General features: G+C 37.5%; 55 protein-coding genes (1 of these 55 running past the window's edge). 46 read left to right on the top strand and 9 right to left on the bottom strand.

Going from position 1 to position 57,671, the window contains the following annotated elements; genetic code table 11:
* Together QOL76_RS08830 and QOL76_RS08825 are read left to right on the top strand one after the other, a co-directional pair.
* On the top strand, positions 1 to 567 hold the 3' portion of the coding sequence (locus QOL76_RS08830; protein ID WP_283412592.1) for a hypothetical protein. 276 nt of this gene lie to the left of the window's left edge; 567 of the gene's 843 nt are visible here — the last part of the coding sequence; its start codon lies beyond the left edge, outside the window; its stop codon occupies positions 565 to 567.
* Positions 524 to 3,004, top strand: a complete 2,481-nt coding sequence (locus QOL76_RS08825; protein ID WP_283412591.1) for a leucine-rich repeat domain-containing protein — start codon at positions 524 to 526, stop codon at positions 3,002 to 3,004. Before QOL76_RS08830 ends, QOL76_RS08825 begins: the two co-directional genes overlap by 44 nt.
* Before the next feature lie 400 nt (positions 3,005 to 3,404).
* Here QOL76_RS08825 and QOL76_RS08820 read toward each other — a convergent pair whose 3' ends face one another.
* A complete protein-coding gene (locus QOL76_RS08820) occupies positions 3,405 to 3,581 on the bottom strand; it encodes a hypothetical protein (protein ID WP_283412590.1) in 177 nt (58 codons plus the stop codon).
* A gap of 21 nt (positions 3,582 to 3,602) precedes the next feature.
* Between QOL76_RS08820 and QOL76_RS08815 the strand changes: the two genes are divergently transcribed.
* Positions 3,603 to 5,135 carry a hypothetical protein gene (locus tag QOL76_RS08815; protein ID WP_283412589.1) on the top strand — a complete coding sequence of 511 codons (1,533 nt, stop codon included), beginning with the start codon at positions 3,603 to 3,605 and terminating at the stop codon, positions 5,133 to 5,135.
* Positions 5,136 to 5,911: 776 nt separating this feature from the next.
* On the top strand, positions 5,912 to 6,700 hold the full coding sequence (locus QOL76_RS08810; RefSeq protein WP_283412588.1) for a hypothetical protein: 789 nt from the start codon (positions 5,912 to 5,914) through the stop codon (positions 6,698 to 6,700).
* A 202-nt stretch (positions 6,701 to 6,902) separates the two neighbouring features.
* Here the strand turns inward: QOL76_RS08810 and QOL76_RS08805 are convergent, their stop codons facing one another.
* Positions 6,903 to 7,271 (bottom strand): four helix bundle protein, encoded by a 369-nt coding sequence (locus QOL76_RS08805; protein ID WP_283412587.1) that lies wholly within the window; start codon positions 7,269 to 7,271, stop codon positions 6,903 to 6,905.
* 128 nt (positions 7,272 to 7,399) lie between these two features.
* Between QOL76_RS08805 and QOL76_RS08800 the strand changes: the two genes are divergently transcribed.
* From QOL76_RS08800 to QOL76_RS08630, 35 genes are all read left to right on the top strand, one after another.
* The gene (locus tag QOL76_RS08800; RefSeq protein WP_283412586.1) at positions 7,400 to 7,906 is read left to right on the top strand and encodes a helix-turn-helix domain-containing protein; all 507 of its coding nucleotides are present in this window, start codon (positions 7,400 to 7,402) and stop codon (positions 7,904 to 7,906) included.
* A 124-nt stretch (positions 7,907 to 8,030) separates the two neighbouring features.
* Positions 8,031 to 8,756 (top strand): class I SAM-dependent methyltransferase, encoded by a 726-nt coding sequence (locus QOL76_RS08795; protein ID WP_283412585.1) that lies wholly within the window; start codon positions 8,031 to 8,033, stop codon positions 8,754 to 8,756.
* Between the two features lie 60 nt (positions 8,757 to 8,816).
* Positions 8,817 to 9,656, top strand: a complete 840-nt coding sequence (locus QOL76_RS08790) for a glycosyltransferase family 2 protein (protein ID WP_283412584.1) — start codon at positions 8,817 to 8,819, stop codon at positions 9,654 to 9,656.
* A gap of 191 nt (positions 9,657 to 9,847) precedes the next feature.
* Positions 9,848 to 10,669, top strand: a complete 822-nt coding sequence (locus tag QOL76_RS08785) for an ABC transporter permease (protein WP_283412583.1) — start codon at positions 9,848 to 9,850, stop codon at positions 10,667 to 10,669.
* A 174-nt stretch (positions 10,670 to 10,843) separates the two neighbouring features.
* Positions 10,844 to 11,233 (top strand): endonuclease domain-containing protein, encoded by a 390-nt coding sequence (locus QOL76_RS08780; protein ID WP_283412582.1) that lies wholly within the window; start codon positions 10,844 to 10,846, stop codon positions 11,231 to 11,233.
* A gap of 475 nt (positions 11,234 to 11,708) precedes the next feature.
* The gene (locus tag QOL76_RS08775; RefSeq protein ID WP_283412581.1) at positions 11,709 to 12,368 is read left to right on the top strand and encodes a GNAT family N-acetyltransferase; all 660 of its coding nucleotides are present in this window, start codon (positions 11,709 to 11,711) and stop codon (positions 12,366 to 12,368) included.
* Positions 12,369 to 12,593: 225 nt separating this feature from the next.
* Positions 12,594 to 13,523 (top strand): glycosyltransferase family 2 protein, encoded by a 930-nt coding sequence (locus QOL76_RS08770; protein WP_283412580.1) that lies wholly within the window; start codon positions 12,594 to 12,596, stop codon positions 13,521 to 13,523.
* A gap of 252 nt (positions 13,524 to 13,775) precedes the next feature.
* On the top strand, positions 13,776 to 13,937 hold the full coding sequence (locus tag QOL76_RS08765; protein ID WP_283412579.1) for a hypothetical protein: 162 nt from the start codon (positions 13,776 to 13,778) through the stop codon (positions 13,935 to 13,937).
* A complete protein-coding gene (locus tag QOL76_RS08760; protein WP_283412578.1) occupies positions 13,930 to 14,532 on the top strand; it encodes an ATPase in 603 nt (200 codons plus the stop codon). The genes QOL76_RS08765 and QOL76_RS08760 overlap by 8 nt, the downstream gene beginning before the upstream one ends.
* Positions 14,533 to 14,710: 178 nt before the next feature.
* Entirely contained in the window at positions 14,711 to 15,880 is a 1,170-nt protein-coding gene (gene rffA, locus QOL76_RS08755; protein ID WP_377919215.1) for a dTDP-4-amino-4,6-dideoxygalactose transaminase, read from the top strand.
* Positions 15,881 to 16,394: 514 nt separating this feature from the next.
* Positions 16,395 to 17,825 (top strand): MBOAT family O-acyltransferase, encoded by a 1,431-nt coding sequence (locus tag QOL76_RS08750; protein WP_346771403.1) that lies wholly within the window; start codon positions 16,395 to 16,397, stop codon positions 17,823 to 17,825.
* On the top strand, positions 17,822 to 18,748 hold the full coding sequence (locus QOL76_RS08745; RefSeq protein WP_283412576.1) for a hypothetical protein: 927 nt from the start codon (positions 17,822 to 17,824) through the stop codon (positions 18,746 to 18,748). Before QOL76_RS08750 ends, QOL76_RS08745 begins: the two co-directional genes overlap by 4 nt.
* Positions 18,749 to 18,804: 56 nt before the next feature.
* Positions 18,805 to 19,671 (top strand): FkbM family methyltransferase, encoded by an 867-nt coding sequence (locus tag QOL76_RS08740; protein WP_283412575.1) that lies wholly within the window; start codon positions 18,805 to 18,807, stop codon positions 19,669 to 19,671.
* Positions 19,661 to 20,455: a glycosyltransferase gene (locus QOL76_RS08735; protein ID WP_283412574.1), complete on the top strand. Its 795-nt coding sequence runs from the start codon at positions 19,661 to 19,663 to the stop codon at positions 20,453 to 20,455. The genes QOL76_RS08740 and QOL76_RS08735 overlap by 11 nt, the downstream gene beginning before the upstream one ends.
* On the top strand, positions 20,448 to 21,236 hold the full coding sequence (locus QOL76_RS08730; RefSeq protein WP_283412573.1) for a glycosyltransferase family 2 protein: 789 nt from the start codon (positions 20,448 to 20,450) through the stop codon (positions 21,234 to 21,236). Before QOL76_RS08735 ends, QOL76_RS08730 begins: the two co-directional genes overlap by 8 nt.
* 20 nt (positions 21,237 to 21,256) lie before the next feature.
* Positions 21,257 to 22,789 carry a hypothetical protein gene (locus QOL76_RS08725; RefSeq protein WP_283412572.1) on the top strand — a complete coding sequence of 511 codons (1,533 nt, stop codon included), beginning with the start codon at positions 21,257 to 21,259 and terminating at the stop codon, positions 22,787 to 22,789.
* The gene (locus QOL76_RS08720; RefSeq protein ID WP_283412571.1) at positions 22,786 to 24,036 is read left to right on the top strand and encodes an ABC transporter ATP-binding protein; all 1,251 of its coding nucleotides are present in this window, start codon (positions 22,786 to 22,788) and stop codon (positions 24,034 to 24,036) included. The genes QOL76_RS08725 and QOL76_RS08720 overlap by 4 nt, the downstream gene beginning before the upstream one ends.
* A complete protein-coding gene (locus QOL76_RS08715; protein WP_346771402.1) occupies positions 24,021 to 24,755 on the top strand; it encodes an FkbM family methyltransferase in 735 nt (244 codons plus the stop codon). Before QOL76_RS08720 ends, QOL76_RS08715 begins: the two co-directional genes overlap by 16 nt.
* The gene (asnB, locus tag QOL76_RS08710; protein WP_283412570.1) at positions 24,756 to 26,588 is read left to right on the top strand and encodes an asparagine synthase (glutamine-hydrolyzing); all 1,833 of its coding nucleotides are present in this window, start codon (positions 24,756 to 24,758) and stop codon (positions 26,586 to 26,588) included. It abuts the gene before it with no gap.
* Positions 26,589 to 26,669: 81 nt separating this feature from the next.
* The gene (locus QOL76_RS08705; protein WP_283412569.1) at positions 26,670 to 27,785 is read left to right on the top strand and encodes a glycosyltransferase family 4 protein; all 1,116 of its coding nucleotides are present in this window, start codon (positions 26,670 to 26,672) and stop codon (positions 27,783 to 27,785) included.
* The gene (locus QOL76_RS08700; protein WP_283412568.1) at positions 27,772 to 28,893 is read left to right on the top strand and encodes a glycosyltransferase; all 1,122 of its coding nucleotides are present in this window, start codon (positions 27,772 to 27,774) and stop codon (positions 28,891 to 28,893) included. Before QOL76_RS08705 ends, QOL76_RS08700 begins: the two co-directional genes overlap by 14 nt.
* Complete coding sequence (locus QOL76_RS08695) at positions 28,890 to 30,017, top strand: glycosyltransferase family 4 protein (RefSeq protein ID WP_283412567.1); 1,128 nt, start codon at positions 28,890 to 28,892, stop codon at positions 30,015 to 30,017. Before QOL76_RS08700 ends, QOL76_RS08695 begins: the two co-directional genes overlap by 4 nt.
* Positions 30,007 to 30,855, top strand: coding sequence for a glycosyltransferase family 2 protein (locus QOL76_RS08690; RefSeq protein ID WP_283412566.1), 849 nt, complete (start codon positions 30,007 to 30,009; stop codon positions 30,853 to 30,855). The genes QOL76_RS08695 and QOL76_RS08690 overlap by 11 nt, the downstream gene beginning before the upstream one ends.
* A gap of 7 nt (positions 30,856 to 30,862) precedes the next feature.
* A complete protein-coding gene (locus QOL76_RS08685) occupies positions 30,863 to 31,756 on the top strand; it encodes a glycosyltransferase family 2 protein (protein ID WP_283412565.1) in 894 nt (297 codons plus the stop codon).
* On the top strand, positions 31,749 to 32,606 hold the full coding sequence (locus tag QOL76_RS08680; RefSeq protein ID WP_283412564.1) for a polysaccharide pyruvyl transferase family protein: 858 nt from the start codon (positions 31,749 to 31,751) through the stop codon (positions 32,604 to 32,606). Before QOL76_RS08685 ends, QOL76_RS08680 begins: the two co-directional genes overlap by 8 nt.
* On the top strand, positions 32,596 to 33,516 hold the full coding sequence (locus tag QOL76_RS08675) for a glycosyltransferase family 2 protein (RefSeq protein WP_283412563.1): 921 nt from the start codon (positions 32,596 to 32,598) through the stop codon (positions 33,514 to 33,516). The genes QOL76_RS08680 and QOL76_RS08675 overlap by 11 nt, the downstream gene beginning before the upstream one ends.
* Positions 33,513 to 34,061: a serine O-acetyltransferase gene (locus QOL76_RS08670; RefSeq protein WP_283412562.1), complete on the top strand. Its 549-nt coding sequence runs from the start codon at positions 33,513 to 33,515 to the stop codon at positions 34,059 to 34,061. The genes QOL76_RS08675 and QOL76_RS08670 overlap by 4 nt, the downstream gene beginning before the upstream one ends.
* Positions 34,054 to 34,827: a class I SAM-dependent methyltransferase gene (locus QOL76_RS08665; RefSeq protein ID WP_283412561.1), complete on the top strand. Its 774-nt coding sequence runs from the start codon at positions 34,054 to 34,056 to the stop codon at positions 34,825 to 34,827. The genes QOL76_RS08670 and QOL76_RS08665 overlap by 8 nt, the downstream gene beginning before the upstream one ends.
* A gap of 4 nt (positions 34,828 to 34,831) precedes the next feature.
* Positions 34,832 to 36,082 carry a glycosyltransferase family 4 protein gene (locus tag QOL76_RS08660; protein WP_283412560.1) on the top strand — a complete coding sequence of 417 codons (1,251 nt, stop codon included), beginning with the start codon at positions 34,832 to 34,834 and terminating at the stop codon, positions 36,080 to 36,082.
* Positions 36,072 to 37,706, top strand: a complete 1,635-nt coding sequence (locus tag QOL76_RS08655; RefSeq protein WP_283412559.1) for a glucosamine inositolphosphorylceramide transferase family protein — start codon at positions 36,072 to 36,074, stop codon at positions 37,704 to 37,706. The genes QOL76_RS08660 and QOL76_RS08655 overlap by 11 nt, the downstream gene beginning before the upstream one ends.
* Positions 37,703 to 38,791 (top strand): glycosyltransferase family 4 protein, encoded by a 1,089-nt coding sequence (locus tag QOL76_RS08650; protein WP_283412558.1) that lies wholly within the window; start codon positions 37,703 to 37,705, stop codon positions 38,789 to 38,791. Before QOL76_RS08655 ends, QOL76_RS08650 begins: the two co-directional genes overlap by 4 nt.
* Before the next feature lie 194 nt (positions 38,792 to 38,985).
* Positions 38,986 to 40,173 (top strand): glycosyltransferase, encoded by a 1,188-nt coding sequence (locus tag QOL76_RS08645; protein ID WP_283412557.1) that lies wholly within the window; start codon positions 38,986 to 38,988, stop codon positions 40,171 to 40,173.
* Positions 40,174 to 40,379: 206 nt separating this feature from the next.
* The gene (locus tag QOL76_RS08640) at positions 40,380 to 41,600 is read left to right on the top strand and encodes a hypothetical protein (protein WP_283412556.1); all 1,221 of its coding nucleotides are present in this window, start codon (positions 40,380 to 40,382) and stop codon (positions 41,598 to 41,600) included.
* A 226-nt stretch (positions 41,601 to 41,826) separates the two neighbouring features.
* Positions 41,827 to 42,165, top strand: coding sequence for a four helix bundle protein (locus tag QOL76_RS08635; protein ID WP_430383840.1), 339 nt, complete (start codon positions 41,827 to 41,829; stop codon positions 42,163 to 42,165).
* A 91-nt stretch (positions 42,166 to 42,256) separates the two neighbouring features.
* Positions 42,257 to 43,240, top strand: a complete 984-nt coding sequence (locus QOL76_RS08630; RefSeq protein ID WP_283412554.1) for a polysaccharide deacetylase family protein — start codon at positions 42,257 to 42,259, stop codon at positions 43,238 to 43,240.
* 84 nt (positions 43,241 to 43,324) lie between these two features.
* Here QOL76_RS08630 and QOL76_RS08625 read toward each other — a convergent pair whose 3' ends face one another.
* The 4 genes from QOL76_RS08625 to QOL76_RS08610 form a co-directional block, all read right to left on the bottom strand.
* Entirely contained in the window at positions 43,325 to 43,450 is a 126-nt protein-coding gene (locus QOL76_RS08625) for a hypothetical protein (RefSeq protein ID WP_283412553.1), read from the bottom strand.
* Between the two features lie 302 nt (positions 43,451 to 43,752).
* On the bottom strand, positions 43,753 to 43,929 hold the full coding sequence (locus tag QOL76_RS08620; RefSeq protein ID WP_283412552.1) for a hypothetical protein: 177 nt from the start codon (positions 43,927 to 43,929) through the stop codon (positions 43,753 to 43,755).
* Between the two features lie 111 nt (positions 43,930 to 44,040).
* Positions 44,041 to 44,637 carry a hypothetical protein gene (locus tag QOL76_RS08615; protein WP_283412551.1) on the bottom strand — a complete coding sequence of 199 codons (597 nt, stop codon included), beginning with the start codon at positions 44,635 to 44,637 and terminating at the stop codon, positions 44,041 to 44,043.
* Positions 44,638 to 44,690: 53 nt separating this feature from the next.
* Positions 44,691 to 45,092 (bottom strand): helix-turn-helix domain-containing protein, encoded by a 402-nt coding sequence (locus QOL76_RS08610; protein WP_283412550.1) that lies wholly within the window; start codon positions 45,090 to 45,092, stop codon positions 44,691 to 44,693.
* A 628-nt stretch (positions 45,093 to 45,720) separates the two neighbouring features.
* On the opposite strand from QOL76_RS08610, the gene QOL76_RS08605 reads away from it, so the two are divergent.
* From QOL76_RS08605 to QOL76_RS08595, 3 genes are all read left to right on the top strand, one after another.
* Positions 45,721 to 47,550 carry a TlpA family protein disulfide reductase gene (locus QOL76_RS08605; protein ID WP_283412549.1) on the top strand — a complete coding sequence of 610 codons (1,830 nt, stop codon included), beginning with the start codon at positions 45,721 to 45,723 and terminating at the stop codon, positions 47,548 to 47,550.
* Entirely contained in the window at positions 47,547 to 50,744 is a 3,198-nt protein-coding gene (locus QOL76_RS08600; RefSeq protein ID WP_283412548.1) for a SusC/RagA family TonB-linked outer membrane protein, read from the top strand. The genes QOL76_RS08605 and QOL76_RS08600 overlap by 4 nt, the downstream gene beginning before the upstream one ends.
* Positions 50,745 to 50,888: 144 nt before the next feature.
* A complete protein-coding gene (locus QOL76_RS08595) occupies positions 50,889 to 52,208 on the top strand; it encodes a RagB/SusD family nutrient uptake outer membrane protein (RefSeq protein WP_283412547.1) in 1,320 nt (439 codons plus the stop codon).
* 44 nt (positions 52,209 to 52,252) lie between these two features.
* Here the strand turns inward: QOL76_RS08595 and QOL76_RS08590 are convergent, their stop codons facing one another.
* From QOL76_RS08590 to QOL76_RS08580, 3 genes are all read right to left on the bottom strand, one after another.
* Positions 52,253 to 52,528: a DUF6520 family protein gene (locus QOL76_RS08590; protein ID WP_283412546.1), complete on the bottom strand. Its 276-nt coding sequence runs from the start codon at positions 52,526 to 52,528 to the stop codon at positions 52,253 to 52,255.
* Positions 52,521 to 52,901, bottom strand: a complete 381-nt coding sequence (locus tag QOL76_RS08585) for a hypothetical protein (protein ID WP_283412545.1) — start codon at positions 52,899 to 52,901, stop codon at positions 52,521 to 52,523. The genes QOL76_RS08590 and QOL76_RS08585 overlap by 8 nt, the downstream gene beginning before the upstream one ends.
* Before the next feature lie 1,234 nt (positions 52,902 to 54,135).
* The gene (locus QOL76_RS08580; protein ID WP_283412544.1) at positions 54,136 to 54,534 is read right to left on the bottom strand and encodes a MauE/DoxX family redox-associated membrane protein; all 399 of its coding nucleotides are present in this window, start codon (positions 54,532 to 54,534) and stop codon (positions 54,136 to 54,138) included.
* Positions 54,535 to 54,842: 308 nt separating this feature from the next.
* Here QOL76_RS08580 and QOL76_RS08575 point away from each other — a divergent pair, with 308 nt between their 5' ends.
* The 4 genes from QOL76_RS08575 (at position 54,843) to QOL76_RS08560 (ending at position 57,415) form a co-directional block, all read left to right on the top strand.
* A complete protein-coding gene (locus QOL76_RS08575) occupies positions 54,843 to 55,433 on the top strand; it encodes a cyclic nucleotide-binding domain-containing protein (protein ID WP_283412543.1) in 591 nt (196 codons plus the stop codon).
* Positions 55,430 to 56,323 carry a terpene synthase family protein gene (locus QOL76_RS08570; RefSeq protein WP_283412542.1) on the top strand — a complete coding sequence of 298 codons (894 nt, stop codon included), beginning with the start codon at positions 55,430 to 55,432 and terminating at the stop codon, positions 56,321 to 56,323. The genes QOL76_RS08575 and QOL76_RS08570 overlap by 4 nt, the downstream gene beginning before the upstream one ends.
* 12 nt (positions 56,324 to 56,335) lie before the next feature.
* Positions 56,336 to 56,530: a hypothetical protein gene (locus QOL76_RS08565; RefSeq protein WP_283412541.1), complete on the top strand. Its 195-nt coding sequence runs from the start codon at positions 56,336 to 56,338 to the stop codon at positions 56,528 to 56,530.
* Positions 56,531 to 56,767: 237 nt separating this feature from the next.
* Positions 56,768 to 57,415 carry a DUF6266 family protein gene (locus tag QOL76_RS08560; RefSeq protein WP_283412540.1) on the top strand — a complete coding sequence of 216 codons (648 nt, stop codon included), beginning with the start codon at positions 56,768 to 56,770 and terminating at the stop codon, positions 57,413 to 57,415.
* The last annotated feature ends 256 nt before the right edge of the window (positions 57,416 to 57,671 follow it).

Below are 57,671 nucleotides of genomic sequence, written 5' to 3'. Positions count from 1 at the left end.
GATTTAAAAACAGAGTTTATTAACGCTGTACTTTCTCCCTCGTACCCACAATACATAAACTTCCACAGAGAAGGTTGGCTTGCTGAGGTACAGGCTGAATTTATTTACAAAGGCAAAAGAGAAACTGCCACCTTGATATTGAAACTCCAGCCGGAAGGGTTGGGGTACGAATGGGTAATAGATGAGGTGTCATTTCCCCCATTTAGAAACATTTTCAACAAGCCAGTAGGGGATGGAAAAGATTTCCTACACCCTCTCAGTCATGAGCTGGGATTTATGAACCTTAGAAGAGCATTTCAGGATTCAAATTCCCCCGAAGCATTCACTGAGACCAATTTCAAACCTGATTACCTGACTTTGTTTTTATACGAAATGAAGCAAAATAACATCCGTTACGACACCGTAACTGATGTTAAATTTCATTTCTTTCAAATAGAAGGCTGGTATTTTGAAGTACAACAATTCAACCGCCCTGGATTTAATACAGGTTGGCTGATTTCAAACCTTGTCAAACTTAACCCTGGTGACAAGGAGTCTATACAGAAATACATTTATGATCAGAACTAAGTTTATATATCTAACTTTATTGCTTTTATGCGTGACTTTCTCAGGATTCACGCAGACGATTAAGGGCTATACACAAGATGAGATAGATGATTATTCTTCTAAAGTTGAAGATCAAATTAGGTTCTTGGAATATCTTCTTAACACCATTGGATCTGCTGAAACACAGCCTAGAGACAAGGATGTGGTCATTCGTGAAAGCTACCTTAAAATCTTCCGAGATGGAGAAGTGCAGGTGGAAGATGATTTGTTGCTGGATAGAAAAGTAGTGACCAATAAGAATGTCACAGCCTACTTAAAGGACATTGAGTTTTTCTACAAGAATGTCAACTTCAAGTTCAAGATTAGAGATGTTAAAGCCCATCAAAAAGACAATGGAGATGTGTATTTTTTGGCATCTCTGGATAGAACTATTACAGCCACCGGTATTAATAATGAAAAAATAGCGAATACCAAGCCTCGCTTTGTTGAGGTGAATTTGGACGGTAAGACTCAAGAATTAAAAATAGCAAGCGTCTATACCACAAAGGTAAGTAGAGATGAGGAGTTGTCAGAATGGTGGTCCGTGTTAGACCCCCACTGGCAAGCTTATTTCAGAGATCGCTTTGCCCTAAGTCTATACGATTCTATCAATGTGGACTTATTATATAAGTTTGTGGAAGTAGATTCCTTGGATATCTCCGGAACAGACTCCTTACTGGACCTCAGCCCAATGGAGGCAATGCGTAATCTAAAGTATGTTAACCTCAGCAATACTCAGATTACGGAGCTTGGACCTATTTCCAACGTGACTTTCCTGGAATACCTGGACGTATCCAATACGCCTACCTCTGATATACAATTTATCAAGTATTCTGATCGCCTAAAGCACCTGGATATCTCCCAAACTCAGATTACTGATATTAGTGAATTGGTAAACCTTAAAGCACTTCGATCACTTCGGGTGGAAGAAACACCAATTCTAAGCTTTGCTGTGCTCAATGAATTTGATAGCTTGAAAAGTCTATATATCGCTCGTAGCGGCTTTAATAACGCCGAGAATATAAAGGATCTTTCCAAGTTGGAAGATTTGGATTTGTCAGGGAACTACCTGATTAACTTCAGTCAGTTATCCGAGCTACTTTCCCTTAAGAATTTAAATTTATCCAATACCAACATTCAGGACCTTACCCCCTTAGTAGGGCTGAAAAATATTGAAGTAGTAGATATCACAGGTACAGAAGTTTCAGATATATCCGCTTTAAATGCCAAGGGAGATCTGAGTAAAGTCTTGGCTGATGATACGAAGCTGTCTGTTATCGCTGCGGATAATTTCATTCGTAACAATCCTAAGGTATTGCTAATCCACCACGTGAAAGATCTAGAGAGCTGGTGGGCAGGACTTTCTGATGCCTGGAAAACTAGTATGAAGAAGGCTAATCCTAGGATTACTTCTGATAATCCTAGTGTGGAAATACTGACCAGTACTATAGGACTAGAGGAACTTGATTTGAGTGCTGCTGGTATACAGACGCTGAATCCTATTACTCGATTTGCCAAACTCAAGAAAGTAGATTTCTCTGATAATCCTGTTACTGAGATGATTTCATTAAGTGAGGTCAAAACCTTGACAGAAATTATGGGCAGAAACTCTCAGGTAAAAGATATTTCCCCTCTCAAATCAAATGAGGAATTAGTAAGAATTGATCTGGATGGTAGCCCGGTCACCACCATCATGGATGTGGTAAATCTTCCGAATTTGACTTATTTGAATGTGAACGGATCTGGGATATTTCCTGAAGAAGTGCCGGAAATAATAATCCAAAAGCCGAATTTGACCATTATCTATAGAATAGATGAGTTGAACACCTGGTGGACTGAGCTGGATGCTACATGGAAGGAAGTATTTCGTAAGCAGTTCTCCATGCCTGAAGATCCAAGTACGGAACAGCTGCATGCCTTGACAGAGAAGTCTTCCTTGACTTTCGAGAGGGTATCAGTAGATGATATACATGCGCTTACCGTGTTTGATAACTTAAGGTCACTGGTGATTTTTGATGCACCATTGGGTTACATAGCTCCAATTTCTGAACTTAAGCTTCTAGAGAAATTGAAGATATCCCAAGTCCCTGTAGTTGATTTCTCTCCATTAAGAGGGCTTTCCAACTTAAAGGAACTTGATATCAGCAACTCTGGAATAGAAGATCTGGATCCACTAGCTGGTTTGGTAAATCTGAAAACACTGAATATCTCAGGCACAAACCTGAAATCCCTGAAAGGACTGGAGGGATTAGTCAATCTGACGGAATTGGATGTAGCAAGCACCAACTTGCGGAGCCTAAGACCTATAGAAGGCCTATCAAACCTTAAAAAGCTTTCCTGCTTTAATACTAGAGTGAATAGTAGATCAGTGGATAGTTTCAAAGATTCCAACCCAGATTGTGAGGTTAGATATTACTAGAATTGTTCATCAACAAACCCCACATCAATAGGCGAATCATTTACCTAGAGTTTCAACCCCATGAATCAATTACCTAGGGTATTAACCCTAGGCTTCAATAGTCCAGGGTTTTAACCCTGGAAACTGGTATTAACCCTAGCAATTGGAAATGAAAAAAGGGATTAAAAAATAATATAAAAAGTCCCTTTAATATTTTCTTAGGAAAAGTAGTGCTTTAAAAGTTGCTTAATCACCCTGACATAAAGGTAGATAGTCAATCTTAGAAAAAAATACCCTGTACAGGGTATTTTTTTGTTTTATCTAGCCATAGTTTTCCACAAAATATAATTATTGTAGGTATTGGTAGGCTTATTCTTATTTTGCTATTAAAGAATAAGTACAAATAAAATGTCAAACCAAACTAAAAAACGAGAGATTCTACCGGAATCACTTCCAATGACCCTACTTCATCTTGTCTCAGCCTCCAACCTTTAATTTCTATTGGGACAACCAACAACCACCAACCAACAACCACCAACCACCAACCAACAACTAACAACCAAAATTTATAACTCCCCGCACCCTTAAGGCTAATCATATTAAGTAATTTGCACCCGTCTTGAGCAAAACCTTAGCAACATTCACCTTATTATCCCTTTTATTGATCCTGTTGGGAATCAATCGGGGTTTTGATTTTTCGGATGAAGGTCTGTATGCCTTTTTAGCCGATCCAAATCAGCCAAATATTGGAGGGGTATTTAGCTATGATCTTTTTTTTAAGCTCTTTTATCACCTTACAGGTTTGGAGTTTGGCATCATAGGACTTAGAATAATCCGCCTGATTTCCTATTTCATGGGTGCATTTGCGCTGGCTGTTTTTTGGAAAAACCTATATTATCAACAAGGCCCTTCACTGCGTGTATTTCTAGTATGTTTGGCTGCTTTATTTGGAGGGTATGGTTTTTTGCCCCCAACATTATCGTATAATTCTATCTCTGTGGTGCTTGTATGTTTTTGGTTGGCCATAGTCTCCAAAAAAGAGTTCAAGCCCATGGATTGGTTTCTGTTAGGATTGATTTTTACTACTTTGTTCTATTCCAAGGTCACGGTTTGTATACTACTATGCTTACCTACCATTCTCTATTTTTTAATGAGAAAATCCCTCGGCGTTGCCTCAATTCTCCTTGTTCTATTGCCATTTTCCCTATTTGAGGGTCTTTTTTTCTTGTTTTTTGAGGAAAATGGCCTCAGTAGATTATTTGGGGAATTTGGATTCATCAATCAACGTCAAGATTACACGCTAATACTTCTGATCAAGTATACCGCTGTAGGGGGCTTTTGGGTTTTGATTACCGGCTTACCTTTCTTCATAGCGTCGAAGTTCAAAAAATCCAAAACTTTTTTAGCTTACACACTTACACTGATCGCACTAGTGATATTAGCATGTGTCTTCTACTTCACTTTCATTACCTCCGAGTGGAGTCATATTTTTCTTTTGATTACCATTGCAGGTGTTTCCAGGGAAATTGGAAATCTGAGAAAGGGTGAATTATTACAGAAAGAATTGCTGTTTATCTGTGTTTTAATTTTGCTTCCTTTTGTACTTCATTTTGGAAGTAATGTGTATTGGATGAGGCTGGGTATTCATTATTGGGCCTTTTGGCTATTAGCCTATCTATTAGCAATGAAGAGAAAGAGCCAAGAATACCAGAAAAGAACCTACGCATTTGCCTCACTGATTTCTTTCGTTCTAGTAGCTTTTGGCATTTGGCTTACACCTTTTGAAGGAGTTTATCTTTGGGAGGCTACAGAAAAGTGGGAGTATAAATCTGGAAAACATATTTGGCTCGCTCCAACTCAGGTAGAACTTCTGAGATTGCTCAATTCAGAAATTGAAGAATTATCCCCTAATGAAGTAATTTCACTTTATAGTAACCCAGGTTTACTTTATCTCCTAGGCAAGAATTCCTTGTATTCTCCAGGATATTGGAAGCCTTCACAAGCTAAGTTATTTTTAAAATCAGGCTCTGAAGTAGATTTAATTCTTTTCAATGCTTTATATGATTTTCCTTTTGACCCTTTAGAATGGGAGAAAAAGAATGAGTTTATTCAGCCAAATGGAGAAAAGTTAGTGCTATTATGGAGAAAATAAAGTCCAACTACTTCCTGCTATTTTGGTCCTTATTAGCTTTTGGAGCTATGACAATTATCTGGTTTCTACCATGGCGATTTCAGGTAAATGACGATGAAATCATGATGTGGCTGGTCTCCGGAGCCTATACCGGAACACCTGAATCGTATGCAGTATTTATACATCCCATCCTCAGTTGGACTTTTTCCAAACTCTATACATTAGCACCCGCTATTCCCTGGTATCCTTTGACATGGTTCTTGGTGATTTGGCTGAGTTTTCTAGGATTGATTTTGAACTTGAATCTAAGGAGAAGCAGATTCAATGCAAATATTATTCTTTTACTCTTTTGTCTATCTCTCTTTCTTCACTTTGCCTTATTCCTTCAATTCACAATAGTAGCAGGGATTTCAGGGATTTCAGGATTATTACTCCTGTTTAGGGGGAATGCTAAAAAAAACAAAAGCTTAAGCATTTTCTCCTTTTTTCTTATAGGTATTTCTATTCTTATACGCTGGGAATCATTTGTACTTGTTTTTTTAGGTTTTGGGTTCTTTTATTTCATTTTCTATTCCCTCTCTGGAATCCTAAAATCTTTAAGGTTGTTTTTATTCCCTAGTTTACTCTTGGTAATTTTGCTTGGCTCAAAAATAATTTGGGAACAACAGTCAGAATATTCTGACTTTATTCATTACAATAAAGCTCGCGCAGCAGTTTCAGATCATCCTATAACCAATCAACTTTCTTTAGAAGGAAAGTTGAAAATTGATTCAAAGTGGTTTTTTTTCTCTCAATGGATGATGGAGGATGAATCCAGTTCACTTTCGGAATTGAGGGCAAGAAAGGCAGAATTGGATGCAGAATTATTTTCTTTTAAACAGATTGGTAATTCTATAGTTAGATTGATTAGGGTGATGAGGACTGAAGCATTTAAGTCCATATTCTCAGGAATCTTAATCGCATTTTTTCTATTTAACTACAAGGACTCAAAACAAGCTTTGGTTTTTCTACTCTTATGGCTACTTTTTTTTATTGTGTTTAACCACTTTTTTATACTGAATGGGAGAGTTGTTATTCTATTCTTTTTACCTTTTTTATTCCCTGTGTTCATTGAGGCTAATCAAAGACTTATTGGAAAAAGAACATCCATAATTTTATCTTTTCTAATAATAATACTTTTTACTTTTCATGTTTTAAACTTTATGAACGAAGCTCAAGCTAGAAAAGTAATGCAAACTGAATTTATTACCCTTACTGAAACAATTCCAGAAGAATCGTTACTTGTCCTAGAGGGATATCCAGAAAATTTCCTTGGAATCAATTATACATTAGATAAACAAGTACCCTTCCTTAGTTTGGGTTGGATTTCAAAAAGTCCATTTCAGAAAAAGAAACTGAAAAATTTACACCTTGAGCATATTTCAGAGGCAAAGGAGTATTTTTTGCTTGGGGTAGACGTGAATAAAATTTTCTATTTTTCTGAATATATGCGGTTTCTTGGCGAGGATTTTAGACTTGAGAGTAAAATAGAGGAAGAGAATTTCATACTTTATTATTACCTAAAAACCCTTCCTGCTTCTAGATAACATTTTTTTTCACACCTATAGTAGATTGAAATTTCTGTTTTCAACCTTGCAAAATCCGTTTGCCCCCTTAAATTTGTTTAACTGAGTAAAAAAACTACTCAGTCAGCTAGTTTCCAAAAGTGGGAGTGACCGAGCATCGCTATTAAGAATTTAAAATTATTGTCAGTCTGACAACCACCAACCAACAACCACCAACCACCAACTAACTCCTCCAACTACTTCTCACATACTCAGTGAATGAGTGAATTTTGCCTCCCAAAAGATTATACTCTTTTACCAATTCTTCAGCTTCCTTACATAGCTCTGCATACAATGCTAGAATTTTCTCTAAATGATTTATGGTTTCCAAACTACTTGCCTCAGAATAGACAAGGAATTTGATGAAATCATTTTTATAAGACCTTCTCCCATATCCCTCAACGATATTGGTAATTACAGAATCAGATGATCGCCTAAGCTGACTTCCCAATTCATATAATTCATACTTAGGAAGTTTAAGGGAAAAAGGATGCGTTCTTAAAAATAAATTAAAGCTGATTTTATATATATCCAGGTCTCTGTAGTTAGTCATGCTGGTGATAGTTCTAGTTAAAAGAGATAGTTAAAAATTCGGTAACTAAGTTAACAACTTCCTAATCAACCACCAACCACCAACCACCAACCACCAACCAACAACTAACAACCAACAACCAACCAACGTTGCTCGAATCCCTCGTCACCTCCAAAACCCGCATCAAACTTCTCCTGAAGTTCTTTTCCCATGCCAATTCAGGCTACCTGCGTGCCCTCGCCAAGGAATTTGACGAGTCTACGAATTCGGTGCGGATAGAATTGAACCGCCTGACCGAAGCCGGATTGCTGGTGTCGGAAGATGAAGGCAAAACAAAAATGTATAAGGCCAATACCAATCACCCCTTCTTCGATGAGATTAAAGGGATGGTTTCCAAATTCCTGGGACTAGATGACCTCATGGAACGTATTGTCAAAAGAATGGGGGAGGTAGACAAAGCTTATATCATAGGAGATTATGCCAAAGGAATTGACTCAGGCACCATTCAGATGATACTTATCGGAAAGGACTTGGATAGGGAATACCTGGAATTTATTAAGGAAAAAACCTTCGAGAAAGTGCTGCGCAAAGTAGAAGTATCCATCTTGGAATCTGACCCAGGAGATATCCAGGGTATTTTAGTATATGGAAAGTAACCTCAACTCTTCAAACTCCAACCCCTGTCCGCCGTGTCGGAAACATCCAACCATCCAATTTTTCTTTTCCCCCATAAAACTTTAAATTCATTTACCGTATAGCCAAAAAAACAACCATAAAAGCTTGCATACAGTTAAGAACTATACCAAGCCTACATATAAAATCGTAGGAAGATATTTAAGTGAAATAGGGAAATATTTAGGGCAAGGCAAACCTATTACCGAAGCCCTAAGAGGGTTTCCGGCTTATTACCTCTACTGCCGTAATTATAAATTTCCAAACGAAGCAGAGTTACCTTGGATAAATCATTTTGCCTATAAGAAACTGGAATCCCTCCTCAAACCGGACATGAACGTTCTGGAATTTGGTTCGGGAGGTAGCACCATGTTTTTGAAGAATAAAGTAAAAAGTATTTATTCCATAGAGCACGATGGAGAATGGTTCAAAGAAGTAGTAAAAAATGCTGGTGCTCATCCAGGACTCACACTGAATCTCCACATTCCTGAGAAGGAAAATAACCAGGATTTTCCTGATTTATATAAAAGCGTAAACGGAATGTATTGCGATGGATTTACCTTCCAAAACTATGCGCATGCAGCTGATCATCTCCCAGATGGAAGTATAGATTTACTCATTATCGATGGCAGAGTGAGACCGGCTTGCTTGATTCAGACGATTTCAAAGTTAAAGTCGGGCGGGATCTTATTATTTGATAATACAGAGCGGAATTCCTACCAACCTTTCCTAGAAAAGTATTTGAAAGGCTGGAAATCTGAAAAATATCAAGGCGTTACGGTTTGTCATGCATTTTTTTCGGAAACAAGTATTTACTGGAAACCATCAGAATAAATAAAGGAAATTGAATCGCAAGTATTATTTTTAACTGTTTAAATTTTAATAGCCCAGAATATGGTTTCGGCAATTGTCCCAGTTTTTAATGCTGAAAAGACCTTAGTTAAGTCAGTTGAGTCCGTTTTGCTCCAACCAGAAATTGATGAAATATTTCTAGTGGATGATGGTTCTAAAGACAAGTCTTTAGAGCTTTGCCATCACTTGGCTTCGAAGTACCCAATAATCAATGTGTTACAACATCCGGACGGAAAAAATAAAGGAGCTCCAGCTTCCCGGAATCTTGGCCTTTCCCAATGCAAAAATAAATGGGTTCAGTTCCAGGATGCTGATGATGAATTATTGCCTGATAAGATAAAAAAGCAACTTGAGTGCCTAGATGAGGAGAGCTCTTTTTTGGTAGGCTCGTTTTTTTTTCAAAAAGAAGGGAAAAGGGAGTTTCAAAATTACCTTACTGATCCCTGGTCAGGCTTGCTTGGAATCAAACTAGGTAATTCTATTTCCAATTTATACAATGGTGATCTGATCAAGCAAATCGGAGGATGGAGAGAAAATCTCCCTAATATGCAGGAATATCACTTGATGTTTGATTTGATGAAAGTGAATCCCAAAGTTTCCTTCTGTGCAGAACCCCTGGCAGTGATGATATTCCGAAAAACCTCAATTACACATACCGATAAAAACAGAAAGATCAAGCAGAATAATTACTTCACTTACAGGAGGAAAGTGAGGGAATACTTGGAAAGTATAGGTGAGTTTTCATTAATTCGAAGACATTATTACCATATCAGCACAGGAAATAATTTATCCTACCATAAGCCCCCCTTTGAAGTAGAAATCAATAAACTCTACTATAACTTATACAAGAAAGTAAAAGGCCTGAAATCTGTGTTAGGGTAATTGTTTAATACATTCAACAGTTACCATAGCCATCAAACCCAACCATCAACCAACAACCAACAACTAAAATCCAACAACCCTGTCCGCCGTGGAGGAAACAACCACCTACCATTTTAAATTCATCATTTTAAATTCTCAATTTTTACATTTTAAATTTTAAATTCTCAATTCCTCCATTTTAAATTTTACAGTTGAAAGACAATATTAAAATCATCCAACCCACCTCAGGCTGGCAACTCATAGATTTCAAGGAACTCTGGCGATATAAGGATCTACTCTATTTCCTCACCTTAAGAGGCATCAAAGCCCGATATGCCCAGTCAGTTTTGGGAGTAGCTTGGGCAATTATCCAACCCCTTTTTACTACTGTAGTATTTACAGTAGTCTTTGGCAACTTAGCTGATGTGGATTCAAACGGCATTCCTTACGCCCTGTTTTCCTACCTAGCACTGTGGCCTTGGAATTACTTTTCAGGTACCCTTACCGAATCTGCTAATTCCCTGATCCAAAACGCCAACATGATTACCAAAGTCTATTTCCCGAGAATGGTGCTACCCCTAAGTTCCATACTGTCCAAACTTCTAGACTTTCTCATTGCCTTTGTTGTAGTGATCGGGATGATGATCTATTATCAGATCATTCCAGGTTGGGGTTTGCTAGTTTTGCCTTTATTGATCATCCAACTCCTCATGTGCAGCCTAGGCGTGGGCATGATGCTTTCTGCCATGGCTGTGAAATACAGAGACGTGAAGCATGCATTGACTTTTGTAGTTCAGCTTTTACTCTATGCAGCCCCGGTAGTTTACAGTACCACTGCAGTGCCTGAGTTTTACCAGAAATTCTATATCCTCAATCCCATGGTTGGAGTCATTGAAGGTTTCAGAGCCGCATTCCTCGACCGTCCCATGCCCTGGGAATGGATCTGGCCAGGTTCTATTGTGGCCTTGGTCTTATTCATCTTCGGCATGATGTATTTTCGGAGGATGGAACGCATATTCGCCGATGTTGCTTAACTGCCCCCCAACCCCCTGAAGGGGGAGCAAGTCTCGAATAAGGAATTGGGTGATTAAAGTGTTATTATTCGCTAGTTAAATTTCCTCCTCCATTATAACAATCAGAAAAAGACTAGACCAATTCTCCCCTATAGGGGCGGGGGTAGACCGAAGGCGAAATAATTTTCCAAAAAAATGCATCACAACGCTTCTCCAGAAATATTTAGAAGAGCTAAAGAACTTCGCATGAGATTAACTCCTGCAGAAAGCGTATTGTGGGAAAGATTAAGAGCAAATAGGCTTAATGGCCTTCTTTTTAGAAGGCAACACCCAGTTTCTAAATATATTCTAGATTTCTATTGTCATCAATATCAAATTGGGATTGAACTCGATGGAGAAATACATGATCAAAGTGATCAAAAAGTAAGAGATATAGCAAGACAAGAAGATTTAAATGCTTTGGGTATCTACATCATAAGATTTAAAAATCATTTTGTAATTCAAGAGGTAGAAGAAGTTCTTCGATTGATTTTAATGGAGATTGAAAAAATTAAGACTTCAATCTCTTCAAACAGAAAATATTAGAATAGAGGTAATAACCCAATTCTCCAGCTTTAAACTTTTGAAGTCTCAGATTTCTACTAAAGTTGCATTTCCCCCCTTTAGGGGTCGGGGGTAAAACGCATATTAGCCGATGTTGCCTAGCTTTCACCATCCGGAGATCCCGATCATATTTTATTTCAAAGGTTATCGGGACGGAGGATGGAACGCATATTCGCCGATGTTGCATAATTGGTTGTTAGTTGTATGTTGTTAGTTAACCCCACCAACGAACAACCAACAACCAACATCTAACAACCAACATCCAACATCCAACAACCAACAACCAACAACGAACAACGAACAACGAACAACGAACAACCAATAACCAACACTCCACCTTATTGAGAAAGCATTTTCAATTCATCATTTTAAATTCACAATTTTCAATTCTCCATTTTCAATTCATCATTTTAAATTCATCATTTTAAATTCTCCATTTTAAATTCTCCATTAATAATTGATCTCCTCCCTCCCTTTCGACTCCTCCCTCTTCAACTATCCCGTTGGTAAAATCGCCATAGAAGATGATTGGAATGAACAAGAGTTCTTGAAATCAGCAAAGGATTTTCAGCTAGTCTATCTTTTTTCTGAAGCGCCTTTAGAGATTTACTGCCCTAGTATTAAGTTGGTCGACACTAAAATTACATTTCAAAAAAAGCTATCTCCCTTAGATCAAATTGAAGATATTCGGAAGTTTAATAAACCTACCCTGAATGAAGAGCTAATTGAATTGGCTTATTTAAGTGGCATATATTCCCGATTTAAAACTGACCCCAGACTCCAAAACCAAGAATTTGAAAAACTCTACAAACTTTGGATCAATAAAGCATTTGAAAATCAGGAGATATTAATAGCCCCTGAGCAGGCTGGAATGGTCACATACTCCGTGGATAAGGATATGGGAGCCATTGGTCTGATTGCAGTCTCCGAAAACCATCAAGGAAATGGCTGGGGAAGGAAATTGGTCCAGGCTGCAGAAAACAAATCCCTTCATGCAGGAGCCAAAAAGATGCAAATCCCAACCCAAGAAACCAACATCCCAGCCTGCAAACTCTACCAATCCCTAGCTTATACCCCTGTAGAAATAGCTTATGTATATCACTGGTGGAAAGGATGAGTGTTGAGTAGACAGTATCCAGTCTCAGTAGTCAGTCTCTAGTCTCAGTAGTCAGTATGCAGTGGTCAGCTTGACAACCAACAACCATTTTAAATTCATCATTTTACATTTTAAATTCATCATTCATCACCCATCATTCTCAATTCCTCATTTTAAATTCTCAATTCTTCATTTTAAATTTTTCATTCTAAATTCTCAATTTTTCCATTTTAAATTTAAAAAAAAGTGCTCCTCTCCATCATCTCTCCAGTTTACCAAGCCGAATCGCTTCTGCAGGAACTTGTAGAAAGAATTCGTCAGGCAGTTTCCGGAATTACCGATTCCTATGAAATTATTCTAGTTGAAGATGCTAGCAAGGACAATTCCTGGAACAAAATCGAAGAATTAGCATCTAGATTTCCCGAAATCAATGGAATCAAGCTTTCCCGCAACTTCGGGCAACACTATGCCATCACCGCAGGTCTGGATGCAGCAAAAGGGGAGTGGATTGTCGTTATGGACTGCGACTTGCAAGACAGACCAGAGGAAATTCCAAATCTTTACCAGGAAGCCCAAAAAGGATTTGATGTGGTGTTGGCTAATAGAGAAAACAGGCAAGATGGATTTTTCAAAAGACTCTCTTCCAAGGTTTTTTACAGGACTTTGGCCTGGCTTACAGGGTCCAAACAGGACGAGAGTATAGCCAATTTCGGAGTCTATCACCGCAAGGTGGTCAATGAGATCATAGGAATGCGGGAGTCCATCCGCTATTTTCCTACCATGGTGAAATGGGTAGGTTTTCGGCAAACAGCTATTCCGGTGGTCCATGCTGAAAATGGAGACAGAGGAAGTACCTACAACCTTAAAAGGTTGTTTAATCTTGCCTTGGATATCATGCTGGCATATTCTGATAAACCTATTCGATTGACTGTCAAACTTGGAATGCTGGTAGCCCTCACAGGATTCCTTTTTGCCCTATATACCCTGTATAGATATTTGGATGGGGATATCATTGTTGCCGGTTATGCTTCCCTGATTATCTCCATTTGGATGCTTACAGGCTTTCTACTAATTACCCTAGGAATGGTAGGCCTATACATCGGTAAAACCTTCGAAGGAGTGAAAAACCGACCGATTTATATTGTGGAGAAAAGAATTTCAAGAGATAAGACATAAGAATCAAGACATAAGACCTAAGACATAAGACCTAAGACCTAAGACACTAGAGATAAGACACAAGAATCAAGAGCTGTTCTCAGCAACGCATCGCTATCCATTTTAAATTCCTCTCATTTTACATTTTAAATTCCTTTTCTCTCACCACAATCAATTACCCATCTAGAAGTCAAATTTCCAAACCCAAATATCAAGGAACTTCATCTGATGTTAGTTTTGTTAGAAATACTAACGTTCACTAACTTTACAAATATGAACAACAAGGAGAAGAGATTAAATATCAAGAAATTACAAAATAACATTAAGGAGGTAATGCCATCTATCCTTAAGGAAATTGAAGTGTATGAAGATGCACTCAAAAAGTCTAGTTTGAAAAGAAAACCAACTGTAGCTCCACAGTTTAATCTTGGATAAACCTGGTCTTTGGGTTATTGCGGGGTGTAATGGAGCTGGTAAATCATCTTTTTCCAAAGCACTTGTGAATCCAGGAATTCTGCCTTTTGATTATGATTTCCATTTTTTAAAAATTTACCATACACTTCAATCAAGTGAAATTCAAGACTTAATGGGTCATAACTTGGCCTTTGAAGAACTTCAAGCTCAGATAAATGACTCAATATTAAGGAAAAGGGATTTCTGTTATGAAACAAATTTTAATGACACTCCACTTGAATGGCCTCTAAAGTTTAGAGCTGAGGGCTACAATATTCATCTTATATATTTTGTAATGAATTCAATTGAAGAGGCTAAAAGAAGAGTTCGCATTAGGGTTGAGAATGGCGGACATTTTGTTCCAGACAGTGAAATAGTAGAAAGGTTTTATGCTGGCTACAGTAACTTAAATGATAATTTTAAATTTTTTGATTCCATTGATGTTTTTGACAGTTCTGTGTATAAAAGAGAACCTAGGTATTGTTTTTCCTTTACAAAAGGAAAGCTTGGATACCATGAATTCTTTCCAAAATTTTTGAATGAGCTGGTTCCAAAACTGGCAATTGAGTTTGAGTAATTAAAATTGAACAAATCATTACCACAAAGTAGAAGAGAAAGCATAGGTCAAACTGCCACCTACCACCATCATTTTAAATTCCTTTCATTTTAAATTTTAAATTCCTCTCATTTTACATTTTAAATTCTTTTCATTTTAAATTCCCGGTATCTAGAACCCAAATCATAAATCCGAACTCATAAATCCGAAATCCGAAATCAAACTCCCCTTCAACAAACCCTACCAGGCCGGTAAGGAACTTACATACATTCAAGACGCGATAAACCGTGGCAAGATCTCAGGAAACGGCTACTACACCCATTTGTGCCATTCCTTCTTTGAGCAGAACTATGGAATTGAAAAATGTCTTCTGACTAATTCCTGTACAGATGCACTGGAGATGGCAGCACTACTTTGTGACATACAGCCGGGCGATGAAGTTATCCTACCCAGCTTCACCTTTGTGTCTACAGCAAATGCTTTTGTTTTACGAGGTGCCAAAATCGTTTTTGTAGATAGTATAGCCGATCATCCCAATATGGATGAAAGTCTTATTGAGGAGCTAATTACTCCAAAAACTAAAGCGATTGTAGTAGTCCACTACGCGGGTGTTCCTTGTGAGATGGATGGAATACTAAGCATTGCCACCAAACACAACCTTTGGGTAATTGAAGATGCTGCGCAAGGAATAGATAGTTTTTATAAGGAGAAAGCGCTGGGTAGCATAGGCCACTTGTCTTGCTTTAGTTTTCATGAAACAAAAAATATTCAGTCCGGAGAAGGGGGACTTTTAGGTATCAATGACACTGATTTAATTAGAAGGGCAGAAATCCTTTGGGAAAAGGGAACGGACCGGGCTGCATTTTTCCGTGGTGAAGTAAATAAATACGGCTGGGTGGATATAGGTAGTTCCTTCCTGCCTTCCGAAGTGACAGCTGCCTTTCTTTGGGCGCAATTAGAAGAGCTAAAATCCATTCAAAGCAGAAGATTATCCATTTGGGATTCATATTTCCAGCTTTTTGATAAAGGCAGTACAACTACTGAAATACTCTCAGAAACCTATCAAAAACTACTTTCCCAAGCATCCGGGAAAATTGATATTACTTGGCAGCGTATTGAGAATAAGGGAAATGCCCACATGTTTTATTTACTCTTCCAAAATGAAACTGAAAGGTCTGAATTTTCCACTATTCTAAAGAATGAGGGTGTACTGTCTGTTTTCCACTACCAAAGTCTTCACAAATCAGAATATTCCAAAAAGCATTTTCCAGATCAGTACCTGCGTGAATTACCCAATTCCGATCGGTACTCCGATTGCTTATTAAGATTGCCGATATTCTATGAATTACCTGAGGTCAGTATGCTGTAAACAGTGGTCAGTATTCAGTCAACCAACACCTGTCCACCGTGCCTGTGCGCTGAGGCGTAGCGGAACGTGAGCCCGGTTAAGAAGTAATTGCAAATTTTCAATTTTCCCATTTTAAATTTCAAACATTTGCATTTCGAAAACAACCGAGTAAATTTATTACTCAGTCAACCCCTAGCCCCTAAAATGGGAGTGAAAGGGCGAAGCTATGATCGAATTCCCCCTTTAGGGGGTTAGGGGGCGGAGTGAAAGGGCGAAGCTGTGCCCGCCGAAGGCGGAATGAAGAATTTAAAATGTATTTAATTTAAAATTAATCACCACAGTCAGTGAGCTTGTCGAACCACGGTTGGTGAGCTTGTCGAACCTGGGTCATCTTAAATTTTAAATTCTCAATTCTCAATTCTCAATTCTCAATATTAAATTCCCTCCATTTTAAATTCCCTCCATTTTAAATTTGTTATTCAACTCCTTCACCTTCCTTCTTTTCCTACCCATAGTATTTCTACTATACTGGTTTGTGTTTCAGAAGAACTTGAAGCTACAGAATGCCTTTCTATTACTTGCTAGCTACGTATTCTACGGCTGGTGGGACTGGAGATTCCTGGGCTTAATCATTGCCAGCTCAGCTGTGGATTATTGGTGTGGCCTTAAAATTGTAAATGGTAAACCGTCAGTGGTGAGTGGTGATCGACCTCATGACACTACTCACCACTTACAACTCACTATTTACAAAAACTGGTTCCAAGGTCCTAAATTCTACCTAACACTCAGCCTCGCCTTCAACCTCGGCCTACTCGCCTTCTTCAAATACTTCAACTTCTTTATTGACTCAGCAGCTGACTTTATCTCCTTACTAGGATTTCAACCTCATATCAGCACGCTTAACTTAATCCTTCCTGTAGGCATTTCTTTCTATACCTTCCAAACACTCAGCTATTCTATAGACGTCTATCGAGGCAACTTAAAACCCACCAAGGATCCAGTAGCCTTCTTTACCTTCGTAGCTTTCTTTCCCCAACTGGTAGCGGGTCCTATCGAAAGAGCTTCCAACTTATTGCCTCAGTTCTTCAAAAAACGGGAGTTTATATATCAGCAAGGTTCCGATGGAATGAAGTTGATCCTCTGGGGTCTATTTAAAAAAATGGTGATTGCTGACAACTGTGCCTTGGTAGTCAATCCCATATTCGAGAATTATCAAACTGCATCTGGATTAGAGCTAATCATGGGAGCCATCCTCTTCGCATTTCAGATCTATGGAGACTTTTCAGGCTATTCTGATATAGCTATTGGTGTAGCCAAACTCTTCGGATTTGATCTGATGACCAACTTCCGTACTCCTTACTTCAGCCGCGACATCGCTGAGTTCTGGCGTAGATGGCATATATCGCTCTCCACCTGGTTTCGGGATTATGTCTATATCCCGCTTGGAGGTAGCAGAGTTCCCAAAGCCAAAGCCATCCGAAATATCTTTATCGTATTCCTGGTCTCTGGCTTCTGGCATGGTGCCAACTGGACATTTATAGCTTGGGGGGGGATTCATGCAGCTCTATTTATTCCGATCTTTTTGATTGGGAAAAATAGAACTCACTTACATGAGGGCGAGCACCTTCTGCCTTCTTTCAAGGAAGCTTTTCAGATAATATCGACTTTCCTATTGGTCTGTGTGGCTTGGGTGTTTTTTAGGGCGGACACGGTAGGGGATGCTTGGGGGTATTTGACTGGTATTCTCTTGAGACCTTTTATGGAAGGATTTCGCTTGAGTACCTATATGCTTACTATTGTCTTAATTTCAATTTTGTTATTCTTGGAATGGCTGATGAAAGGTGAACTGATGTTAAGTTTTCGAAAACCAATTCTTCGATATTCTAGCTATTCAATGGTCGTTGGTTTAATTCTGTTCTACGGAGTGTTTTTCAATCCCCAAGACTTTATCTATTTCCAGTTTTGAGAAGGTTCCTGATAAAAGCTTGCCTAGGAGCAGGGCTACTTTCATTCTTTATGATTGGCTATGGAGCATTTTGCGATTACTTCTTTACTCAAAAGCGTTACCTCGATCTGGCAGAGAAGAAACAATGGGTGCTGGCCCAAGATGGAGGTGATTATGATTATGCTGTTTTAGGATCTAGCAGAGCCTATGGGGCATTTGACATGAACATGTTGGATAGTCTTACTGGTATGAGTGGAATCAACCTTGCGTCCAATGGCAGTGGTTTCAAAGATAATCTATTGGTACTAAACCTTTTTCTACAGAATAATACAATTGATAAATTATTCCTTCAAGTTGATTTGGGTTCATTGAATAGCAAAGAGTCCTTTAGCAATGAATTTCATGCATTTACCTTTCTTCCATATTGGGAAGATAGCATAGTGCAGAAAGTATTAAGAAACGATATACCTGCCTTGGATAACCGATTAACCTCTCTGATTCCCCAGTGGAGGTACTTTTACTTCAACAAGTACTTTTCTCCAAAGGAAGTATTAAGAAGAGCTGAATTGTCAGATTCCCAAACTGATCTGTACACAGAAGTAAAAGGAGGGATGCAATCGACTTCTATAAAAAATCAGAAACTCAATTCAGAATTTCAACTTTACCCTCAACCTCATAAAGTCGATAGTCTGGATCTTAGCTATTTAAGTGAGATTCTTAGTTTATCTAATTCTAAAAATATTCAAACAACTCTATTTGTAGCCCCTCGCTATCAGTCAGATCATAAGTATCTCCAGTCAGTGATGCAGCAGTTTCCATATCCAATAGTTTTCCCGCTGGAATTTGATGAATCAGATCAAAATTTGTTTCAAGATCAAGGGCATTTGAATGAGTATGGGAGGTTTTTTTATAGTAATGAATTTTATAAAAAAATATTGGATTAACTAGTGAAAGTATTATTTGTTATTCAAAATTTATAATGATTTATTTTTTTTAGTTAATGATTTTAAAAAAATATAGAGTAGCTATTTATTATTGGCGTCAAAAAAGATTTCGAAAGAATTTATTAAAAAGAATTTTGAGGTATTATCATAAAGTTGAAATGAGTTCAGAACTTAATGATGTGTTTTCTTATGTTTTAGAGAATGGATTATCAATTTTTCCCTATGACTATCCCAAAAAATATTTTCAATTAGATACTTTAGTTTACTTTGATCTAGAATATTTTCCATATGTAATCCATAATGGAAAGAAATTTTTTTTTATTAAAAATTGGTCGAAATCTAAAGTCTTAAATTATTATCATGGATTATTAGCTGAACAAGATTTTGATTCCCCACATTTATACTGTAACGAAAGCTTTAAAGTTGAAATAGGTGATACTGTAGTTGATATTGGTGTGGCAGAGGGTAGTTTTTCTATAGACAATGTTGAAGTTGCTGACAAAATCATAATTTTCGAGAAGGAGAAACTTTGGATTGAAGCTTTAGAAAGAACGTTTGAACCTTATAGTGAAAAGGTTGAAATCATTAATAAGTTTGTAGGAGATATTGATTCTGATTCTCATATTAAGCTTGATAGTTATAATGAGTTATACACTAAACCTTTATTTATTAAGATTGATGTTGATGGTTTCGAAAGAAAAGTGTTAGATGGTATGAAAATTCTATTGTCAATAAATCCAAACGTGAAAGTTGCGATTTGTACATACCATAAAAACTATGATTTTGTTGATTTTGAATTATTTTTTTCTTCTTTAGGATTCTCGACTAGTAGTTCGAAAGGGTATATGCTTTATTATTATGATAAAAAAATAGCGAAACCATTCTTTAGAAAAGGTGTATTAAGAGCAAGTAATGAGAATTAATCATTTTGTATTTACAAGGTTTAATTTAGGTTATATAGATTATTATAATGTTAAAAATCCAGAAGAATGGTTGTTGTACAGAATGAATTTATTTTATAAATATACATATCCGACACTAACGTATCAGTCTGAGAAAAATTTCAAATGGGTAGTGTTATTTGATGTTCAGACTCCTTCAGAATTTATAGATAAATTTTTAATTGAGGATTTTGAATCCATTATATCTATTGGATACACCACAATTTTTGATCTTTCTGTTTATGTTAAAAATTACATAAAAAATTATTCAAAAAAAGAAGATATTTTAATTTCAACTACTTTAGATTCTGACGATGGTTTGCTTCCTGATTTTATTCATACTATTCAAAATTTTGTTCTAACTTCAGATTTTTTTCCATACGGTATTAATATAAAAGATGGATACATAGTTGATATCTCAACTGGTTTTTTTCATAATAAATCATTTTATAGTAATCCCTTTTATTCTTTGGTAGAGAATCAAGGTAATGCACTTGGAATATATTGTTTTTCACATCATATTTTAAAAGAAAAATTTGTTACTTTTGATATAGATAATTCCAGATTATGGTTGCAAAATATACATAGTTCCAATTTATTAAATACTATTAAAGGAAATGTGGTGATTAATTATTCTGGAATTGATTTAAAAGTTTTGAAATTGTACAGATCTAGAAATTTTTTTTCTCTGTTAATTATGTATTTATTTTTTTTTAAAAGAATGTTTTATAATTTTTTAGTTAAAATAAAGATATTTAATGATTAGTGTTATTATTCCTTTATATAATGCCATAGGTTTTGTTGAGAAAGCTATTAATTCTGTTTTATTACTTAATGAAGTCTTAGAGCTTTTAGTGGTTGACGATGGTTCTACTGATGGATCTTATGAGTTAGCTTTGGAGTTATCTCAAAAAGAAAAAAGAATTATTCTTTTAAGCCATAAGAACAGAGAGAATAGGGGAGCTGCAGCTAGTCGGAATCTAGGTGTGGAATATGCTTCTTATCCTTTCATTGCTTTTTTGGATGCTGATGACACTTATTATTTAAATCGATTTCTTGAGCCGATTTTACTTCTAAAAAATAATCCATCTATAGATGCTTGCTTCGGTATTGTTGAAATAAAATATTTAGATTCAGGTAATTCAAAATTGTTTGGTTCATTAAATATTGACGATTCTACTTCAATATTAACCTATTTGCTTCAAGGCGGATATTTTCATACTAATTCAGTTACTGTTAGAAAGAAATTTTTTAAGGAAATAGGTCTTTTTGATCAATCGTGTTGGCCTCATGAGGACTCAGAATTATGGATAAGAATGGCAGCAATGGGAAAATTGAAATCTATTTGTGAAAAAAATCCAATTGCGTCTTATACGATCCATGGAAACAATTTAAGTAAAGTTGCTTCAATTCGTTCAAAAAGAAAGATGTGGTCAATGGTTTATAAAAAAGTGTTTCGCTTACCAATAGGTTTCCGTAATAGGAGTCTTATTTTAAGACAATTAGTTAAAATTTGGCTAAAAACATGGTTGTTTGTATATAAATGAAGTTTGATAATTATAAAATTTTGAATTACTTTAAATTAATTTTTCTAATTTCCCATTTCATTGTTTCTTTTATTTTATTTAAATGTTTTTTGTTAAATGGAGTTGTTGTTACTTCGGATTCTTTCAGGTATTTTACTTTAAGTATTGATATTTCTAGTTTTAACTTTCCTTCTGATAAGTATTTAGTTCCAATTTATTCTTTTTTTATTTCACTTATTAATTTGTTTTCATCTGAAATTGTGAATGAAAGACTTGCTATACTTCAGCTATTTATTTTTATTATATCTGGTTTTTTATTCCTTAGGATAGTTAATGAAATTAATATTAAAATAGATAATAATTTAATATCATCATTTTCTATCCTTTTATTTTTCTCATATTGGGTAATTAAATTTTCCTGGATAATTCATGCGGACTCCTTAATTGTTCCTTGTATTTATTTATTTATTTATTTATCTTTTTTAAGATTTAAACATAAAGAATTTATTTTAGGTGTGCTACTTGGTTTTTTCTTTCTTGTTAAATTAAATCTTTCTTTTTTAGTGATTGGGATTCTTGTTTCTGTATTATTTAATAAGGAATCAATAGGTTTTAAATTGGCTTCTATAGGCAAGATAATAACTCCTTTTACATTGGTTTTATTATTGTATTTTATTTTAAATAATAATTATAATTTACATTTTGATTTCTACAGTAAAGAAAGTTATTGGAGTCTTGATAACTTTCTTTACTTTTGGGTTGGTAATTTTAATTCTCTAGTAAACTTGTCGGTTTTATATTTTTTGCCTTTTTTCAAAGATTTTAATCTTCTTATTTATTTATTGATATTCTGGATAATTCCTTTTACTTTAATATTTATCAGTGATCAAAGTATTGGAAGGATAAAAGATTTATTAGTTTTTTTGTTTATTTTACTACATACTTATTCATTTTCTTTAGTTTTAATTAGATCATTAGTAGGTCTTTCTGAAGTAACAGAGAGGACGATGATTGGTTTTTATGCAATTGTCCCTTTATTTTTTTTGGTTTTAGTTTTAAGTGTTTGGAAAATTTTTGACAGTAGATATGTGAAGTTGGTGTCAACATTTTTTTTTATTTTTGTTTTAACTTTAAATATTTATAGATCTATAGAACATATTTATCATAAAATTGTAATAAAAGATTATAGCTCATTTAAAAAAGTTGACTCTTTAAAGCAAGATCCTTCTTTTAACCTTTTGTTGTCTTTAATTGAAAATGATAATATCTCTCATCTATATACAAATCAAACCGCTGTTTTTTCTTATATCTTCTATAAAAAAGTTTTTGTTTTTGGTTTACCTTATGATAGGGTATTTAAAGGTGATTATTTTGTAGATGAGCAGCCTGATATTATTAATAATAAAGAATATTTGATTAATGATGAACTAAATAAAGGAATTGCGCTAGTTTATTTTTCAGAAATACCTTTCCCCTCGAATAATTTGAACAATTTTAAATATGTCTCTGGACTTAGATGTAAATTTAGTTCAAGTAAATTTTTAAATTCTTCTTCAATTTTGGTTTATAAATGATATCCGTTATAAAAGTACAAAACCTCTCTAAAAGATATCGGCTGGGTTTAAAAGAAAGAAAAGCTGAAACTCTTTCAGGTCAAATTGGAAGCCTGATTAAGTCTCCTTGGCAAAATTTAAAAAAATTGCGTGATATGAGTCGTTTTGGGATTGAGGATGAATCTGTCTTTTGGGCACTAAAGGAACTCAACTTTGAGGTTAAAGAAGGAGAAGTGCTTGGTATAATAGGAAAGAACGGTGCAGGTAAATCTACTTTACTCAAAATATTATCACAGATCACCGAACCTACCTCAGGAAAGATTGAAATACATGGTAGAGTTGCTTCATTATTGGAAGTAGGAACTGGATTCCATCCAGAGCTTTCGGGAAGAGAAAATATTTATATGAATGGCACTATCTTAGGGATGACGCGTAGAGAGATTGATAGTAAGCTGGATGAAATAATTGATTTCTCAGGAGTTGAAAAATTTATTGATACAGCTGTTAAGTTTTATTCTTCTGGAATGAAAGTCCGATTAGGGTTTTCGGTTGCAGCTCATTTGGAACCTGAGATTTTGATTATAGATGAGGTGCTTGCAGTAGGAGATTTTGAATTTCAAAAGAAGTGTTTGGGTAAAATGGAAGATGTAAGTAAAAACTATGGAAAAACAGTATTGTTTGTAAGCCATGATTTAGGTGCAATTTCCAACTTGTGCACCTCTGGCCTTCTTCTTGAAAATGGAGGCGGTAGATATTTTAGTTCAATTGAAAATACAATTAATCAATATTCCTCTCAAAAAAGGATAGGAACTGATGGAGTAGATAATATCCACTTCGATGGCCCATTAGGTAAAGGTTTTAAGTTAGTTAGTGTTTTGGTTAATAAAATCTCCCCTTTTGAGCAAGAAATAATTTTAAATCGAAATGAATCAGTTCAATTTGAAACAAAGTTTTCTACTGAAGAAAGAATTGCCGTTAAGGTTATTCTAACAATATTTAAAGAGGGTATAAAATTATTTAGTTGTTTTGATTGTATAAATCATGAAAAGGCAAAAAATGAGATAACTTCTCTTTTTAGATTTAATTTGAATTTTCTACATCAAGGATATTATTCTGTAGCATTAGGAATTCATGCAAAGAATGATGATTGGTCTTGGAATGATTCCATTTTTTCTTTTGAAATATTAGATGATTATACATTGAATATCGACAGACGAAAATTTGGACTATTTGATATACAGAAATTTGCCAAATGCGAAAGAAAGTAATGAGGTTTCTTAGTGGAGGTTATCAGTTTCTTTTTTCATCAAAAGTAAGAATGAAGTACTTTCATCAAAAAAAGGAGGAGTACACTGAAAGAAGAATCCAAAAGATTTTAGAGGTAAGTGAATACAAATCAAAGAACTCTTTATTCATTGATTGTGGTACAAATCTTGGTCAAGGATTCGAATTTTTTAGAAGGATTTTTGAAAAGGAGTATTTTGATTATGTGATGGTAGAACCCAATCCTAATTGTGTGAGCTATCTCAAAGATAAATATCACGACTTAGTTAAAGAGGCTAAGCTGGAGATCCTTCCAAAAGCGGCATCAATATCTGACGCTGATACTCTTTTATTTGGGTTGGTTGAAAATGATGAAAATCCCTATTCGCAAGGAGCATCAATAAAAGCATTTCATAATACAGCCGATTATGAAGTTGATGTTGAGAAGGCAATAACAGTAAAAACCTTTGATTTCGTTTCCTTTTTGAGAGAGTCGATTAAGTCATATGACATGGTTTTTATTAAAATGGACATAGAAGGAGCAGAGTATTCTATTTTGGAGAATATTGTGAAAGAAGGTTTGTCTGCTAAAATAAAAGGTTTAATTGTAGAGTTTCATTCGGAGTATATGTCTTTGAAATATAAAAGACATTATCTCAAAAAAGAAAAACAACTTTTAAGTTCGTTGAAAAAGGGTGGCTGTAAAGTATTTACTTGGGTTTAAATGTGTGGAATAGCTGGTTTAATAACCCAAGAAAATAACCAAAACCAAATACAAGACATGCTCAAAGTATTAAAGCACCGTGGACCAGATGGAAGTGGTGTTTTTGGCTTTGGGAATGGAGCTATTGGACAGAGTCGATTAGCTATCATTGATGTGGAAGGTGGAGCCCAGCCAATGAGTGACTCTTCAGATAAGTATTGGATTACCTATAATGGAGAGCTGTATAATTATATTGAGCTTAGAGCTTATCTGATCTCCCAGGGTCTTATTTTTCGAACTGATTCGGATACAGAGGTTTTAATTCAGGCATATGCTTATTGGGGTATTGATTGTGTAAAGCACTTCAGAGGGATGTTTGCTTTTTGTATTGTCGATACTACAAAAAAAGAATTGTTTTTGGCTCGAGATCATTTTGGTATTAAACCTTTGTTATATGCCAATAATTCAAAAGTTTTTGCATTTGCTTCAGAAATACAGGCCTTAAAGCCATTAGATTCTATCAAGTGGGATATTAACCTAACAGCAATTGATCAATACCTCACCTACCAATATATTCCTTCACCTAACACCATATATCGGGAAATCAGTAAGCTTCCTCCTGCCCATTTTATGCGTGTTGATTTTTCAGGTGAGATTCAGGAACAGACTTGCTATTGGCAGCTTGAGTTCAAGCCTGATTACAATAAAACTGAGGTTGAATGGATAGAAGAACTTGAACTATTTATAAAGGAATCTGTAAAATCACATTTAATTGCAGATGTTCCTTTTGGAGCATTTTTGTCAGGAGGTATCGATTCTTCCCTTGTAGTGGGCTATATGTCTCAAATCATGTCTAATCCGGTTAAAACATTCAGTATTGGATTTGAAGATGAGGGATTTTCTGAATTAAACTATGCTAAAGAAGTAGCAAACTTTTGGGGTACTGATCATTTTGAAGCAATTGTAAAACCTGATGCACTTGGTATTCTACCTGAATTAGTCAAACACTATGGAGAACCATTTGGGGATTCATCTGCAATTCCCACTTATTATCTTTCGAAGTTAGCTAAACAGCATGTAACCATGGCCTTGTCTGGGGATGCCGGAGACGAGTTGTTTGCAGGATATTCAAGCTATACAGATCGTTGGACGCGTCACCTTTCAGCAGTTCCTGAGCACCTTGGTTCTTTCAAGAAGGGTTTATATCCAATTCTTAATTCAATTCTACCTCAGAGATACCCTTTGAGAACTGCTAATTTTACAGATTGGCAACGTTATATTCAATTCTATGCTAAGAATGCCCGAACAAATCTCTGGAAGTCCGAATACAAAGTACAACTTTTTGCTACCGATGCTATTCATGAGCAAAAATGGAATTTGAGTAGAAGTTATAGCCATTTTCAAAGGGCTCAAATGCTTGATTTTCAAACCTATCTTCCTAATGATATCTTAGCGAAGGTGGATATTGCAAGTATGATGAATAGTCTAGAAGTGAGAACGCCCTTATTAGACCTTAGAGTGGTGGAGCTAGCTTCTCAAATCCCTGAAACGTTTAATATCAATAAGACTTCAGGAACTTGGGAAGGGAAGCAACTACTGAAAAAGATCATTGCGAAGGATTTGGGGAAGAATTTTGCATTTAGAGAAAAGATGGGTTTTGCAGCACCAATTAGTAAATGGTTTGCAGATACCCATAAATCCAGCCAAGAAGTATCCGAAAGATTACTTTCCCCTGGAAATGGTTTAGATACCTTATTTGATAAAAATGAATTGAAGAAAGTAGCAAATGGATCCAATTCTGGTCACCAGTGGCTTTTGGTATTTCTTCAGGAATGGATGGAACAAAATAAATAATTGAGAACTATCACGGATATTACCATTGAAGTTTTTACTAAATACCTATGAAATTGTAATTTCTTTAAATCAATGTAATCAGTGAAGTATCAAAAGCAACATATTCTTATTGCTTTACATCGATTTGCAATAGGAGGAGCAGAAACCCAAGCTCTGTACCTTGCGGAATTTTTGAAACAGGAAGGCTATCAAGTGACTATCGGTGCATTTGGGGATGAAATAGGAGAGGGCTACCTTCGATTTAGTAGACTAGGGCATAAAACAATACATTGGGGCTTTCAAGAAAAGTTGATTCTAACCCCAACACAGAATTTATCTGGGATTCTGAGGCGATACTACTATTCTAGAAAATTGATTTTACAAGTAAAACGATTGGGTATTGACACCATTATACCTTTCACCTATCCAGCGAATAGTATTTTTTGCCAATGGTTTAAAAGAATGGGAGCAAAAAAATGTTTTTGGAATCAAAGAGATGAGGGTAGATTTTTTAAGGGGGATTCTTTTGATATTAAATGTTTAAATAACGCTACCTCAATCATTTCTAATAGTTTAGAAGGAAGTAATTTTTTACAGAGATTCACTAAGAGGAATATAATGATTATTCATAATGGTGTAATGCCAGTTGACGAAAGTTCATCTAAAAGTGATTATGAAAGTAAAATTAGGGTAGTTAAAATTGGTAATCTTCATTCATATAAAGACCATTTTACCCTTTTGAAAGCATGGAAAATAGTAATTGAAAGATTTGGGAAAGAAGAGGTACAGTTGTTTCTCGCGGGTAATAAATTAGACGAGTACTCAAATTTGTCTACTTTTGTTTCTGAGAATAAAATGGAATCTACAGTTTCATTCTTAGGTGAAGTAAAAGATATAAACCTTCTGCTTTTATCAGCTCAGCTAGCGGTGTTTAGCTCATATAATGAGGGAATTCCTAATGGTGTTTTGGAACCAATGGCTGCTGGATTAGCAGTAGTTGCAACAAATTGCTTAGGAGCACAGGAAGCTTTGGGTGTTGATTACCCTTTTCTGGTTACACCTAAAGATCATGAATCATTAGCTATTAAAATAATAGAGCTAATCGAAAATAGGTCTTTGTCGGATGGTATAGGAAGGCAAAATAAAAAAAGAATAGCCGATTCTTTTTCAATGCCAAGAATGTGTAATAAATATCTAGAGCTTATTGAAAGCAAATAATCCGATCTTTTCAATTATCATTCCTTGTTACAATCAAGGTGTTTTTCTGAAGGATTGTATAAATTCTATTTTAGCCCAAAAATTTGATAATTGGGAAGCTATTATAATAAATGACGGAAGTATCGATGACACCGAAGTGATAGCTAGATCCCTAGAATCACTAGATGCCCGAATTATAGTCCAAAGTCAAACTAATCTAGGATTGTCATCTGCTAGAAATAATGGGATGTCTGTTGCCAGAGGAGATTATCTACTTTTTTTAGATGCAGATGACTGGATCGAAACTAATGCTTTTTCAACTTTATCTACTGTCATATTTGAGTATCCTGGATATGAATTATATCGGATGGGATATGCCTATTGGGACAAACCAAGCGGGTTACTTTTCCATACCCATGTGCCAATGACTAATGGTGAAATTTTCCCACAAGTTTTAACCCAAAATATTGGGCCTTGTCATTCTATTATAGTTAAGAGTGATTTTGCTAAAATGCTAGGTGGATTTGATCCTTTGCTCAGAAGCTGTGAAGATTGGGATTTTTGGATACGTGCTGGAAAAATGGGAGCTAAAATATGGTCTATCCCCGAAGTATTGGTTGCCTACCGTTATGTGCGTAATAGCATGAGTCGAAACCCAAGAGTTATGTATGAAGCATTGTCTGAAGTGAGCTGGCGAGCTGGAAGGAAAGATCTCCGACTTAGAAAATCTTCAAAATTCAATCATGCTTATAGTCTGGAAATTGCAGAAGTTCAAAAGAACCATTTGCTTACTGTCTTAGGTGTAATGATACACCAAGGAGGGGTTGAAGAAGCAATTGTTTGGTATAAGCAAGAGCAAGAAAAATGGAACTGGTCTTTGGAACCTGAAGATTTGCGTAGCTTATCCAGCTATCTGTCTTGGGGCTATTTTTTTAGATTGGAAGAAATAAAAGTTTTACTCAGAGATTTAAGTCCATTATTAGAAGCCTTTATTTTAGAGCTTGATTTTTCAAAAAAAGAAGCCGCCTCAATTTCAAGATACATTATGAGTCCACAGCTTAAGAAATTGAACCACCTACGCTATGGTAAACTTATTGGAGGGATACTAAATAAATTGAATTTTTATTGAAACCCCGTCTACTTTTTATTGCTGATTCTGGTCCTTATCCTCCACGAGATGGTAAACGGCAAAGAAACTTAGCCCTAGTAACTGCTGCTCAGACTAAGTATTGCGTAGATTATTTAATACTTGGGAATTTAAGTGAATTCAAAGAAGCAAAAGTTAATGAAGCTAGAAGTCTAAAATTTTTCTATTTGCCTTATGAAACACATAAGGGGCTAACAAAAAAACTCGGCTTGAGTTTCTTGCCAAATTCTGAGAATAAGAAACGAATTGATAGATTTCTAACAGAGCGCAATTTTGACAAAATTCTTTGTAGGTATGTAAGTGCTGCAAAAGACCTCCCTCCAATTGACAATCTTATCATTGATATAGACGATGATTATCAGGAGTTGATGAATTCAAAAATCAAATCAGAAAAGGACTGGGCTCGTAAAATAAGATATTGGCAAATCGCTAAATTGAATACCATTTTTTATAAGAGAGTGTTGGAGTCGGCGGCACGTTTAATTTTAGTGAAACCTCAGCATCTTAATTTACCATATGACATTCTACCCAATATGCCTTTTCAAAGCCTGTTGAGTAATGATTCCAGGTCTTTTTGCAAACCCTCAGGTAACTCAATTCTCTTTGTAGGTAAGTTGACCTATTTGCCCAATTCGGATGGGATTTTATGGTTTCTCAAGAGCGTTTGGCCGCAACTGATAATGACAAATCCTACTATTAAATTGACGATAGTATCTGTAACAAACCCTGATGAAGAGCTTGCAAAAATTATTAAAGAAAGTGTAGGCGTTACACTAAAAATTAACATTGATAATTTGGCCTTTGAATATCGAGAGCATACTATTTGTATAGTTCCGGTTTTCTATGGTGGAGGTAGTAATGTTAAGTTAAGTGAAGCCTTATATCATTACCGAAAGGTGGTTAGTTCTACATTTGGTGCGAGAGGATTTGAGGAATGGAATTCCATTGGCCTAGTGAGAATGGCTTCAACTGTTGGTGAATGGGTTTTGGCAATAGAACAAGGGTTGAAAATGGAAAATGCGGAAAGTGATTTTAATTCTCTTAGTGATCATTTTTCATTTAATCATTGGGCAAATACTTTGATTACTATTTTGGATGAGGCCTGACATTTCAATAATAATCCCAGTATACAACTCTCAAGGTACCGTTGAAAGAGCAATAAAGTCAGTTGTCAATCAAAGTTTTACAAATTGGGAACTCATTTTAGTGAATGATGGCAGTACTGATCATTCTTCTGAATTATGCCAGAATTGGTTAAACAATCCTCGAATTTGCTATTTCAGTCAGGAAAATCATGGTGTCTCAGTTGCAAGAAATTCTGGAGCTGCTAAAGCAACTTCGGATTGGTTAGTCTTTCTTGATGCAGATGATGAATTGGAAGCGGATGCATTGGCTTTGTATTGGGATTCTATTAAATGTAATCCTCAGCAGAAAATTTTTGTTGGAGGAATCATAAAAATTAGTGGAGAGAATAAGGTTACTAAGATTCCAGAAGAGGGAGTTTATCAGGCAAAAATTCCAGGCACCTTCTGTTTAAGTACTGTGGTCTTCCATAGAGTAGGAGGATTTGACTCAAGGTTGAAATTTTCAGAAAACACGGAATTATTCCATAGAATTAATTTATTGGGATATTCTGAAATACTTCTCAAAAAAGTCACAGTTAAATATTATGACAATCCTCAAGGAGGTAGCAAAAATTCAGAAAACTTAATGGATTCACTATTGATCATATTGGAAAAACATAATGATACACTTTCTTCACATGTCCAATTTCTTTATCATCAGATCTTAGGAGTTAATTATATGCGATTTGAGGAATTTAGGAAAGCAAGGATTCACCTTTGGGGTGCATTTCAGCTTAAACCCTTCAAAATGCAAACAATTGCAAGATTGATGATTGCATTTTTACCACCATTGGCAAAAATAATCTACACAAAGAATTAGCAAATCCATGAGATTAGGAGGCTTTATTATCACCTATAATAGATCAAAAATCCTCTTGGATACTATTCGGCAACTATTTGATCAGACTCATCCTCCGGAACTACTTTGGATAATAGATAATTCAGATAATCTTGAAACTGATCATGCAATTGCTACATTATTAGATTCCAGGATTAGATATTTTAGAATGGGATATAATGCTGGCCCGGCAGGAGCTGCAGTGAAGGGTTTAGAACTTTGTGGAAAAGAGGGGCTGGATTGGATATATTGGGGAGACGATAATGATCCTCCTTTTCGAAACGATTGCTTTGAAAGATTGTTGGCTATCAGTGAGCAAAATCCATTTACAGGTGTGTTAGGCACAGTCGGCCAGTTTTTTGATCGTAAAAAAGGTGTTATCAAAAGAGTGCAATCGAGACTTTTGGAGAAGAAAGATATACTAGAAGTGGATTACGTGGCTGGAGGGATGTGTATGCTAGTAAGTGGAAAGGTAGCTAGAGGAGGAATAGCTCCTGATCCTAAATTGTTTTTTGGGTTTGAGGAATTAGATTTTTGTTTAAAAGTGGCAAGAAAGGGTTTTACAATTGTGGTTGACTGTAAGCTATTCTTAGAGGCTAGAAAAAAATATGAACGTTTGGATTTTGAAAGAGCTCGATACAAAAAAAAGGAGAGTTTAGTTCGTGAGTATTACAGTTTGCGAAACCTATTATTGATTTCGGACTCATTGACTTTGAATTCTATGAAAAGACAATTAGTGAAAAAGTGGTCTTTTAAATTATTCTATGGTTTCAGATATGGATTTAAATATGGAATTAGCAATTTCAAATTTATTTCAACGGCATTTTACCATTACCATATTGGGAAGTTTGGGATGACTTTACCACTTATGACCAATGATTAATCATTATGAACGGATTTATGGGGGTAACTTTGGCGATGATTTAAATGAGACAATGTGGAATAAATTGTTGCCTAAACCACTTTCAGAATATTTAGATAATGACACTTTTTTTATTGGTATTGGTACTCGGTTAAGGCCAAAAAATATTCCCATAGGAAAAAGAATTATTGTTTTTGGAGCCGGTTTTGGATATTCAGATTTTCCTCCTACAGTTAATGAAAATTGGGATATCAGATGCCTTAGAGGCCCGCTCACAGCAGATGCGCTCGGTATCGATCGAGATAAGGTTATTACAGATGCTGCCATCCTATGTAAGGATCTTTATCAAAAAGGAAGACCAAGACACGATGTGTCATTTATAGCACATCATTTAACCTCAGCTGAAGATAATTGGGAGAAAGTGTGTAAAGAATTGAATATTAACTTTATAAACCCAAAACAAACCCCAGACTTTGTTATTGATGACTTAATCAATTCCAAGTTGATTATAACAGAATCATTACATGGGGCTATCATTGCGGATACTTTTCGAGTGCCATGGATTCCGGTTAAAATAAAAGGACATTTTTCCGAGTTCAAGTGGATGGATTGGATGCAATCCATGAATTTAGAAGTTAAAATCCAACAGCTATCATCACTATATGATCGAGCTGTTCTTAATAAAAAATCGAAGTTAAAATGGATGTTAAAGACAATTTACGGGGTTTTATTTGGCTCTAAAATAGGGATATACCAACTCAGGAAATTGATAAATCAAAAGGGATTCCTTAGTGAAAAATCTGTTTTGGAAGCTAAGCACCAAGAAATGGTAATATGTCTTAATAATTTTGTTCAAGATCTTGAAAAATAGAATTCCGCGAATTTCAATTATACTTCCAGTATATAATCGAGAAGATAAAGTAGCAAGAGCCATTGATAGTGTTCTGAGCCAAAGCTATTCAGATTGGGAGTTGATCTTGATTGATGATAATTCTACAGATGCTAGTCTTGACATACTAAAATCATATACCGGAGAAAGAATACTGGTTCTAAATACTCCCAAAAACCTTGGCCCTGCTGGAGCTAGAAATCTAGGGATTTCTAAATCAAGAGGTGATTTTATAACATTTTTGGACAGTGATGATTACTATGAAACAGACTTTTTAAAACTTTCAATAGATTTATTTTCAAATACTTATGATGAAATTGGCTTTTCATGGACTGGTTATAACTATGTTACTTCTACTAGCCAAAAGTCTCAGTTTTGGAAGCCTTCAGATACTTCTAATTACTACCTTTCTTTTTTGAAAGCACTTCATACCGGAACCAACTCAGGGCTGATGGTCAAACGTGAAGTTTTTATTAAATGTGGCTATTTCGATGATACGCTACCGGCTGCGGAGGATACTGATTTTTTACTTAGAATTATTCAAAAGTTTTATTTCAAAACAATATCTGAGCCATTAGTAAATATTTATATTGAGCATTCAGATAGACTCTCATTTGATTTTAAGAAGATAGGGTTAGCTTATAATAAAATATTTCCGAAGCATGAATCCACTATAAATACAAATAGAACTTTAAGGCTGAAATGGTATTATAAAATGATGTGGCTAAATTATCACTTGGGGAATTATAGATTAGCAAGGGGTTTTTTCAGAAAATTGATTAAGGATAAATATTCTCATCAAAGAGCTTGGCAAATTTTTGTACTCTTTGAGCTTTTAGGTTCTAAGTATGGGGCAAAGGCACATGTTTTTTTATCAAAGAAACTAGAATGAATTGGAAAGAGGCGATTATTAAGGATCAAAGTCGTTATGCGAAGCCTGGGATTGCGGGGTTTTTCAAGGCATACAAAAACCCGGGCTTTAGATTTTTTGTTTTATTCAGATTGATAAATAGATTTTCAAAGTACCATCCAGTGGGGCTTTTTCTTCGACTCTTTTATCGCTTGAGCCAAATCCGTTTTGGTTTTCAAATCGCCCACTATACAAAAATCGGAGGAGGTATTTTTTTACCACATTTTGGAGGAATTGTAATTAGCAGTCATGCGTCTATTGGTGAAAATTGTAACATAGCACAGGGAGTAACTATTGGTAGAATTAATTCAGGTCCTAGAAAAGGGGCCCCAAAAATAGGAAATCAGGTTTGGATTGGTCCCAATGCAGTCTTGTCTGGTGAAATAAGTATAGGAGATAATGTCTTGATCGCACCTCTTACTTTTGTAAATATAGATGTCCCAGCTAATTGTATGGTAATCGGGAATCCGGCTAAAATAGTTGAGGGGAAAACTTCAAGGAATTACATAAATTTTCAAAATGAATAAATTACAGGAATTAAGAGATTCGATTTATACCAATAAGGTTGTTACTACATCGAATGGTGAATTTTTGAAATTGAATTCTGCTATAGATCCAAAGGAGGGTAAAGCCATTCTAAGTATTTTGAAAGCAAATTCTGAATTTACGAAGACTATTGAAATAGGATGTGCATTTGGCTTATCATCACTTTATATATGTGAAGGTACATTAGGTCGGGCTGATGCTTTTCATACCATTATTGACCCTTTTCAAAAAACTTCTTGGAAAAGTGTAGGGATAAATAACCTTATTAAAGCAGATGTTTTTAATTTCAAATTAATTGAAGAAGGATCTGAAATTGCACTTCCTGAATTATTAAAAAAGAAAGAAGAGTTTGATTTCGCACTAATAGATGGCTGGCATACTTTTGATCATACATTAATTGATTTCTTTTATTTAGAGAAAATGATTCGTCCTGGAGGAATTATTGCAATAGATGATGTGCATTTACCAGGCATAAACAAGGTTGTTCGTTATTTAATGAATTATCCTAATCTTGAAATTGCTTATAATGTCCCTATGTTCATTAGTAGAAAGGCTAAACTTAGGGATAGTTTTTTGAATAATTTTTTTGGTTGTTTAAAATTGGTCCTACCTTCTAAATATTATCATAGAGTTTTGTCAGATAGAGTAATAAAATCAGATAGAAACCTTAAGCTGTATAGCTCAATGATTTTTTTTAGAAAGAAAATTGAAGATAAAAGAGAATGGAACTGGTATAAACCATTTTAACAATTTGAAACTTCTCTTTACCCAAGATGCCTTAGTGAATGCTGGCGCTGAACGGAGTCACCTAGAGATCCTTTCAAGATTTTCGGAGGAAGTAGAAGTGGTTTTTGTATACTTCTACCCCAGGCATGACTTAAGAGAAGAATATGAAAGAGCCGGAATCCGGCTTATTTTTTTGGATATTCCAGAGACCTATCATTTTACATTGGCAGTTTCCAGATTGGTTAAAATAATTAAAAATGAAAAGCCAGAACTCTTAATCTCCAGCCTTTGGCGCGCAGACATTATTACTCGAATAGCTTCACTATTAACTGGTGTACCATTAATTGGAACATTAGTTAATGATAGCTATGGTACATATGCTTGGAAAGATAAAAAGGGATTAAAATACAAACTCGTTTATTGGCTAGATCGGTTGACAGCAGGGATTCCAAAATATTGGATAGCAAATGCCAATGCTTTGGCTGATTCCCATGTGAAGACTTTGGGATTGGATAAAGACAAAATTAAGGTAGTTTATCGTGGTAGAAATGTTCCTGAGGAATTTTGGTCTAAAGATAGCCTTCGCGAAATAGGCTTTCGGCGAGATAGGCCTTCGGCGAGATATCATCTAAATAAAGATGAAAATATTAACCCATTTAACTTTATCTCCTATGGTAGACTGTTGGAAAGGAAAGGCTTTCAGGATGCTATTGTTGCTTTTTCTAAGGTCAATCAAAACTATCCGGATTGTACCTTTACCATTTTTGGAGATGGGCCTTTTAGAACAGAGCTTGAAAAGCTAATCCAGGATTTAAACCTCAAAGACTCGATTATTCTTCCAGGAAAAATCCCTAATCCTATTCAATTATTAACCTCAGGCGATAATTCATCCTTGGTTAACCAAAACATTTACGAACATCATACAACGGACATCGGACATCCGACATCATTCAACTGTTTCCTCTTCCCTTCTTGGTACGAAGGTTTTTCAGGTGCTCTAGTAGAAGCTATGATGGCGGGAATACCGATTATTGCTTCAGATATTTCTATGAATTTAGAGGCTGTGAGTACTGAGAATGCTTTGATTTTTGAAGTTCAAAATTCGGAGCAATTAGCCAATCAGATGATTTTTGCCATAGAAAATCCAGTAAATATGGCCGAATTAGGCACAAAGGCTAGAGAGGAAGCAATTTCCAGATTTGATATTGAGAAAATTGCTGTCCAATACGAACAAACCTGGTATAAAATCTATCAAAACTTAAGAAGTGAAGCTTAGAATAATTCTTTTGTTGGATTCATATATTAATTCAGCTTGGGTCTTCGAAGCAATTGAACAAATACTCAAAGAAAGAAATGCGGAAATAGTTTTAGCTGCAATAAATCAAAAACCTAAATCCAGCGGTAAAAAATCTCCATTCCTGTACCGCTTGTATAGAGCATTAGACCGGAAACTTTTTTTAATATCTCCAGATGCTTTTGCACCAATAGATATTAGGAATATAAAGAGATGGGATATTCCTTCTTTACCAATTACCCCAATTCAAAAGAAGTATTCGGATTATTTTCAAAAAGAGGATCTGGATAAAATCAGTGCATTAAAACCTGATATTATTCTTCGTTTTGGCTTTAGAATTCTCAGGGGTGAAATTCTCAAGATCCCCAAACTAGGCGTCTGGTCTTTCCATCATGGGGATAATCAATTTTATAAAGGAGGACCTCCAGGGTTTTGGGAAGTAATGTTGAAAAAGGAAACTACTGGAGTGGTCCTTCAAAGATTATCTGAAAGACTTGATGATGGACAAGTTTTGTATAAATCCTTTTCACAAACAGATCCACTTTCCGTACAGAGAAATGCTAATAAAATTTTCTGGCTCTCTAGTTTTATTATCCCTCGTTTAATTCGCGAGATTACTTTTAAAGGGATTGACCGCTGGAATAAGGAGTTGCAGAATCTTCAAGCTTCCAACGAAGCTGAAATTCCACTTTTAACCCCACCTGGTTTTTTTAAAATGGCTGGTTTAGGGATCAATCTATTTTTTAGAAACTTATCAAGGAAAATAACTGAAGGTATTAATAAGCCTTATTGGGAAATACTAGTCGCTAAAAATGAAGCACATTCTCTTAGGAAACCAAGTGCTATTAATTTTCGATCAATAAAACCTCCAAAAAGTGGACTATCCAGGGGCTCTTTTTGGGCTGATCCATTTCCGGTAGAGAAGGATGATAATACCTGGTTGTTTTTTGAAGATTTTGATGCGCGTTCTAATAAAGGCAGAATTGCAGTAGCAGCATGGGATGGGGAAAACTTATCCGAGAGTAAGATCATTTTGGAAGAAGAATGGCATCTGTCTTATCCATTAATATGGGAGGAGAATAATGAGATATACTTAATTCCAGAATCAGGAGAAGCAAATAAAATATTTATTTATAAAGCCCTAGATTTCCCTTTTCAATGGCAAAAGCTAGGCGTGTTATTTGAAGGTGAAGCTTATGATCCTACTATTATTAAAGTAGATGATTTGTATTGGCTATTTGTTAATCAAAAGCCCCATTCTGGAACTTCTGGATTTATTGAATTATACGCCTATCATTCTCCCAGCTTATTGACGCCAAACTGGACTTCACACGCCTTAAATCCAATAGTTTCTGATGTCCGATCTTCCAGGCCTGCAGGGAGAATTTATGAGAAAGATGAAAAGCTATTTAGACCTGCTCAGGATTCAGGTTTGAGGTATGGACATAGAGTCAAAATTCAGGAGATTTTGAAACTTACTATTGACGAATATTTAGAAGAGACGGTTGATATCATTGAACCGGATACTTCCCTAAATATGCTAGGAACCCATACCTTCAATTTTACAGATAAGTGGATTTTCTCAGACGCGTATTATAGAAAGTGAAAATTTTACAAATCATTCAAAAGCCTCAGGCTAGGGGAGTAGAGTTATTTACTTGCATGCTTTCAGAAAAACTTCAAGAACTGGGGCACGAGATTATACTCATTTCCATCTTTGAAGGGAAATATGATTTACCCTATTCGGGAAAGCAGATTCACTTAAAGAGATCAATCAAAAACAGATTCTGGGATCTGAAGGCTTGGAGGCAATTTGCACAAGTTATCAAGCATGAACAGCCAGATCTGATTCAAGCAAATGCCGCTGACACACTAAAATTCTCTGTTTTTTCTAAAAAAATTTTTGGATGGAAAACACCTATAATTTTCAGAAACGCCTCTCAAATTAGTCAGTACATTAATAGTGCATTGATTAAGGGTTTTAATAAATATCTCTACAGGAATGTTGCTGCTATTGTATCTGTTAGCCACAAGTCCAAGGAGGATTTTTCATCGGTATTAAAGTTAGATATTCCTCATCAAATAATTCCAATCGGAATTAACCTGCCTTGTGATAAATTAGCAAATGCGCTAGATGAAAATCCGGTTTTAGTACATATTGGAGGTTTTACATTTGAAAAAAATCATACAGAGCTAATTGATATATTTACATCTATCCACAGAAAATTTCCTGATTTAAAATTATGGTTGATTGGTGAGGGCCCATTGAAAGAGGAAATCCAAAGCAAAGTCCAAAGCCTAGGACTTCAAAATTATGTACTATTCAAGGGTACATTAGCCGAACCTTTTCGATCCGTACCCAATAACTCAATTTTCGTACTTCCGAGTAGAATTGAAGGATTACCAGCTGTAATATTGGAAGCATTTGGAAGTTGTGTACCGGTAGTAGCATATAATGTAGGGGGGATTCCTGAAGTTCTGAAAAACAATGAAACTGGTTGGTTAGTAGAAGCAGGAGATACCCAAGCTTTCATTAATGCTCTCTCGGAGGTTTTATCCACCTCCTCGAAAGACCTCAACAGAATAACTTCTAATGCTAAAAAGCTAGTGGAGAAAAATTACCAGATTGACCAAATTGCAAAGAAGTTTGAAGCATTTTATATAAATATTCTAAATCCTAAGACTGATTAACCAATTAACTCCTGCTGACTAAAGGGGCAAAACGGATTCATAGTCTCTAATCTCTTATTCCCTTAGTCCCCTAATCTCTATTCTCTAATCTCTAAATCTCTAATCTCCTATTCCCTTTTCCCTATTCCCTTAGTCTCCTATTCTCTAAATCTCCTAATATCTAATCTCCTATTCCCTAATCCCCAACCCCTCCCTTGCCCACTAAAATAAAAATCCTCCACCTTATCAAATCCCTCGGCCGTGGTGGAGCAGAGAAACTCATTCCAGAAACTGCCTTGGTTCATCATCAGGATCGATTCGAATTTCATTGTCTTTATTTCTATCATCAGCAAAATAACATTGTAGATGAACTGGAAGCTGCTGGGATTCAGGTACATTTAATTCCTTCAGGAAATTTAGGACTCTTCTTTCGAGTGAATAAGGTTCGCCAATTTGTCCGCGAGTATAAGATAGATATCATTCATGCACATCTACCTTGGGCAGGGATAATGGCTAGGTCAGTTGGAAATAAACTAAATATTCCCATAGTATATACAGAACATAATACCTGGGAGAGATATAATAAGTTTTCCTATTGGGGAAACAGAATGACATTTAAGCGCCAGGATATAGCAATTGCGGTGTCCAACGAAGTTGCCCTCTCCATGCAGCTCAACTCCATGATTGATCCTTACCAGCGTGGCGGCAGAATGAAGATTAAAGTGATCCAGAATGGGGTGAATACAGATGTGTTTAGGAGAATAGATATCGGGATCTCCAATCCGGAGCCAACTCCCCCTTTAAAAAGGGGGGCAGGGGGGATTTTCACGGATCAGAAAGTCGAACTCCATATCCCACAAGACGCTCAAATCATCGGCATAGTCGCCGTTTTCAGGGACCAAAAGCGCCTCTGGCTTTGGATAGAAACAGCATTGAAAATTCTGGATAAATGTCCAGATACACATTTTCTTATAGTAGGAGATGGAGAATGGAGATCTAGGCTGGAAAGACAGATAGAGGAATCAGGAAAATCAGCCAACTTTCATTTGGTTGGAGTACAAAAACTGGTAATTCCTTATCTATCTATCATGGATATTTATCTAAGCACCTCTGAATTTGAAGGTTTGCCTATTGCTATGCTGGAAGCCATGTCCTGCGAAGTACCGGTAGTGGCCACCAGAGCAGGAGGGATTGGAGAGGTGATTCAGCATGGAGTACAGGGCTTCTTATCAGAGATCGATGAATATGAGGAACTGACAGGCTACTGCGTTCAACTCCTAAATGATAACGAACTTCATAAATCCATGTCCCAAGCCTCCCGTGAGCGTGTTGTAGCTCAGTTTAGTATGAAGAGAATGGTAGAGGAATTAGAGGGGGTATATGAGTCTGTGATTGCCAAATGACTTATTTTAGAAAAAGTAGCGAAAATGGATTTCTGTCAGATAGAACCAATTCGTGTCAGGTTGAGCGTAGACGAAACCCACACCACTGCCTTTCTGTTTTCCGCCAATTCCAATTTGAATTCCTTACCTTAATTTCAAATTCAACAATTTCAAATTTCAAATTCAATCATTTTAAATTTCTCATTCAATAATTTTAAATTCACGAAGTGCTCGGTGCCGTAGTCCTTATCCTCCTTCTCTTTGGTATTAGCCAGCCCATCCTTGGTGCCCTCCAAAAGGAGCATAAGTGGGTAAAGGCAGGTATGCTCAACCAGATTTTTTGGTACCACATGTTTTTTGGATTGGTCTATTGGACATATGGGCAGTTTAATAGATCAGATTCTGTGAACTATTACAATCACACATTTGCTTGGAGGAATTGGTTTGATTCTTTTTCTGCGGGAACTGATTTTATAGAATGGATGGCTTTTCCATTCATTAGGTGGTTTGGTTTTAATTACGATATGATGATGTTCCTGACTACCTGGTTAGGGTTCTGGGGCTTTGTTTATTTCTACTTGTTTTTTAAAGAGAACTTGCGCTTCAACCCAAAGTTCGAGGGTTGGGATGCTATCACCATTTTTATGTTCCTGCCTAATATGCACTTCTGGACTGCCTCCTTGGGTAAAGGCGCAGTGATCTTTGCCGGTATAGGTTTTTTAGTGTATGGTCTTTCTTGGCCCCAAAAGAGAATTCCTCATATTGCCTTTGGTAGCTTTCTCTGCTATATGGTAAGACCGCACATTCTTTTTGCGGTATTGATTGGTATGGGTGTGGGATTTGTGTTAGGTAAGGAAAAAGTGCCTCTATATCAGAAGTATTTCGTGGTTGTTTTTGCTATTGGCATGAGCATATATGTTTACGAGGATTTGCTTGTTTATTTAGGGTATGATCCGACCAATGTTTTGGAAAGCTTTGAAGAAGAGTCTGCCTTGAATAGAGGAAGATTACAATCAGCAGGTTCTGCTGTAGATATGGGTTCCTATAGTTTGCCTATGAAGCTCTTTACTTTTTGGTTTAGACCTCTTTTTGTTGATTCTCCAAATGCGCTGGGAATTGCCATTTCCTTCGAGAATGCGCTTTACATCTACATGTTTAGCAAGATTGTTCGTAAGGACTTTCTTACCTATATCAAGATCGCTCCCGCTATGGTAAAGATGTCTGCGGTGGTATTTATCTCCATCTCCATCTCCATGACCTTCGTGATGTCTAATCTGGGTATTATCATTCGCCAAAAATCCCAGATCATGTACTTTATGCTCTTTGTCGTAGTCGCCTTTATGGATTGGCAAAAAACCACCCGCATCAAAAAGCGCGGTGAGATTTTTAATAGGATAGTGGAGGAGGAGCGAAAACGTATCGCTGAAGCGGAGTTGGTGGAGAAATAGGATTGTGGGAAAAGGGATTAAGGGAATAGTGAAGAGGGAATAGGGGGACAGAGAACAGAGAACAGAGAATTGAGAATCTCCCAATCTCTTTATCTCCAATCTCTTCATCTCTAATCTCCCAATGATTGCTTATTTTTAATAGAATCAATTCACTTTTTAAAAACTCAAAATCATGGATCGATCCGAAACTTTTGAAAATCTGAAATGTTGGCAATTAGCCTATGAATTGAAAAAGAGTATTAAAAAAGAAGTCATTGTTAATTTCCCATCCAGTGAAAAATATGAGTTGAGGTCACAGCTTTTAAGAGCAGCTAGATCTGCTACAGCTAATATTGCTGAAGGATGGGGAAGATTTCATTATTTGGATAGTAATAAATTTTACTACAACTCTCGAGGATCATTATCTGAGGTTTTAGATCATATCATTGAAGCAAGAGATGAGAGTTATATTTCTGAAGAGATTTATCTGAAGCTAAGATTAATGATAGTTGAATCTCTAAAGGTGTTAAATGGCTTCATTTTTTACCTTAAAAGGGAGCATGTAAATAATTCAAGAAAGGCATAAAATCTCCCCAATCTCCAATCTCTTATTCTCTAATCTCTTAATCTCTAATCTCTTTTCTCCAAATCGCTCAATCTCCATTTACTCAATATATATGAATAAAGGAACCTTCACCATCTCCCTAGACTTCGAACTCCTATGGGGAATCTTCGATAAAATAGGGACTGCCTACAAGCCTTCCTACTTCCTAAATACCCGGCAGATTGTACCTATTATGTTGGAGAAGTTTGCTGCAGCAAATATCCAAGCAACTTGGGCTACCGTAGGGATGCTCTTTGCAGAAAATGAAGAGGAATGGCGAGCATATTCACCACAGTTTTTACCATCTTACCGAGATAGGAAATACTCCGCCTATGAGTGGGTAAAGAATCATGGGATCAGACCAGATGTGCATTTTGCGCCAGATCTGATTCAGCAAATCATTGATACCCCAGGTCAGGAATTGGGTTCCCATTCCTTTGCACATTACTATACCCTGATGCGTGGTCAAAGCCCCGAACAGTTCCGTGAAGACCTGAAGGCAACCCAAAAAATCTCCCAGGATAAGTTTGGAAAGAAACTTGAATCCTTGGTTTTTCCCCGCAATCATATCAATGAATTGTATCTGGGAATCTGTGTGGAGGAAGGGTATAACTATGTGCGAGGAAACCCTAAGAATTGGTTTTGGCAGGAAACTCAGCATGAGAATCTAAGTAAGAAAATATTCCGATCTGCTGATTGCTTTTTTCAGGTAGGGGCTAAGACCTCATATCCTCTAGATGAGGTAAAGGTTTTCGAGAATGAACCAGTAATCATCCCGGCATCCAGAATTCTTCGACCACAACAGCAAAGTAATTTTATAATGAACAAGAGCCGCATGTTACGTATTAAGTCAGAAATGGAACATGCAGCCAAGAATAATGAAGTTTATCACCTTTGGTGGCACCCACATAATTTCGGAGCAAACCCTGAAAGTTCCTTAGCTGAATTGGATGAGTTGATTACACATTTTTCCCAGCTAGAAGCGGAATATGGCTTCCAATCCAAGAATATGCGTAGAGTAGGTCAGCAAATAAAAGAGATGGCTGTAACAGTTTAGATTATAATTGCCCAATTTTTGAAAAACCTCAGACCCTTGAATCTGAGGTTTTTTTGTTTCCATATCCATGTAACCTTTGAGGTGTCATCCCGAACTGCCATCGGCAAGAGAGGGATCTCCTCGCAGGTTTTTTGATTTGAACATTACTTTTATCTTCATTCCCCCGCCCTCGTTCGTGTCACGAATGGCCCCAGCTAGCGCAAGTCTCATGACTTGTGCTTTTGACATTGCAGTCTCCAGACTGCCTTCTTTTTAATATTTGCTCACAGATCATTTTCACAATGGATCCATTTTCCATCTTGCTGGCACTGCGATTTCATCTCCGAATGACGATTTCGGGCCAGCGCTGTTTAGATATTATATTCCTATACTACCCATAGGGCGTCCCTACAGAACTTTTTCACAACGGTATTTATCACCGATGTTGGGGCGAATCAACATTCGCCCGTTAAAACAGGGCCTCTGTTGTCCTGCTTCTCCAGAAGCTGGACTCAGCTTAGGCTAAAAATTGTTTATTTCCTTTTGGAATGAGCTTTTAATGCAGGATAATGTTTAGTGAATTTCCCATCCTTAGTTAAGATACCTGCGCGGTTCAAGGACGCAATTGCATCTTTCTTAGACATGGTTTTTGCTGCCTCAATACTTTCCTTTGCAATCTCCATCAATTTCGCAAAATCCTTATCACTCATTTTTACCTCCTTTTTAGCGGTAATACAAAATAGCAAAAACTGGTTCAGTTTTTACGTTTTTCGCATAAATTTTAAAGCACCTACTCAGTAATCATATATCTCTGCTCCGGACTACTTTTTCTTTTTAGGAGGTTTGCACTCCATGCAAAAATCACTTAACTCAAGAATCTGTATTCTCACTGATTCGTGCTCGGCTTTTAGAAAATCAGATTCTGATCCAAATTGACTTTCATTTAATGTCCTCGAATTCTCCGCCACCATTTCTTGATTTAATTTCTCATAAATGGGCTGGAAAAAGCTGACATCAGAAAAGGCTCCTTTCTGCTCATAAAGCTCTTTTCTCAATTTCCTCGCGTACAATTCATGAAGATCAAAATCATATCTTGAATAAGCTAGCAGGTAGTTTGCGGACAATGAGTCAGGAGCAGAGATGACTGCGAGGTTCTGCTTGAAAATGTTCTTAACCTTGGAATTAAAATTCTTGGTGAACATAAATTCGTAGGATGACATGGAAAAACTAAAATCAATAGTAGCTCCTGATTGTATAAAAACTGAGTTTTTCGTGGGGTCTATTTTTGACTGATTGGATTTGAAATTATTCAATTCTAACACGTAGTCCTCCTTCCATGGAATTTCTTCTTGGCAAAAAGCAGAAAAGGATTTTAGGAATAGAATTACGACAAAGGCTGATTTAATGATGGAACTCATTGTAATAAATTAAAGGGATCTTATATCTACTTAATCCTTGGTTATTGGTTTATTCACTTTCCTTCCAAGATCTTCTTGATCGCCTCATTCATCTGCATCATCGTCTCCATCATTTTCATCATTACTTCGGTTTGTTTGGCGTCTGTAGCTTTATATATGCTATTTGTTTGAATTGCAATGTTGTTTGACCCTGTAATTGCCTCAACATAATTTCCTGGCTGTGCGGAAATCAATTGTAGGGGGTCAACTTTAAAAAACTCAGAGACCTTCTGAATTAAATCGACGGTGATCCTGCTCTCACCCCGCTCGTATTTGGTATAGGTTGCTTCTTTAATTCCCAAATATTCCGCAACTTCCAATGCCTTTGTATCTGTCAACTTACGGTACATATAGAAATTTTTCCCAATTTTTTTATTCTCCAAAACGGTGAATTCTGATTCTTCTCCTTCTCTCATAATAATGCTATTTATTCAAAAATACGGGTTTTGGCGCTATTGAATGCTATTTTTTATAAATAGTAGTTTTAAACTACTATACATAGAGTTTATACTACCGAATTTATTCTTTTTTGATGAAACATCTAGTTAAAATTGTCTAAGAATCATAGCAAATGAGACATTCTGAGACAATTACTGCCTTTTTTCATTTCTCTTCTCTTTATTCGATGAAAGGTGTGTTTTCATGGGTTCATAGTGCAGAGCTGATTCTAGCTATACGGTTTGGAAGTATGCAATCAAACAGTGATCGCCTGTATCCTCTGAAGCCCAAGAATCCGATTTAAGGGTTCACTTTTAAGACCGTGAAAGGGGAGGTGCACAGCCCTGAGCAGACCGGTTACCACACACGCACGTCAGCAAGCTCTCAGTAGCCGGTAGCGCTGACACATTTCATTTTAGTATTCATTATTGCTGGTTGGCCAAGTAGGCTAAGGTGGAAAAACTATGTCTTGTGATGAGTGCAAAGTACCAAGTATTAAGTACAAAGTACCAAGTAGGGGATTACTCACTTCAGTATTCGGAATTCATCATTCGATACCTGCCCGCCTAAGGAGGGTTCATTATTAAAATGATGGATTAGCTAAAGATGAGATTTCTCCTCCTTCCCGATGAATCGGGACAGGCTATACTTCGTCGTCGAAATGACCGGAAACGAGACTGCGACTGCTCACTGCGACTGCCTACTTCCAACACCGGTCCTCGGGCATCGGACATCGGTCACCGGACACCGGTCATCCAGCATCAAACAACTCAAAGCATGAAAAACACACTACTCATCTGCTTACTGGGACTGCTATGTCTTCCCTTAAGCAAATTAAAAGCACAAAGTGAAGTTGCGGAGTCACCCCCAGACACTGATTTGGTTTATCAGTCTGGAATCCCAGGGCAGGAGGGCGAAAGTCCTTCTGCCCGTATGGGGACTGAGGATATTATCCTTTATATGGAACTGCCCTATGCTCAAGCACCCGATACTCTTTGGCTGACCTATTGGAGTCATCTGCTTAAAGATCATGCCCAAATCACTCCAGGTATCAGGCTTCCTCTTACTGCGGAAGTTGGGAATTTCTTTGAGGGTAGCGATGGTTATAAGAGCTACTGCTGGAGACTTCAGCATTCAGATGAACCGATCTTCTTTACCTTAAAATCAGGGGATACGGAGCTATTGACCCAATGGGCAGTATTTCCGGGTGACCAAGCTAGAATGCGATTTGATCTACCCTTGGGTCAGGTACTCATGGGAGGTCCATCTTCAGAATTTTTTAGTGCGCAGGCAGAAATCAGCAGACTTAAGGCTGAGCAGGGATTTAATTCCAGTCCACTCATGGTAAGTAGCCATCCGGAGCGTGTATTGGCCGATTCATCGAACAAGGCTAGGTATGAACAGGCTTCAAGTCGTCCTGCAGCAGTTTCTGTCACCATGCAGTTTCTGGTGCCTGGACAAAATGAGATACAAGTTATTTTGCCAATTCTAGCAGAATCTCTTCAGGAAAACACGATAATCCAGCACCTTCCCAGACTTTTGGAAGGTATGACTGCTGACAAGGCAGAATTCCTTTCCCAGCGGGCTTGGGCGGCCGCATTGAGTTTGTTGATGCCCAGGCTTAATCTTGCCGGGGAAGTTTTGAAGGATGATACCCATTCCGCCTTGTTTCAGGATTGGCTCCACACTATTCCTTCCCGTTTTGATTCGTTGGCAACGGATCCAATGTGGGTCCAGACCAGATACGAGCTGCTGATGCTTCAGGGAAGGGTACAGGAAGTGGGGTTCTTTGACCTAGCTGCAGAATTATCCCAGTATATGCAAGACCAGCTGTTGGGAAGGTATGTGCTTGAAAATTACAGGTACCTGGACTCCGAGCAGGAGCAGGTTTTCAGTAAGGCTGAAAGAATGGTCAAAACTCCCTGGATTACAGACCTGCTGGGAGAGCTTTCCGAGCGGGAGTTGAAGGGGAGGGAATTTATACCGGGTACGCTCACAGATCTGGATGGCAATGCCTACTCTCTTGACTCATTGAGAGGAAAGACGCTCGTCCTCTCTTTTTGGATTTCCGGTTGCAAGTTCTGCATGAAATACTATACCCGTACGCTCAGGGAGGTATTTCTGGAATTGAAGGATAGGGAAGATTTGGTTTTTGTTTCTATCAATGCAGATAAGGACACAAGCCGATGGAAGGAGAGTATTCTGTCAGACCGTTTTACACATCCTGATATGCTGCAACTGCATCAGGATGAAGGCACAGGGATTCTTGAAGCTTACAAGATCGTCTCCTTTCCCCAAAAGCTTCTGATAGACCCACATCACAACCTTTTCCTGCTCACCAAAAACCAATATTCTCCTCTGGAACTCATTAGCCTAATTGAAAAAGCCAATGGAGAGCCCTTTTCCTATTTACAAACGAAATCTCATGCACAATGAAAAATATACTAGTTCTCTTTATCTGTCTGTGTCTGATAAGTCAGCGTACGCAGGCGCAGGAACAACCTGTTCTCCTAAAAGGTATAATCCTAACCAAGGAGGATGCAAAACCCTTACCTGGTGCCTTAGTAGCACTGGGGAAAAGTAATCAGCTCGCTATTACCGATGAACTGGGAGCTTTTACTATGGAAGCTATTCCGGGATCTTATGAACTGACAGTATCCTATTTAGGTATGATTTCCCGCACTGTTTTAGTGACGCTACCTTTGGAGGAAGAGCTTGTAATATACCTGTTGACGGATAGTAGGCAGCTACAGGAAGTTACGGTGATGTCCACTGGCTATCAGAATCTCCCGGTGGAGCGGGTGACTGGATCATTTGCCGCAATGGACAAGGAGTTAATTAACCGCAGTGTCACAAGCAATTTTCTGGATAGACTTGATAATGTTGTATCCGGTGTGACATTCAATAGTGGACCTGGTACCGGGGGAGAGAAACTTTCCATTCGAGGCCGATCCACACTCTTTGCTAATGCAGAGCCACTTATAATAGTGGATAATTTTCCGTATGACGGTCCTCTGGAAAGCATCAATCCAAATGATATCGAGCAGATCACAGTTTTAAAAGATGCCGCGGCTGCATCCATCTGGGGAGCAAGAGCTGGAAACGGGGTAATAGTAGTGACCACTAGCAAAGGCTCCCGTCTATCTGCTCCTAAAGTAAGCTTCAATGCCTCCATCAATTATTTTCAGCAACCTGACCTATACTATGTTCCTCAAATGGATATGGGGGATTACATAGCTATAGAAAGGCAGTTGTTTCAAAAAAACTACTACCGCTCACAGGAGATCAGCTCAAACAAGACAGCTCTTTCTCCTGTGGTAGAAATCCTGATAGCACAGCGGGAGGGCAGGATCAGTGAATCCGAAGCAGAAGTGCAGCTGGAGCTATACAAAGGAAGGGATCTGAGGACTGACCTATCCCAATATTATTATAGACCACGATTGAACCAGCAATACGCATTGGCGGTGTCAGGCGGGTCGGATCACAGCAACTACCTGTATAGTATGGGGTATGACAGGAACTTACAGAGTATCATAGGGAATGCTGATGATCGCTGGACATTTCAGGTGAAGAATTCATGGAGTTTCCTTAAAGATAAGTTAAGCTGGTCTGTTGGGGCTTACCTAACCAAGAGCGCAGATATCAATACCACGGCGGTGCCCAGCACAGCGCCTTATGGATCGCTGGCTGATGAAACAGGAAGCCCTTTGCCTATCTATACGAACCTTTCCGAACGTTACATCAATTCTTTGGAGGGAGTGCCGCTTTTAGATTGGCACAACATACCACTCAATGAGTTGGGCCAGTTGGATAACAGGTATGACAAACTCGATGGCAGATTTCAGACCTCGGTCGATTTTGAACTGGCAAAAGATCTGAAGATTGGGGCATCCTACCAATATTGGGGATTCCGAGGAAGAGAGCGAAACAGAAGTCCTGAGGCTTCTTATTATGTTCGGGATCTGGTCAATAGGTTCACTACGATCGGGGAAAACGAACTGGTGAGCAGGCCCTTGCCAGATGGAGATATCCTGGATCTTTCGGAGACATTTTCCTTTTCACACACAGTTAGAAGCCAACTGACCTATCAGAAATACTGGTCAGAAAAGCACAGGCTCTCCTTATTGGCAGGCACGGAGATTAGAGATCTCAGGCAGGAATCGAATTCCATGCGTTATTATGGCTATAATGATAAGCTGGGGACCAGTGCTGCCGTGGATTTTATCACACGCTTTCCTTATTATTATAATCCTAATTCAAGTAGATCTATTGATCCCAGAACAAGCCATGGTGGGGCTACAGATAGATTTGTGTCCTTCTACAGTAATCTGGGGTACACCTATGCAAATAAGTTGGATGCTACATTCAGCATTCGAAAGGATCAGTCTAATTTTTTTGGTGTAGAATCAAACCAGAAGGGAGTGCCGCTCTGGTCTGCAGGTCTGGGATGGACCTTGAGTGAAGAACCATTTTCCTCCTTTCTGAATGGAGCTTATCTAAAATGGAGGGGAAGCTATGGCTACAGTGGCAATTTGGATAAAAGGCTATCCGGGCTTTTGACTGCTGCCTATTTCACACAGCCATCTTATGCCTTTATTCCCAATATTCCGGGTGCCTATATCCAGAATCCACCAAACCCTGGATTGAGATGGGAAAAAGTAGGAATCTGGAATACTGGTTTGGACTTTGAATCTACATCAGGAAAGTATTCTGCCTCCTTGGAGTTTTACGGCAAAAGGGGACAGGACCTTATCAGCCAATTTGATGTCCCTGCATCTACAGGATTTACCAGTGTTACAGGAAACTTTGCCACTACCCAGACCACAGGATTGGATGTAGTAGTAGGAGCGAATTGGCTAAAGGGTACGTTGAAGTGGAAGACCGACCTGCTTTATTCCCACATAAGGGATGAAGTAATCCAGGTAGATGTGACACAATCGGCATCGAGTCTGGTGACCTCCGGATTCTCTGCTCTTCCTGCTCCAATTGAAGGCCAGCCCTTTTTTGGTATTTATTCCTTCCCTTGGGCTGGACTCAATCCTGACAATGGAAATCCAATGGGATTCCTGGATGGAGAGCCCTCTGAGAATTACGGGGCAATCATTTCATCACTCAGCCCGGATGACCTAGTTTTTCATGGATCGGCACGTCCAACGGATTTTGGTTCTCTGAGAAATTCCCTTTCATGGAAGGGGTTCAGTCTTTCGGTAAATATTTCTTATAGGCTTGGCTACTATTACAGGCGTAGATCCATAGACTATAATACCCTTCTGAGAGGACAGCAGATAGGACATGGAGATTTTGATAAGCGATGGAAGGAGACAGGAGATGAACTGCTAACTGATGTGCCATCCATGCCCACATCAGCAAATAGTATCCGAAATTCATTTTATATGTATTCAGAACCTTTGGTGGAAAGGGGAGACCATATCCGCTTGCAGGACATTCGGTTTTCCTATTCTCTGGACAAGAAGGAAAAAAATAAGTTGCCATTTTCCAGAGCCGAGTTTTACACTTATGCAAACAATCTGGGAGTCATCTGGAAAGCTAGCGATGATAAACTCGATCCTGATTACCAGACTGTAGCCCCGAGAACAAGCATTGCTATGGGAATAAAAATGGATTTCTAACTCTTCAATTGAAATAAACGCATGAAATCGAGCATGACACAAGCGACACACAATGGGTTGATCTTTCACCCTGCGAGATTCTCCCGGATCGCCGCGGCGGATCGGGACAGGCTATGTGGCCATAAAAAATCAAATTATAAACACATGAAATTACACTATAGAATATTAATGTTACTTGGATTGCTTATAAGCACATCCTGTCAGGGGTTTTTGGATGAAAAACCTACTAAATCCATCCTTGTGCCTGAATCTGTCCCGGATTTTGAAGCATTGCTTGATGGATATGGGACAATGAACCTGACGACTATCCTGCCTTTTATGTTTTCAGATGATTATTGGACATCAAAGTCCAACTGGCAGAATTTCAATTCCTGGCAACAAAGAGCATATTTGTGGGATTTAGACCCCTATCTTCCTGATGAGGCTCCTTTGGATTATTCTATTATGTATAGAAAAATCAGTTATGCCAATGTCACACTTGATAAGCTAAATGAAGACCCTGACTGGCTAGAAGAAGATAAAATGAGGCTGAAAGGAAAAGCATTGTTTTGGAGGGCAAGTGCCTATTTTGAACTGGCGGTATTATACCTGCCTATGCCTTCCAGTACTTTAGATAGCGATGAATTTGTGATTCCTATGCCATCAACAGCTGATATTAATGCTGCACAAGAGCTTAAAACATCAGAAGAAGTATTTACGGAAATCTTAAATGATTTGCAGGAGGCGATTCTCTTGCTTCCAATAAAAACAGACTATGCTACTCAGCCGTCTCTTTACGCTGGTTATGGACTATTGGCTAGGATCAGCCTTTATTTGGGGAATTATTCTGATGCTGCTACTTATGCTAAATTAGTATTAGATGGAGGTTTTACCTTAATGGATTATCAGGATCTGGATTTTTCACAGGCTTATCCCTCTCCTTTATTTAACTCAGAAACTATCTTATTTACCTTTCTTGCTCCACAAGGCTCAGTTTCCGGTGAGAATGTAGCTTATGTAGATTCTCTTTTTGTCAAAAGTTTTGACTCATTAGATCTAAGATCAAAGTTTTTGTTTGAGAATAATATGAATTCAACATCTTTCAAAGGGAGTTATACAGGCAATTATGAGTTGTTTACCGGAGTTGCCCTTGATGAAATTTATTTGATTTTAGCGGAAGCCCATGTTCGATTGGGAGATATTGAAAAGGCGAAAAACTACTTGGATATCTTATTAGCATCCAGGATAGTTGATTATGCAGGTAATGAGGATCAACAAAATTATTTAAAAACTGTACTTGAAGAAAGAAGAAAAACACTGTTGTACCGAGGCCAAAGATGGGCTGACCTAAAAAGGTTCAGTTATCACGATGGGGAGCAATTAACTTTAAGGAGATATGAGGGAGATGAGTTAGTGATATTTGAGGGAAAACCGGAGAACTTCCAATTAAAGCTTTCAATCCGGGAGCGGAACCTATTGTATTGAAAAAAGGGAGAGTCAGGTTACGTTTCTGACTCTCCCAGATTAAATTAAGCCGGTGTTAAATTACTGGCATTTTTGACAACAAATAGCTGTCCTGGTGCAGAGATTGGATTCCCCATCACTGATGGGTCGTCATACAGACAATGCTGAGATCCTGACTCACACTGGTAAGTGTTAATGCCTGGATCAGTATCGGTAACATCGTACCAGATACCTCCACCTTTGCCATATTCTCTATCCTCTTTTGGAGAGTTAAACGCAAATGCTGCAAAGGCAGCAAATACGAAAGCGATCATGGGCAATGCGCCCTTTACTTTATTCATAAGATGCCCTGTTTTTTAACAGATCAAAAACAGGGAAACCGTTTCTGGTTGTTTGCCTACTCTGATAAGGGTTTTCGGCATCTCCCTTCCAGGAATTCATCAGCATAAACCAGCCTCGAGCTCTGGTCTTTTCGAGGAATAAATTCCCATTCTTATTTTTTGCAGCCCATTCTTGCAAGGTTTTGGGCTGTGGGGCGGTTTCAGCAGCCGCCCCTTTTTTAACCTTTGGGGTTTTCAAAACCCCGAAGGTTTCTACCTCGGTTCCCGTAATCTGGAACACCCCCAACCATGGTGTGTGTCTCAACGACCATTTTTTCTTACCAAAGAAATCCGAAATCGATTCGGTTTCATCTTGCTGGCATTTGGTAATCATCTCCGATAGACGATTCCGGGCCAGCGCTGTTGAACATTATACTTCTTTGAGCTGGGGTTGAAACCCCAGCCTATTGACTATAATCAGGTTACTTTAACGCCTCCTACTTCATCATTCGATATTTGAAATTTTACATTCATCATTATTAACAATTAACATCGGTCACCTAACACCAGCCATCTCCAACCATGGTCTGTGTCTCACAGACCCAACAATCCATGACTTTTGCTAATACATTCTACTGACAAAAATTCAGCGGTTTAATTGCATATTCTTTATTCAACATTTCTAACAATGATGGCTACCCGTTTCCATCTTACTGGCATACCGAATTCATCTCCGAATGACGATTCCGGGCCAGCGCTGGTAAAACATTATACTTCTTTGAGCTGGGGTTGAAACCCCAGCCTATTGACTACAATCCTATTTCTTGACCGCCTCCTACTTCATCATTCGATATTTGAAATTTTACATTCATCATTAATAACATCTAACATCGGTCACTCAACATTCAACACCAGCTATCTCCATCCATGGTCTGTGTCTCACAGACCATTTTTTCTTACCGAACCGTTCATCTCACATCCGAAATCGATTCGGATTCCATCTTACTGGCATACCGAATTCATCTCCGAATGATGATTCCGGGCCAGCGCTGGTAAAACATTATACTTCTATAAGCTGGGGTTGAAACCCCAGCCTACTGACTATAATCAGGTTACTTTAACGCCTCCTACTTCATCATTCGATATTTGAAATTTTACATTCATCATTAATAACATCTAACATCGGTCACTCAACATTCAACACCAGCTATCTCCATCCGTGGTCTGTGTCTCAACGACCATTTTTTCTTACCGAACCGTTCATCTCACATCCGAAATTGATTCGGATTTCATCTTGCTGGCTCCAGGCATTCATCTCCGAATGAGGATTCCGGGCCAGCGCTGTTTAATTATTATAATCCTATACACCGGGTTAAAACCCGGTGCTACCCATCTTGCATACCTACGGCATGCTCCTCATACTTTAACTACCAACGCGTTAATAACCGAGAATCCTAACAACCAACACCTGTCCGCTTTGGCGGAACCAACAACTAACAACTAACAACTAACAACTAACACCTGTCCTCCGTGGCGGAACTTCCACCCATTTTAAATTTTAAATTCCCAATTCCTCCTCACCGGGCACCGGACATCCAACATCGGACAACTTCCCCAATTTTAAATTCCTAATTCTTACATTTTAAATTATTAAGTCCCAAAATCGCCACTCCAATACACACCACATTCAAAACAAAATGCTCCGCCCATCCCAAGCTTTCAATTATCCCCGCACAGTTACACGGCACCCTAGGAAAAGCTCCCACCCAGATCAGTCCTACATAAGTGGTAAATACTGAAAGAAGAAGGATGCTTCCCAGATATCCCCACCATCGGGTCACTGAAAAGAGCAGGAGCAGGGCGAGTAGCAACTCAGTAAATGGAATGGCATAGGCTAGAATCTCTGCCAATTCTCCAGGAAAAGTTTGATTATAAAATGCTTTTCTACTCGCATCAAAGCGGATTACCTTGTCTAGACCAGTGTAGGTCCAGAGAAGGATTAGAAAAGTGCAGAGGATCCTATTCATAAATTTGTCATATATAACATTGACTTACCATTTGCTTGAGTATATCCAAGCCTGTTGGAACCCCAACCATGTAGAAAAATTAGAGACATGTGATCAATTGATTGTAAGCCACTTGGCGTATCCATTAAATTTTTCGTCTAAATCACGCCAATTGGCATTTTTTCCTAAAAAAAATTTAGTCGTCGCCTTTTTATTCTTGACATAAATGCTTCTTAACATTAAATTAACAGTGTGGATTTAGTCTAAATAATGATTGTAATCTGCTTTTTCACACACGGGATAGTATTGTTTAATTAAATAGAAAGGTCATGGACAGAAAGTACCGTTTGCAATTGATCGATTTTTATAAAAGTCTAATGGAGATTTCTGAAGAAGATCTGTCAGCTCTTTTTTCAAGACTTGATCAAAAAAGGTTTAAAAAAGGAATGATTATTAAGGAAGCTGGCAAAATAGATCAATTCTCACGCTTTGTCTGTGAAGGACTGATTGGGCTTTACAGAGAAAAGGATGGTACTCCCAATTTGGAGTATCTTTTTACTACAGGGGACATTGCCACAGAATTTCATTCTTATTACACCAATCAGGCGAGTGAGTATTACCTGAAAACCCTCAATGATGGGGTCTATATTGAGCTATCTGCTGACTCTCAGGAATATGTAGCCAAAAAAAATCATAACCTCATGAAATTGGAATCAAAGGTTATGTCCTATATCATGAGTAGAAGGACTGAAATGAATGGAATTAGATTGTTGGGACTTGAAGCTGGTTATCGGGAACTGACAAAATACCTAGGAGACTATATCTTCCTATTAAAGCAAACGGACCTAGCTGGCTTATTTAATTGTAGTCTAAGAAAAGTATCCCGCTGGTATAGTGAAAAAGGATCCAAAGACTTATGAACCTCTCTATTTTACCAGTGTCTCTCAATTTACATACACGCAGTGCAGAAGCAGCAGCTATTGAATGGGGTTGGAGTTTTGGTTTAGTGGACGATGAGTTAGTCTTAAAAAGTGATAAAATCCTATGGTTTGCTGGTTATGCATTGCCAGATCTTGACAAACCTCAGCTGGAGCAGGTTACCAAGTTTTTCTTCTGCCTAACTACTCTGGATGACTTGCTACAAGATTGTTTTTACGAGGAGGCTATGGAGTTCTTTCACAGATGGGAGGAATATTCATTTTATCAGGAATTTGAAAGTCCATTTAGCTCATTGTGGTTTGCATTGGAAGATGTGCTTGAGAATATGTCAGATTTAAGCGATCAGGAATGGTTGGATACACTCTGGTTTTATCTGGATGATTACCTACAGGCAAGACGCTGGGAATATTATAATATAAAACAAGGTATTATCCCAGGCATGAATTTATTCACTATGCAGCATGCCTATGGTTCAGGTATTTACCTTGCTATCCACTTCCTCAAATTGCACTTTCCGGCAGAGGAATACCCTATCGAATGGGTGGAACAACGCATAGCTAGAATTCTATGCCTCTTCGCAGATTTAAAGGCATTTGAATTTCATGGGAAAACCCAAAGTAGCCAAAATGAATTAGTGCTACGGCAAATTCATACTGGAATATCCGACGCTGAGGCTTGCAGACATGCGGTCAAACTCATATCCATACTATTTGATAGTTTATTGGAGATAATTCAGGAATTCAAAAATGAAAATAAGACCCTCTCTGAATGGGCAGATCGTTTACTATTATTGCTAGGAGGATGTCTGTACTGGTCCGAAGAAAATGCTCTTCGGTATGGAACCACTGTAAATGGAGTGAAAAAGACCTAAATGAGAATTCTGATGATCACAAAAAGATGTGTAATCTATGCTAAGGATGTTCAGCGCATTACCGGACGGAGTGAGCGGTACAGCCACGATGTACTACGAAAAATCCGGGAACATCTTGAAAAAGGGGAAAAGCAATTTGTTACTGTGGCGGAGTTTTCCGCATTCTCCGGAATTCCCGAAGAAAAACTAAGGGAATATATATTCTAACTGGCATTGCCTTAATTCAAGTGATATTATAATCCCAGTCCTAGTAAGGGATGATCATATGCTGCTAGTAGTCAAAGGCATACTTCCTCCCTTAATTCTCCCTTAATCCTCCCTTGTAGTTCCCTTGATTCTCCCAGTGAGTAAGGGGAGTTCAAGGGAGCAATATGGGCTCAGGTGTGAAGCTTCTACGGGATTGCCACCCGTAATCCTAGACAATTAATTTAAATACAACTAATAATGGGAAAGGTAACAGATTCACTATTAAGTGGAGCCGTAGGAAAAGTTGGTAATCTCGTGCTATATAAGCAGAAGGGAAAGACTTTTATTAAGCAAAAGGCCACAAGGTCTGCTGACTACAAACCATCCAAACTGCAACTTTACTCAAACAATGCTTTTGTGGAGGTACAGCAGTTCTTGCTTCCAATAGAATCCATATTGGCCATGGGTTTTGAGCGCTTTACTTCAGGAGGAAAACGAGGGATTCACTTGGCAATGTCCTGGGCGCTGAAGCATGCAGTGGAAAATGAGGATGGGATTCCTCGCCTCTATCCAAAAAAGATCAAAGTATGTGATGGAGATCTTGACTTGTCCCCCGGAATGAATTTGGTGAAGGAGGAGGAAAGAAAGTATTCCATCTATTGGGATGTTGGAGAGGTAGGTCGTGCCCGGCATTCAGATATTTGCTGGGTGTTGATTTATAATCCCCTTAGCAAAAAGTTCCGATTGATAGATGAAGGGGTATATAGAAAAAGAGGTTTCTTAGCGTTTACCCTAGACCCAAATTTGGATTTAGTTGGCGGATATGTATACGTTGCCTTCTACCGTTTGAAAAAGAATAAGGCCAGGTACTTTTCAAGTTCTGTTTGCTTGGGTAGTCTGGAATAAGTAATTCTTCAAGATCCCTACTATTGAAAAGTAAAAAGTCATTCTATGTCTATTTATACTGATTCAGTTGATCCCGGATATTCCGGGATTTTTTTTATCCGTCTAAGACTGAGTAATACAGCTAAATCCTGAACTTATAGCAGATTCTGCTCTATACTGCACATTCAATTGATAGCCAATGGGATAAAACTGAATTTTCCTGCATGTTTCACTTAAACCCCATATACTTATGGCAAAACAAGCAGGAGTAATTACA

The organism is Algoriphagus winogradskyi (assembly GCF_900182815.1).
GTDB classification, from domain to species: Bacteria; Bacteroidota; Bacteroidia; order Cytophagales; family Cyclobacteriaceae; genus Algoriphagus; species Algoriphagus winogradskyi.
This window is presented reverse-complemented; position numbering and strand designations above follow the sequence as displayed.

Bases quoted from the DNA above. Each gene is read 5' to 3' on its own strand.
- QOL76_RS08590 (WP_283412546.1), bottom strand. From the start codon at position 52,528: ATGAATAAAGTAAAGGGCGCATTGCCCATGATCGCTTTCGTATTTGCT.
- QOL76_RS08670 (WP_283412562.1), top strand. From the start codon at position 33,513: ATGAATTGGAAAGAGGCGATTATTAAGGATCAAAGTCGTTATGCGAAG.
- QOL76_RS08570 (WP_283412542.1), top strand. From the start codon at position 55,430: ATGAACCTCTCTATTTTACCAGTGTCTCTCAATTTACATACACGCAGT.
- QOL76_RS08565 (WP_283412541.1), top strand. From the start codon at position 56,336: ATGATCACAAAAAGATGTGTAATCTATGCTAAGGATGTTCAGCGCATT.
- QOL76_RS08580 (WP_283412544.1), bottom strand. From the start codon at position 54,534: ATGAATAGGATCCTCTGCACTTTTCTAATCCTTCTCTGGACCTACACT.
- QOL76_RS08735 (WP_283412574.1), top strand. From the start codon at position 19,661: ATGAGAATTAATCATTTTGTATTTACAAGGTTTAATTTAGGTTATATA.
- QOL76_RS08715 (WP_346771402.1), top strand. From the start codon at position 24,021: ATGCGAAAGAAAGTAATGAGGTTTCTTAGTGGAGGTTATCAGTTTCTT.
- QOL76_RS08610 (WP_283412550.1), bottom strand. From the start codon at position 45,092: ATGAGAGAAGGAGAAGAATCAGAATTCACCGTTTTGGAGAATAAAAAA.
- QOL76_RS08600 (WP_283412548.1), top strand. From the start codon at position 47,547: ATGAAAAATATACTAGTTCTCTTTATCTGTCTGTGTCTGATAAGTCAG.
- QOL76_RS08685 (WP_283412565.1), top strand. From the start codon at position 30,863: ATGAGATTAGGAGGCTTTATTATCACCTATAATAGATCAAAAATCCTC.
- QOL76_RS08665 (WP_283412561.1), top strand. From the start codon at position 34,054: ATGAATAAATTACAGGAATTAAGAGATTCGATTTATACCAATAAGGTT.
- QOL76_RS08690 (WP_283412566.1), top strand. From the start codon at position 30,007: ATGAGGCCTGACATTTCAATAATAATCCCAGTATACAACTCTCAAGGT.
- QOL76_RS08585 (WP_283412545.1), bottom strand. From the start codon at position 52,901: ATGATTACCAAATGCCAGCAAGATGAAACCGAATCGATTTCGGATTTC.
- QOL76_RS08780 (WP_283412582.1), top strand. From the start codon at position 10,844: ATGCATCACAACGCTTCTCCAGAAATATTTAGAAGAGCTAAAGAACTT.
- asnB (WP_283412570.1), top strand. From the start codon at position 24,756: ATGTGTGGAATAGCTGGTTTAATAACCCAAGAAAATAACCAAAACCAA.
- QOL76_RS08790 (WP_283412584.1), top strand. From the start codon at position 8,817: ATGGTTTCGGCAATTGTCCCAGTTTTTAATGCTGAAAAGACCTTAGTT.
- QOL76_RS08605 (WP_283412549.1), top strand. From the start codon at position 45,721: ATGAGATTTCTCCTCCTTCCCGATGAATCGGGACAGGCTATACTTCGT.
- QOL76_RS08625 (WP_283412553.1), bottom strand. From the start codon at position 43,450: ATGAGACTTGCGCTAGCTGGGGCCATTCGTGACACGAACGAGGGCGGG.
- QOL76_RS08805 (WP_283412587.1), bottom strand. From the start codon at position 7,271: ATGACTAACTACAGAGACCTGGATATATATAAAATCAGCTTTAATTTA.
- QOL76_RS08595 (WP_283412547.1), top strand. From the start codon at position 50,889: ATGAAATTACACTATAGAATATTAATGTTACTTGGATTGCTTATAAGC.
- QOL76_RS08575 (WP_283412543.1), top strand. From the start codon at position 54,843: ATGGACAGAAAGTACCGTTTGCAATTGATCGATTTTTATAAAAGTCTA.
- QOL76_RS08730 (WP_283412573.1), top strand. From the start codon at position 20,448: ATGATTAGTGTTATTATTCCTTTATATAATGCCATAGGTTTTGTTGAG.
- QOL76_RS08560 (WP_283412540.1), top strand. From the start codon at position 56,768: ATGGGAAAGGTAACAGATTCACTATTAAGTGGAGCCGTAGGAAAAGTT.
- QOL76_RS08720 (WP_283412571.1), top strand. From the start codon at position 22,786: ATGATATCCGTTATAAAAGTACAAAACCTCTCTAAAAGATATCGGCTG.
- QOL76_RS08810 (WP_283412588.1), top strand. From the start codon at position 5,912: ATGATGGAGGATGAATCCAGTTCACTTTCGGAATTGAGGGCAAGAAAG.
- QOL76_RS08620 (WP_283412552.1), bottom strand. From the start codon at position 43,929: ATGAGTGATAAGGATTTTGCGAAATTGATGGAGATTGCAAAGGAAAGT.
- QOL76_RS08615 (WP_283412551.1), bottom strand. From the start codon at position 44,637: ATGAGTTCCATCATTAAATCAGCCTTTGTCGTAATTCTATTCCTAAAA.
- QOL76_RS08630 (WP_283412554.1), top strand. From the start codon at position 42,257: ATGAATAAAGGAACCTTCACCATCTCCCTAGACTTCGAACTCCTATGG.
- QOL76_RS08820 (WP_283412590.1), bottom strand. From the start codon at position 3,581: ATGATTAGCCTTAAGGGTGCGGGGAGTTATAAATTTTGGTTGTTAGTT.
- QOL76_RS08765 (WP_283412579.1), top strand. From the start codon at position 13,776: ATGAACAACAAGGAGAAGAGATTAAATATCAAGAAATTACAAAATAAC.
- QOL76_RS08740 (WP_283412575.1), top strand. From the start codon at position 18,805: ATGATTTTAAAAAAATATAGAGTAGCTATTTATTATTGGCGTCAAAAA.
- QOL76_RS08680 (WP_283412564.1), top strand. From the start codon at position 31,749: ATGATTAATCATTATGAACGGATTTATGGGGGTAACTTTGGCGATGAT.